At 38.0% G+C, this 42,870-nt stretch carries 41 protein-coding genes and 1 riboswitch (1 of these 42 cut by a window edge); of the genes, 21 read left to right on the forward strand and 20 right to left on the reverse strand.

The features are described 5' to 3' along the window. Positions 1 to 160: the 3' end of a TlpA family protein disulfide reductase gene (locus AC1DDK_RS08390; protein ID WP_337717247.1), read on the forward strand. The gene continues 1,283 nt to the left of window position 1, outside the view; 160 of the gene's 1,443 nt are visible here — the last part of the coding sequence; its start codon lies beyond the left edge, outside the window; its stop codon occupies positions 158 to 160. Between the two features lie 77 nt (positions 161 to 237). On the opposite strand, the gene AC1DDK_RS08395 is transcribed toward AC1DDK_RS08390, so the two are convergent. The 3 genes from AC1DDK_RS08395 to AC1DDK_RS08405 form a co-directional block, all read right to left on the reverse strand. Next, positions 238 to 1,425 (reverse strand): serine hydrolase domain-containing protein, encoded by a 1,188-nt coding sequence (locus AC1DDK_RS08395; RefSeq protein ID WP_288881939.1) that lies wholly within the window; start codon positions 1,423 to 1,425, stop codon positions 238 to 240. A 74-nt stretch (positions 1,426 to 1,499) separates the two neighbouring features. Then, on the reverse strand, positions 1,500 to 2,126 hold the full coding sequence (locus tag AC1DDK_RS08400; RefSeq protein WP_337717249.1) for a helix-turn-helix domain-containing protein: 627 nt from the start codon (positions 2,124 to 2,126) through the stop codon (positions 1,500 to 1,502). 556 nt (positions 2,127 to 2,682) lie between these two features. Continuing rightward, positions 2,683 to 2,868 (reverse strand): hypothetical protein, encoded by a 186-nt coding sequence (locus AC1DDK_RS08405; protein WP_288881935.1) that lies wholly within the window; start codon positions 2,866 to 2,868, stop codon positions 2,683 to 2,685. A gap of 110 nt (positions 2,869 to 2,978) precedes the next feature. Between AC1DDK_RS08405 and AC1DDK_RS08410 the strand changes: the two genes are divergently transcribed. From AC1DDK_RS08410 to AC1DDK_RS08430, 5 genes are all read left to right on the forward strand, one after another. Then, positions 2,979 to 4,229, forward strand: coding sequence for a hypothetical protein (locus tag AC1DDK_RS08410; RefSeq protein WP_337717250.1), 1,251 nt, complete (start codon positions 2,979 to 2,981; stop codon positions 4,227 to 4,229). Between the two features lie 42 nt (positions 4,230 to 4,271). Beyond that, entirely contained in the window at positions 4,272 to 4,730 is a 459-nt protein-coding gene (locus AC1DDK_RS08415; protein ID WP_172661609.1) for a lipocalin family protein, read from the forward strand. 8 nt (positions 4,731 to 4,738) lie between these two features. Next, positions 4,739 to 5,581 (forward strand): helix-turn-helix domain-containing protein, encoded by an 843-nt coding sequence (locus AC1DDK_RS08420; protein WP_288881929.1) that lies wholly within the window; start codon positions 4,739 to 4,741, stop codon positions 5,579 to 5,581. A 130-nt stretch (positions 5,582 to 5,711) separates the two neighbouring features. Continuing rightward, positions 5,712 to 6,314 carry an ankyrin repeat domain-containing protein gene (locus AC1DDK_RS08425; protein ID WP_288881926.1) on the forward strand — a complete coding sequence of 201 codons (603 nt, stop codon included), beginning with the start codon at positions 5,712 to 5,714 and terminating at the stop codon, positions 6,312 to 6,314. An 8-nt stretch (positions 6,315 to 6,322) separates the two neighbouring features. Next, positions 6,323 to 7,741, forward strand: coding sequence for an amidohydrolase family protein (locus tag AC1DDK_RS08430; RefSeq protein WP_337717252.1), 1,419 nt, complete (start codon positions 6,323 to 6,325; stop codon positions 7,739 to 7,741). A 7-nt stretch (positions 7,742 to 7,748) separates the two neighbouring features. On the opposite strand, the gene AC1DDK_RS08435 is transcribed toward AC1DDK_RS08430, so the two are convergent. Next, positions 7,749 to 8,573 (reverse strand): NHL repeat-containing protein, encoded by an 825-nt coding sequence (locus AC1DDK_RS08435; protein ID WP_172661613.1) that lies wholly within the window; start codon positions 8,571 to 8,573, stop codon positions 7,749 to 7,751. 179 nt (positions 8,574 to 8,752) lie between these two features. On the opposite strand from AC1DDK_RS08435, the gene AC1DDK_RS08440 reads away from it, so the two are divergent. From AC1DDK_RS08440 to AC1DDK_RS08475, 8 genes are all read left to right on the forward strand, one after another. Further along, entirely contained in the window at positions 8,753 to 9,127 is a 375-nt protein-coding gene (locus tag AC1DDK_RS08440; protein WP_172661614.1) for a transmembrane 220 family protein, read from the forward strand. An 11-nt stretch (positions 9,128 to 9,138) separates the two neighbouring features. Then, positions 9,139 to 9,849 carry an EboA domain-containing protein gene (locus tag AC1DDK_RS08445; protein WP_288881918.1) on the forward strand — a complete coding sequence of 237 codons (711 nt, stop codon included), beginning with the start codon at positions 9,139 to 9,141 and terminating at the stop codon, positions 9,847 to 9,849. Between the two features lie 10 nt (positions 9,850 to 9,859). After that, positions 9,860 to 10,846 carry a TatD family hydrolase gene (locus AC1DDK_RS08450; RefSeq protein WP_172661616.1) on the forward strand — a complete coding sequence of 329 codons (987 nt, stop codon included), beginning with the start codon at positions 9,860 to 9,862 and terminating at the stop codon, positions 10,844 to 10,846. Between the two features lie 11 nt (positions 10,847 to 10,857). Beyond that, positions 10,858 to 11,745: a UbiA-like protein EboC gene (gene eboC / locus AC1DDK_RS08455; RefSeq protein WP_288881914.1), complete on the forward strand. Its 888-nt coding sequence runs from the start codon at positions 10,858 to 10,860 to the stop codon at positions 11,743 to 11,745. Positions 11,746 to 11,761: 16 nt separating this feature from the next. Next, the gene (locus AC1DDK_RS08460) at positions 11,762 to 12,940 is read left to right on the forward strand and encodes a 3-dehydroquinate synthase (protein ID WP_288881911.1); all 1,179 of its coding nucleotides are present in this window, start codon (positions 11,762 to 11,764) and stop codon (positions 12,938 to 12,940) included. Positions 12,941 to 12,942: 2 nt separating this feature from the next. Then, on the forward strand, positions 12,943 to 14,151 hold the full coding sequence (eboE, locus tag AC1DDK_RS08465) for a metabolite traffic protein EboE (protein WP_288881908.1): 1,209 nt from the start codon (positions 12,943 to 12,945) through the stop codon (positions 14,149 to 14,151). A 1-nt stretch (position 14,152) separates the two neighbouring features. Beyond that, a complete protein-coding gene (locus AC1DDK_RS08470; RefSeq protein ID WP_337717255.1) occupies positions 14,153 to 15,505 on the forward strand; it encodes an alkaline phosphatase family protein in 1,353 nt (450 codons plus the stop codon). 71 nt (positions 15,506 to 15,576) lie between these two features. Then, the gene (locus AC1DDK_RS08475) at positions 15,577 to 17,928 is read left to right on the forward strand and encodes a phosphocholine-specific phospholipase C (RefSeq protein WP_337717257.1); all 2,352 of its coding nucleotides are present in this window, start codon (positions 15,577 to 15,579) and stop codon (positions 17,926 to 17,928) included. On the opposite strand, the gene AC1DDK_RS08480 is transcribed toward AC1DDK_RS08475, so the two are convergent. Continuing rightward, complete coding sequence (locus AC1DDK_RS08480; RefSeq protein WP_288881901.1) at positions 17,925 to 18,242, reverse strand: isoleucyl-tRNA synthetase; 318 nt, start codon at positions 18,240 to 18,242, stop codon at positions 17,925 to 17,927. The genes AC1DDK_RS08475 and AC1DDK_RS08480 overlap by 4 nt on opposite strands. Before the next feature lie 157 nt (positions 18,243 to 18,399). Between AC1DDK_RS08480 and AC1DDK_RS08485 the strand changes: the two genes are divergently transcribed. From AC1DDK_RS08485 to AC1DDK_RS08495, 3 genes are all read left to right on the forward strand, one after another. Then, positions 18,400 to 18,741: an ArsR/SmtB family transcription factor gene (locus tag AC1DDK_RS08485; RefSeq protein WP_172661621.1), complete on the forward strand. Its 342-nt coding sequence runs from the start codon at positions 18,400 to 18,402 to the stop codon at positions 18,739 to 18,741. Then, entirely contained in the window at positions 18,728 to 19,213 is a 486-nt protein-coding gene (locus tag AC1DDK_RS08490; RefSeq protein WP_337717259.1) for an SRPBCC family protein, read from the forward strand. Before AC1DDK_RS08485 ends, AC1DDK_RS08490 begins: the two co-directional genes overlap by 14 nt. Before the next feature lie 110 nt (positions 19,214 to 19,323). Next, positions 19,324 to 19,593 (forward strand): hypothetical protein, encoded by a 270-nt coding sequence (locus AC1DDK_RS08495; RefSeq protein WP_048907616.1) that lies wholly within the window; start codon positions 19,324 to 19,326, stop codon positions 19,591 to 19,593. Positions 19,594 to 19,619: 26 nt separating this feature from the next. On the opposite strand, the gene AC1DDK_RS08500 is transcribed toward AC1DDK_RS08495, so the two are convergent. Continuing rightward, positions 19,620 to 20,354: a class I SAM-dependent methyltransferase gene (locus AC1DDK_RS08500; RefSeq protein WP_337717261.1), complete on the reverse strand. Its 735-nt coding sequence runs from the start codon at positions 20,352 to 20,354 to the stop codon at positions 19,620 to 19,622. A 121-nt stretch (positions 20,355 to 20,475) separates the two neighbouring features. Between AC1DDK_RS08500 and AC1DDK_RS08505 the strand changes: the two genes are divergently transcribed. After that, entirely contained in the window at positions 20,476 to 20,955 is a 480-nt protein-coding gene (locus AC1DDK_RS08505) for an FKBP-type peptidyl-prolyl cis-trans isomerase (protein ID WP_337717263.1), read from the forward strand. A gap of 301 nt (positions 20,956 to 21,256) precedes the next feature. Here the strand turns inward: AC1DDK_RS08505 and AC1DDK_RS08510 are convergent, their stop codons facing one another. Beyond that, entirely contained in the window at positions 21,257 to 21,979 is a 723-nt protein-coding gene (locus AC1DDK_RS08510; protein ID WP_337717265.1) for a peptidase associated/transthyretin-like domain-containing protein, read from the reverse strand. Between the two features lie 354 nt (positions 21,980 to 22,333). Between AC1DDK_RS08510 and AC1DDK_RS08515 the strand changes: the two genes are divergently transcribed. Then, the gene (locus tag AC1DDK_RS08515) at positions 22,334 to 22,924 is read left to right on the forward strand and encodes a GIN domain-containing protein (protein WP_337717267.1); all 591 of its coding nucleotides are present in this window, start codon (positions 22,334 to 22,336) and stop codon (positions 22,922 to 22,924) included. A gap of 9 nt (positions 22,925 to 22,933) precedes the next feature. Here the strand turns inward: AC1DDK_RS08515 and AC1DDK_RS08520 are convergent, their stop codons facing one another. The 3 genes from AC1DDK_RS08520 to AC1DDK_RS08530 form a co-directional block, all read right to left on the reverse strand. Continuing rightward, positions 22,934 to 23,758, reverse strand: a complete 825-nt coding sequence (locus AC1DDK_RS08520; protein ID WP_337717269.1) for an SGNH/GDSL hydrolase family protein — start codon at positions 23,756 to 23,758, stop codon at positions 22,934 to 22,936. Positions 23,759 to 23,924: 166 nt separating this feature from the next. Then, the gene (locus AC1DDK_RS08525; protein ID WP_337717271.1) at positions 23,925 to 24,731 is read right to left on the reverse strand and encodes a phytanoyl-CoA dioxygenase family protein; all 807 of its coding nucleotides are present in this window, start codon (positions 24,729 to 24,731) and stop codon (positions 23,925 to 23,927) included. A gap of 252 nt (positions 24,732 to 24,983) precedes the next feature. Further along, positions 24,984 to 25,763 carry an SDR family NAD(P)-dependent oxidoreductase gene (locus AC1DDK_RS08530; RefSeq protein WP_172661628.1) on the reverse strand — a complete coding sequence of 260 codons (780 nt, stop codon included), beginning with the start codon at positions 25,761 to 25,763 and terminating at the stop codon, positions 24,984 to 24,986. A gap of 43 nt (positions 25,764 to 25,806) precedes the next feature. Here AC1DDK_RS08530 and AC1DDK_RS08535 point away from each other — a divergent pair, with 43 nt between their 5' ends. Beyond that, the gene (locus AC1DDK_RS08535) at positions 25,807 to 26,661 is read left to right on the forward strand and encodes a PAS domain-containing protein (protein WP_288881888.1); all 855 of its coding nucleotides are present in this window, start codon (positions 25,807 to 25,809) and stop codon (positions 26,659 to 26,661) included. Between the two features lie 55 nt (positions 26,662 to 26,716). On the opposite strand, the gene AC1DDK_RS08540 is transcribed toward AC1DDK_RS08535, so the two are convergent. From AC1DDK_RS08540 to AC1DDK_RS08585, 10 genes are all read right to left on the reverse strand, one after another. After that, positions 26,717 to 29,344, reverse strand: a complete 2,628-nt coding sequence (locus AC1DDK_RS08540; RefSeq protein ID WP_337717273.1) for a zinc-dependent metalloprotease — start codon at positions 29,342 to 29,344, stop codon at positions 26,717 to 26,719. Positions 29,345 to 29,576: 232 nt separating this feature from the next. Beyond that, complete coding sequence (locus AC1DDK_RS08545) at positions 29,577 to 30,149, reverse strand: thermonuclease family protein (RefSeq protein ID WP_288881884.1); 573 nt, start codon at positions 30,147 to 30,149, stop codon at positions 29,577 to 29,579. Positions 30,150 to 30,190: 41 nt separating this feature from the next. After that, positions 30,191 to 31,015: a universal stress protein gene (locus AC1DDK_RS08550; protein ID WP_172661632.1), complete on the reverse strand. Its 825-nt coding sequence runs from the start codon at positions 31,013 to 31,015 to the stop codon at positions 30,191 to 30,193. A 163-nt stretch (positions 31,016 to 31,178) separates the two neighbouring features. Continuing rightward, on the reverse strand, positions 31,179 to 32,048 hold the full coding sequence (locus tag AC1DDK_RS08555) for a DUF4397 domain-containing protein (RefSeq protein ID WP_172661633.1): 870 nt from the start codon (positions 32,046 to 32,048) through the stop codon (positions 31,179 to 31,181). A gap of 18 nt (positions 32,049 to 32,066) precedes the next feature. Further along, positions 32,067 to 34,835: a TonB-dependent receptor gene (locus tag AC1DDK_RS08560; RefSeq protein WP_337717275.1), complete on the reverse strand. Its 2,769-nt coding sequence runs from the start codon at positions 34,833 to 34,835 to the stop codon at positions 32,067 to 32,069. An 80-nt stretch (positions 34,836 to 34,915) separates the two neighbouring features. Beyond that, a complete protein-coding gene (locus AC1DDK_RS08565; protein ID WP_172661635.1) occupies positions 34,916 to 35,872 on the reverse strand; it encodes a cytochrome-c peroxidase in 957 nt (318 codons plus the stop codon). Positions 35,873 to 35,893: 21 nt separating this feature from the next. Then, positions 35,894 to 36,559 (reverse strand): YceI family protein, encoded by a 666-nt coding sequence (locus tag AC1DDK_RS08570; protein ID WP_172661636.1) that lies wholly within the window; start codon positions 36,557 to 36,559, stop codon positions 35,894 to 35,896. A 76-nt stretch (positions 36,560 to 36,635) separates the two neighbouring features. Next, positions 36,636 to 37,952: a peroxiredoxin family protein gene (locus AC1DDK_RS08575; RefSeq protein WP_288881873.1), complete on the reverse strand. Its 1,317-nt coding sequence runs from the start codon at positions 37,950 to 37,952 to the stop codon at positions 36,636 to 36,638. Positions 37,953 to 37,976: 24 nt separating this feature from the next. Continuing rightward, positions 37,977 to 39,293, reverse strand: a complete 1,317-nt coding sequence (locus tag AC1DDK_RS08580; protein WP_172661637.1) for a peroxiredoxin family protein — start codon at positions 39,291 to 39,293, stop codon at positions 37,977 to 37,979. Positions 39,294 to 39,809: 516 nt separating this feature from the next. Then, on the reverse strand, positions 39,810 to 40,946 hold the full coding sequence (locus AC1DDK_RS08585) for a cysteine desulfurase family protein (protein ID WP_337717277.1): 1,137 nt from the start codon (positions 40,944 to 40,946) through the stop codon (positions 39,810 to 39,812). 84 nt (positions 40,947 to 41,030) lie between these two features. Next, positions 41,031 to 41,142, reverse strand: a riboswitch (SAM riboswitch). A 322-nt stretch (positions 41,143 to 41,464) separates the two neighbouring features. Here AC1DDK_RS08585 and AC1DDK_RS08590 point away from each other — a divergent pair. Next, positions 41,465 to 42,688 (forward strand): sterol desaturase family protein, encoded by a 1,224-nt coding sequence (locus tag AC1DDK_RS08590; protein WP_337717279.1) that lies wholly within the window; start codon positions 41,465 to 41,467, stop codon positions 42,686 to 42,688. Positions 42,689 to 42,870 lie beyond the last annotated feature (182 nt).

The following is a 42,870-nucleotide window of genomic DNA, read 5'->3' on the forward strand; positions in this document are numbered from 1 at the left end:
TCAGGTGTGCAAGGATTACAATATCAATGCTATTCCGCATTATGTGTTAATTGATAAAGAAGGCAAAATAATCAATAATAACGCCCCGGGATTATACCAACTAGCAGGAGATGGAGCAAATGATCTGGATAAAGCTTTAAAAGTTGAAAAGAGCAAATAGTCTCAATTTAGTTCGCAAAGTACCCTCATAATAATTAAGGAGAACTCAACATACAAGCAACATATCCAGTCTTTAGATTATTTTTTTACTAGTCTTTCCCCATATTTTTTCAGGATCTTCAATATATCTGTCCTGTCTTTCAGGTAAATATTGGTCAAGAAAACAATACCAATATGATCGTTAAACAAAATATTGGTGGTAACTCCCGGATCGTCCCCGTCATGACCGATATATCCGTCGTTGTAAATATTCCAAAACACTCCTTTATTACGTGTTTGAAGGTTCATATTAGCAGGTACGGTAGCTGCCGTAAAGACAGGCTTAAACATGGTTTTAACAGACTCGTTTGCAAGTATTTTCGAATTACCATTTAGGCCACGGATCATTTCCAGGACGTATTTACTTAGGTCCAGTGCTGAAGTTCTGAGCCCCCCATCTGGATAGGTTGTTAATGTATAATATGGAAAAGCCATTTGTTTGGTGAAATAAGGAACCGAATGTTGTTTTAAATTCCTTCTAGTTAAATACCAGTCAGAATGATGCATTTTGAGAGGTCCAAAAACATATTTTTCCGTAAACGCAGGAAATGACATGCCTGACTTGACCTCAATAAGATAAGCCGCCAATGCGGACCCGACATTGCTATAACTTGCACGTTTTCCCGGTTCGCTGTCATAAAAATTTTTAGCGCTGTATAATTTTCCCGTCGGACTTAAGTAAGACTTTAAGAAAGTTTGTAGCGTTGTATCCGCGAGGTCCGACGTATATCCATGCGCTTTCATGAACTGACCTAGTATTGGATCTAAATCAGACGATTTCCTGAAACGGTAGGTCCTGTTAAACATATCCTCATTATCGATAATTCCAGAAGTGTGGGTAGTGAGGTCCTTAACTCTTATTAACTGATCCGGGCGATAAGGGTTTACCACTTTAAAAGGTAGTATCTCGTTGATATCTGTCTCCAACGTAAAATAGTTTAACTCAATCGCTTTCATTAGCGCAACCGCAACAACTGTTTTACTTACCGAGCCTATATTCTGGATGGTTTTTGGCGTAAATGTTTTTTGATTCTTAATGTCGGCGTATCCAAATCCTTTCTGATATATTGGCCCTTTATTGTTTAGAATGACCACTGCAAAACCCGGCAGATCCTTTTTATGCAGGTATTCATCAAGATGATACGTCAGCGAGTCAACAGTAGTTTGTGCAATCACAACGCCTGGAAATAATACCATAAGGAGAGGAAGAATTTTAAGAAATCTCATTGTTCTATTATTTGTTTTACACCAATTAATAGTGCAAAACTGGATAATATGTATGTGCCAATCGCCCGTCTAAGCTAAGACGCACGTGTTGAGGTACGTTGAAATTCGGAAGGAGAGATACCTGTGTTCTCTTTAAAAGCCTTGTTAAAGGTTGTTTTTGAATTAAAACCGGATTCAAGAGCTATCCCAAGAATATTGTAATGAGAATATCTCGGCTCAAGTAACATTTTTTTGCTTTCATTTACTCGATACCTATTAATGAAGGAGTAGAAGTTCTCCTTAAACTCTTCATTCAATACCTGCGAAAGATGAATAGGTTTCATTTGTAATCTATCCGCCAAAGAAGTAAGCGTAAGCTCGTTATTAAGGTATGGCTTCTCGATCTCCATTAAGTGTTTAACATGTTCAACCATTTCGGCTTTCTCCAGAACAGATAAGGTTGAATTTTTGTACCTCTTTTCCCTTTGTTTTAGTTCCGCTACCTCAAGCTCCGGCAGCATGCTTCTGTAAATGCCTTTTTGTGCTATAATATGATAACCGAGCCAATAACTGAAAATTAAAAGGCTGTACCCTGTCAGATTAAGCCAATCTTTTTCGAAACCACTTAATGTCCAGAAGACGATGACAATCAACAATAAAATCACCATTATTCTTACCCAGTTAAGGTCATTTTCCCGAGCTGTAGAGGTAAGATCCTTCAAGATTTGTTGATGCTGATTTACGAGACCATTAATGAGGAACACGTAAATTATTCCCTGGATGTTATTATAATATTTGTATAAAATTCTTAAAAAAGAACTATTGTGGTACTGTTCTATAATGGGTAATGGAAATACCCAGATTAACAGAAATATAAGAATAGGTATTAAATGAACAATATGTTTTTTCTGAAAACGGAACAAGTTTTGGGTCAGGGAAGCGATATAAAAATAGAGTGATGAGAAAGCAATAAGCAGCGAAAATTCATCCAGAAAGCGAAAGTAGTTCCCGTAGATCCCATTGAAAACCAATAAATCATATAACTGATTTAAACCAAGAGAAATGCAAAAAGACAAGAGAAAAAGGCTAGCAGTCTTGCTGCGATTTTGTCTTATCAGAAATGTGTAAAGACCGATAGAGAAAAAATTTACACAGATTATTGCAGATACAAGTGTTTCTGGATTAAGGTTGATCATTCAATGCGAATATATTAATATTCTCGGATACGATCTTTCTTTATCCCAATCATAAAATTGGATCGAAAAGCATAGAAATCAGTCATTTTGGAAAGAACATGATCAAAAAGATCCTGGATAAAATATCCCACCATAAACCTACTCCCCACAAGAATTGATTCGAAAGGGTCAGGTAGGGAACCAGTATTTTAACCCAGTTAAACACTCCTTTATCTTTAACAGTACCACATCCCAATGTGATTTCATTCAAATTACAGTATAAATCCATGTTTTTATCCGAAAAACATGGACTCAACATGGACTTTGGAATAATATAACTTATCAATTATTTAGTTGTCATTATTAGTACTTTTACTAATAATAGCGCAACTAGATGAAATGAAAAGAAAACTATCTTTAATTGAAGGGACCATGTATGCAGGCGGCCAAACAGCTGTGAATGTTGTTTCCTCTGTTACAATTAAAGGTACGGTTCAGGAATCTGAATTACATGCCTCACTATTAAAGATTCAGGCCAGGCACCCATTGCTAGGCAGTAATGTTTGGGAAGATGAGGTAGGTATCCCTTATTTTGTTGAACAGAATCCGGTTCAAAGAATCGGCCTTCGCATAGTTAACCGACAAACAGACCAGGATTGGGAAAGGGAATCTATCACAGAATGCCTTACCCCATTTAACACTAAGAATGATACTTTGGTTAGGTTGGTGTGGTTAAAATCAGAAAGTGTTTCTGACCTGATTGTTGTGGGCCATCATTGTATATGTGATGGCAGATCTATCCTGAACCTTATGGATGAAACATTGTCTTTGTTAGGCGATCCGGAAAAAGAAATAGGTGCCTATAAATCCTTTTCCTCTATACAGGATTTTATTCCTCCCGAAATCCAGGAAAGCAAGGCAAACAAATTAAAGATTCAATTATTTTCTAAAGTTGCAAAGCTTGCCTTACTTGCGGTGGCCTTTAAAAAAGAGATTAAAAGAGAAAAACCATTTTTTTTACATTGGAAACTTAGCAAAGAAGAATCTTCCCTAATTATTGAAAAATGCAAATCTGAAGGGGCTTCTGTCCACGATGCACTAAGTGTGGCATTTTTAAGAGGGTTTAAAGAAATTAAAACCATAAAATCGCATTCCAGACTTTATTGCGCAGTAGACATGCGGAAGTTCCTGCCAGAAGTTAAAAGCAATATGCTCTTTGCTTTTCCGGCAATGGTTGGGCTCAATCTTTCGAACAAAAAAACCGATGGTTTTTGGAACCAAACCCGTGAATTTAAAAATGGCCTGGCAAAAAAAATAGATGAGATGAATGTAAATACCGTATTGCTATACAGCGAGTGCCTTTTGCCTTCTTTACCAAGAATGACCAGATATGCCAAGGCTGATAAAGGAGCCCATGATTTTACCCTTTCAAACATGGGAAAAGTAAGCATAAACGAAAAATATGGTGCGCTTGAAATCGAATCTTTGCAATCCCCTTCGACAATTTTTCCGTTCGGTAATCCGACAACTCTGTTTACAACTTATTTTAAAGGTCAAATTGATTTGATATTCACATCCGATGAGCATTTTATAAAACGGGAAGATGTGTTAGCCTTAAAAGAGAGTGCATTCAGTATGATCATAAAATAATTATTTATATTTAAATAACGTTGAAACTAACGAGATCAAACCATGAAACTATTAAAATTAATCATCCTTTCCGCAGTTACATTAGCCTCCTGTTCTGGGCAGACAGAAACCAAAAAATCATCTGAGCAATCTATAAACGGAACCTGGAAACTTATATCCGCAAAAGTGATAACCAAAGGTGATACCGCAAATACTTTTCCTGTAGAAAATCAGGAGATGATTAAAGAATTTAATGATACTCATTTTTCCTTTTTCAAGCATGATGTTAACAAAGGAAAGGGCAAAGGAGCTATTTTCGATGCGGGTAGTGGCACATATACGTTAAATGGAGATAAATACGAAGAACATCTTCAATACTGCAGCTTTAGAGATTGGGAAAATCTGAAATTCAGTTTTACATTAAAAATAAGTAATGATACATTGGTGCAACGTGGCATTGAAAAAATAGATAGCCTGAATGTTAATCATGAGATCGTAGAAACCTACGTTAAGTTACACTAGGATAAGGTATGTTATTACCTACGGTGGGCATCGAACAGATCTTTAAACTTCCTTACACAGGGGAAGACTTTAAGTTACTACGCCACGACCCTATTAACATGCCCTCCATTCCTCATGCGCATAAGCATGATTTTTACATGCTCCTTGTTATAGATCAGGGTAGCGGCACGCATACCATAGATTTTAAAGAGCATATCGTTCATAACAAAATGGTGTTTTTCCTTGCACCCGGGCAGGCCCACCAATGGGAGCTCTCAGAAAAAACATCTGGTTATCAGTTAATGTTTTCGCAGAAGTTTATGCTTCCCGGGAGTCTAAGGTTGCCATTTTTCAATTTGTCGTCCTCTCCTGTTCTGGCCCTTAAAAATAATCAATACCCGGATCTTGTTCAGGAGCTAGAGCAAATATTGAAGGAATTAACTACCCCCAGACAATTTGAAACTGAACTAATTCAAACCAGATTACAAATTGTATTGATTTTATTGAAAAGATGGTATTCAGACTGCTTTGATCTGCAGGACTCTACTACCGACAATCGCCTGATTAACAATTTCCTTGCACTTCTCGATAAGCATTACGCTGCGCATAGCGAGGTATCATTTTATGCTGCAGAGCTACACGTTACTGCTAATTATCTGAATCAGATTTGCAGGAAAAAATCAGGAATAACTGCCGGAGACCTTATTCGAGAGCGTATTTTGCTCGAAGCAAAAAGGATGCTAACGTTAACAAACCTTGATATTAAAGAGATTGCCTATTCTCTTGGGTTTAACGACACCTCTTATTTCTCCAGATTTTTCAGGAAAAATACGAGTGTTAGTCCTCAGCAATTTCGGAAAACAAATAATTAGTACCCTTATTATGATAATCAGTCCTATTTAGCTGAGGCTTTAAGAACTAAATTTGCATATGAATTTCCGAATCTTATCTGTCATCATCCTTACTTGCATTGCAATGAATGCTTGTTCGCAGAAAAAAAACATGGAACAAAACGAATTAGAGGTTTTCAAAATCATAGCGGCAAACGACAGCACTAAGCTATCGCAATGGCTTTCTGTAAATAAGAACGTTGAGCTGCGAAATAGCAAAGGAGAAACACCTTTAATGAATGCTACTTACAGCAATCGCATTACGCTGGCAAAAATGCTGATCGATGCCGGAGCTAATGTAAACCAGCAAGACAATATGCTAAACAGCCCTTTTCTATACGCCGGGGCTTCCGGTTATCTCGAAATACTTCAGCTTTGCTTAAAAGCGGGCGCGAACTATAAAGTGTTTAATCGGTATAATGGTACTGCGTTAATACCTGCATGCGAAAGGGGTCATATTGCAATAGTTACTGAATTACTAAAAGACAAAAACTATCCTATTGATCATATAAACAGATTAGGGTGGACAGCATTACTGGAAGCCGTTATTCTTGGTGATGGAAGCGATAAATATGTAAAAATTGTTCAGCTTCTGGTAAATGCCGGCTGCGACATTACCATTAAAGATAAAGAAGGCGTTGATGCACTTAGCCACGCCAAAAAAAGAAATTTTAAAGAAATAACAGCTGTTCTTGAAGAAGCAGCTAAGAAATAACCTTCCTAATGAAAAAATTAATATTCTCTATCCTCTTCTGTTTAGCGGCCTCTGGCGTATTCTCACAGAAAAAAGACGCTGATATAATTATCAAATCTGCAAATATCATTGATGTTAAAACAGGCAAAATAATTTCCGGAAAAGCCGTAGCTATTAAAGATGGGAAAATCATTAACGTATTTAATGAAAAGCTGATCAGCGGATACAATTCAAAACAAATATTGGATGCAAAAGGCAAGTATCTGATGCCTGGCCTTTGGGATATGCATATGCACTTTGGTGGTGGCGATTCTTTAATCAATGAAAATAAGAACCTGTTACCGCTATTTCTGGCTTATGGCATTACAACCGTACGTGATGCAGCAGCTGACATTAGCCCTAGTGTATTACAATGGAGAGATGAAATTGCAGCAGGGAAACTACTTGGTCCATCCATTTTCACCTCTGGACCTAAACTAGAAGGGTATAAATCTGTTTGGAAAGGTGATATTGAAGTTGGAAATACTAAAGAGATAGAGCAAGCCCTGGATTCTTTACAAAAAATGCGTGTCGATTTTGTTAAAATAACAGATAATACGCTAAAGCCCGATCTCTTTTTAGAAGCTATAAAACTAGCGCGTAAGCGTGGATATCGGGTGTCGGCACACATCCCAAGTGCCTTAACAATGGAACAAATAGCAAATGCAGGTTTAAGTTCTGTTGAGCATTTGGGCTATGCACTTAAAGCCGGATCAAAAGTAGAAAAAGAGATCTCAGCTGAAGTTGCAGCAGGCACCCTGAAAGGTAAGGCGTTTAACCAAAAAGTTATGGAAACTTTTGATGAAACCGCTGCCTTATCAACTTACAGAAATATGGCTAAGCATGGCATGTATGTTACGCCAACACTTTCCCTAAACTATATCCTTACCTATTTTGAGAAAGACAATCATAAAAATGACAGCTACCTGCAGTACATAGGAAAAGGTTTACAAAAAACTTATGAAGGCCGTGTAAAAAGAGTTGAGCAAGATGATGCAGAAGCTATTGCTTTCAGACATCAGCTGTTTGAAAAAACTGTAACCACACTCCCGCTTCTGGAAAAAGCAGGTGTAAAAATATTAGCCGGTACGGATGCAGGTTATCTAAATTCTTACGCTTACCCTGGTATTGGTCTCCATAAAGAATTAGAATTGCTTGTGAAATATGGTTTAAGCCCATTACAGGCTTTACAGGCATCTGTTATCAATTCACCAGATTTTCTTGGCAAAAAAGAGTATGGTAGTATTGCTGAGGGGAAAAAAGCAGATTTACTATTATTAGACGAAAATCCTTTGAGCAATATAAGTGCAACTCAAAAGATCTTCGCTGTGATAACTGCAGGCAAAGCACTTAACAGAAAGACACTTGATGATATGCTTGAACAAGTTAAGCAATTAAGTGCACAATAGAAGGAATCTATTTTAACTGGTAAGCCATTATGCTCTTCTTGTAAAAAGTAGGGATATAAACTATTTTTTTAACCGGATCGTATCCAATATCAGCAGTGTTTTTCTTTTCCAGATGCGTATCCAACAATAGTTCGGAAGTGCCATTGGCAGATACATAATAGATATAACCACCCCAACATGAGAATAAGAAATCGCCATTGCCAATTGGCTCAATTCCGTCTCCACCAAAAGGCAGCCCTGCAATCTTGATCATCTCTTTCTTTGCATTGGCCTTTAAAAGGTTCTTGCCCCCACCAGCGATATAAAGATCGTCGCCAACTGCTTTGAGTCCATTAACACCATCTATATTTTCCATATAGACAACATCTTTATTGTTAATGATCTGATGGATTCTTTTTGTCCGGGAGTCTGAAACATACACCACGCCTTTATCGCTAACCGTAACGTCATTTAAGAACTTAGATCCTTCTATTGGTATAGTCAGCTCAACTTTACTTGTAGGGATGTCGATCACTACCACATCCGTCAAATCAGCAACATACATTTTGCTGCCATGTATTGCAAGCCCTTTTGGGGAGTTAAGTCCGGTAATCCAATCCAAATTAATCACCTTTCCGTTCATATCCAGTTTGCCTACCCCACCAATTCCATCCTTATTATCGGGGCTATTTCCCATTATTGATACATACAATACTCCGGCCTTAACATCAGGCAATACAGATTCAGGCAGATTAATTATACTGTCTGTTTCCCATATTTTTTCCAGTTTGTGCTGTGCATTAACACATAGAGCCAGCAACATTACAAAAGATAAACTCAAAAAATTCTTCATAACAATTTCCTTAAAATAGAGACTTTACCAATGAAATTACATAAAAACCAACACATTGAAAGTAATATTTTTGTGTACCCTATTTCTTTTTTTACAATACGACCTTATTAAATCGAGTTAATTATCTGTTTATTTGTATTTGTTAATTAAATACACACACAAATTTAATCTTCATTGTTATGCTACTTAGCATTTTAAACTCTATTTTTTGCATCGCGTTTATACTATTTGCGTATGTAAACCTTAATGACAAAGACTCATGGCTTTGGGTGCCTATCTATATGGTGGCTTCCATTTGTTGTGGATTTGCCATTTTTAATCTTTTTTATCCCATCGTATATCTTGTTGCCATATCTTTCTATCTTATTTACGCAATCATCCTCTTTTTTGCAAAAGACGGAGTGCGCGACTGGATAATGAAGTACCGAAGCCCAAGCTTAGTTGAGAGTATGCAGGCCACCAAGCCTTATATAGAGAAAACCAGAGAGTTCTTTGGTCTTCTGATTATAAGCGGTGCACTTGCCATCAACTATTTTGTAGCTGTCAATTTATAAAAAAGAACATCATGCTTTTGATAGATATAGAAGGGATAAAAAGCCTTAATGATCTTTTTCTGCAAATCATTAAACAAAACCTTAGCAGTGATGCCTTGTTGTGGTTGGAGAATAAGATTGAATTGATTAAGACAGAAGAAAAATCAATACAATTAAACCTCGCCTTTTCGCATCTGCCACGTTTGGCCGGAAAAAAGCCGATAGAGGTGCAGACAGAGGATGAGGAAAAAATAGATGGGCTACTACCCGGTTTTTCATTAAATGGGTGGACTGCCGACAGGCTTTCTCGTGTTTGGCTATTGATGCAGGTTCCAGATGAGCATAAAGAAACCTATATCAAAAAGATAAACGGGTTGTTTATTGCCTCTGAAATGAACGAGCAAATTGCACTTTATTCTGCCTTGCCATTTTTAGCTTATGCTGAAGAATGGGTTGCCAGATGTGAGGATGGAATACGCAGCAATATTGGCACCGTATTGGAAGCCATTATGTACCACAACCCATACCCAGCTCATTTCCTTTCAGAAGGGGCATGGAACCAATTGGTGCTGAAAGCATTTTTTACAGAGAAAGACGTTAATCACATCATTGGATTAAAGGAGAGATCCAACCAGGCATTATCGGATACTTTAAGCGACTATGTACAAGAACGTTTAGCCGCTCACAGAACTGTTAATCCGGAGATATACAAATTGATAGAACAAAAAAATCAGAAAATATAAATTTTGAATTATGTGCTGTAATGATAATTTTCAGGAAAGAAATGAAGGAGAAAAAATTCAAACTTCTCTTGATTTAAATGACATCAGCGGGATGAAATTTTTTGACCCGCATGTACACATGACCTCACGTACTACAGATGATTACCAGGCTATGGCCGATGCAGGTATTGTAGCTTTAATAGAGCCGGCTTTTTGGCTGGGTCAGCCGCGTACAGGAGTAGACAGTTTTACCGATTATTATAGCAGCCTTATTGGTTGGGAAAGATTCAGGTCGTCACAATTCGGTATTAAGCATTATTGCACCATAGGCTTAAACTCTCGTGAGGCCAATAACGAAAAACTGGCAGAACAAGTAATGGAAATACTTCCTCACTTTATTTTTAAAGAAGGGGTAGTTGGTATTGGCGAAATTGGTTTTGATGATCAGACTGCTGCCGAAGAAAAATATTTCCGTTTGCAATTGGAACTGGCAAAAGAATCAGGGTTGCCTGTGCAGATTCACACACCACACAGAGATAAGAAAAAAGGCACGCAACGTAGTATGGATATTGCGATAGAACATGGACTTTCTCCATATTCGGTAATTGTAGATCATAATAACGAGGAAACTGTTAAGGAAGTTCTGGACAGAGGCTTTTGGGCCGCATTTACCATTTATCCTTTTACCAAAATGGGCAATGAGCGCATGGTAGAGGTGGTAAAACAATATGGATCTGAAAGAATCATGATCAATTCAGCAGCAGACTGGGGCATTTCGGATCCACTTGCAGTACCTAAAACTGCGGCATTAATGAAAAAATCGGGAATTAGCCTTACTGATATTGAACTGGTTAGTTACAGAAATGCTATAACAGCATTTGCACAAAGTGGACAAATTGATGAGAACGATTTTATTTCAGTTAAAAACATTGATCAAAGTCAGAAATTTGAAAGCAATTCGATTTTGCGTGGCGGGCAACAACCAAGAATAGATAAAAATTCTATCATCATTTCCTAATTAGGTATACATTGAAAAAACTATTAGGATATATAAGGCTAATGCGGCCTGCAAATGTTGTTACTTCTGTTGCAGATGTACTGGCGGGCATAGCTATTTCGGGTTCCTTTTCATTAACGGGATGGAGCACTTTACAGCTACCTGTTATACTGCTTTGCATCTCAACAATAGGTTTGTACAGTGGCGGCATTATCTTTAATGATGTTTATGATGCCGATCTGGATAAGATAGAACGTCCGGAACGCCCAATCCCAAGCGGATTAGTAAGCAAAAAAGCAGCAACTATTTTTGGCGCAGTATTCTTCTTTATAGGAATTGCGGCAGCCAACCTTTTTGGCACCACAACATCAGTACTTGCAGTGTCTATTATGATTGCATGCCTTACTTATAACAGATGGGCTAAACATCATTCCATATTAGGCCCACTAAATATGGGGTTATGTCGTGGATTAAACCTATTGCTAGGCGTAAGTATTATTAGCTCTCAGGTGCAACAATGGTGGTTTTTAGCCCTTGTACCTATTATCTATATTGCGTCTATTACCATGATTAGCAGAGGTGAAGTACACGGAGGAAGTAAAAATATGCTTTATTTTGCTGCGATACTTTACGCTATTGTAATTGCCAGCATTCTTTTTTTCGCCACCACAAAAGGCGATATACGCATCACATTGGCATTTATTGTACCTTTTGCTTTAATGATATTTATACCGCTGTTAAAAGCCATACAAAATCCAATAGGGCCAAATATAGGTAAGGCAGTAAAAGCAGGTGTTATTGCATTAATATTAATGAATGCTGCCTGGGCTAGCGTCTTTGCCGACTGGAAAGTAGCCCTATCAATTGTTATTTTATTACCATTATCAATATTACTAAGTAAAGCATTCGCTGTTACTTAGTCAGGAATTTTCAACTATGAGTTATTTAGAACAGTCGTTTAGTGTAAAATTTGAGTATAAAATATACTTCACTGCTTCGCTATTTGATACAGGCAATCCTATCTTGGCAAACTTCTTTAAGGAGAAGCCTTCAGAGGCCTTGCGCAAAATATTTTTCGTACTGGACAAGGGTGTTGCCGATGCTCATCCTGACCTTGTACCATCAATTAAGGCTTACTTTGAGCAACATAAAGATGTGGAGCTGATTAAGGACATCATGATTGTTCCGGGCGGAGAAGCATCAAAAAATGACACTGCACTTTTTGACCAACTGGTTGAAGCAGTGAATGTTTATGGAATTGACAGGCATTCGTACATTGCTGCCATTGGAGGGGGCGCCGTACTTGATCTTGTTGGTTATGCGGCTGCAGTTTCGCACCGCGGTATTAAACATATCCGTATCCCTACAACTGTACTCTCGCAAAACGACTCTGGTATTGGTGTTAAAAATGGCATCAATTACAATGGTAAAAAGAACTTTCTTGGCACTTTTGCACCGCCATCGGCAGTATTTAACGATGACCAGTTTTTGCTTACGTTAAGTGACAGAGATTGGCGTTCGGGTATTTCTGAAGCAGTAAAAGTTGCCCTTATCAAAGATCCTGAATTCTTTTACTGGATTGAAGATAATGCGGCACAACTGGTTGCACGGGATATGGATACGATGAATTACCTGATCAAACGTTGTGCTCAATTGCATTTAAACCATATTGCCGGTGATGATCCATTTGAAACAGGATCGGCCAGGCCACTAGATTTTGGCCACTGGAGTGCACATAAACTAGAGCAGCTAAGTAACTTCAGCGTTTTACATGGTGAAGCTGTGGCAATGGGTATTGCTTTAGATAGCACCTATTCTTTCCTGACAGGAATGCTAACAGAAGAAAAATTACAGCGCATATTAAGTGTACTGATTCACCTGTCTTTTGACATTTCTAATCCATTTATCCAGATTAACGATTCTGAATCTCCAATACTTCGTGGATTGGCAGAATTTCAGGAACATCTTGGCGGCAAACTTACCATTACCCTGCTTACTGATTTGGGTACTGGGAAAGAGGTACATCAGATGGATCACCAGTTATTGATGGAAGCGAGCAACTATGTTTTAAACTTTACCAGTACACACGCTGGTTTACCTATAAGCAACCAATAATAATGAAAGTCAACACTGGCCATTTAACCTATTGCACAAACATACATCCGGGCAAAAACTGGGATGATGATTTTAAAGCGTTACAAGAGAATTTCCCTGTGATCAAACAATCTGTTTCACCAAACGGACCACTTGGACTAGGACTTAGATTGTCAAATATCTCTAGTCTTGAATTGATTAAAGAAGATGCTTTGGCTGAATTTAAGCAGTGGCTTAAGGAAAATGCCGCTTATGTTTTTACCATGAATGGTTTCCCTTACGGAGAATTTCACCGCACAGTGGTTAAAGAAGATGTACATACACCTGACTGGACAACAGACGCGCGCAGAGAATATACTATCAGACTTTTTAATATACTCCAATCTCTATTACCTGAAGGTATGAATGGGGGGATTTCAACATCGCCACTTAGTTACAGGCACTGGTTTAAAACTGCTGACGATTTTGCACAGGCAAAACGCACTGCTACCTTGAATGTAATAGCGGTTATAAAAGAACTGATTAGAATTAGCGAGCAAACTGGTAAAATTATGCACCTTGATCTGGAACCTGAGCCTGATGGCATACTTGAAACCGGAAGGGAATTTATAGATTGGTTTGAGAATGATTTGCTGCCACTTGGCATTCCGGCAATTGAAAGTTCATTTAATGTTGCTGGCATTGAAGCCGAATCATTAATTAAAAAACACCTTTGCCTTTGCTATGATGTTTGTCACTTTGCTATAGGCTATGAAGCTCATGATGAGGTTCTAAAAGAACTTGAAGCAAAAGGCATTAAAGTAGGCAAAATACAGATCAGTGCTGCTTTAAAAGCAAATCTTGATAAATCAGAAGCAGATAGAGAAATCATAAAGAACAGCTTTCAGACGTTTAATGAGCCAACCTATCTGCATCAGGTAGTTGCCTTAAAGAAAGATGGTGGGCTGATTCGTTATTCGGACCTTACTCCTGCTCTTGAAGACTTTGAAAATCAGGAAGCCACGCAATGGAGGGCACATTTCCATGTACCAATATCAATTAAAGAGATCGGATTATTACAATCTACTCAGGATGATATTACCACTGTTCTGGAACTTCAAAAGAATGCCCCTTTTACTGACCATCTGGAAGTAGAAACCTATACCTGGGAAGTATTACCGGAGCAATTAAAATTACCGATTGCCCAATCTATCAGTAATGAACTGAACTGGGTAATTAAAACAAATGTTTAAGATGAAGAAAACTGTAGTAATAGATGTTGTTGGCTTATCCTCGAACCTTATTGGCAAGCATACTCCCTTTTTAGAACAATACATAAAAGATAAAAACCTTGGTGCAATAGCACCAATGCTACCGGCTGTAACTACCAGTGTACAATCAACTTATTTAACAGGAAGACAGCCAACAGAACATGGTGTTGTCGGGAACGGATGGTACGACCATATGGATTCGGAAATCAAGTTCTGGAAGCAATCAAACAAGCTTGTGCTTGTAGAGAAGATCTGGGACAAGGCAAAAAAAGAAGATCCTAATTTTACTTGCGCCAATATGTTCTGGTGGTACAACATGTATTCAAATGCTGACTACAGTGTAACTCCACGTCCAAACTATTTAGCTGATGGCAGAAAACTTCCTGATTGTTATTCAGAACCGGCAGAATTACGCGATATTTTACAGGATAAATTAGGTCAGTTTCCGCTTTTTCAATTTTGGGGACCAGGTGCAAATATAAAGTCTAGCCGATGGATTGCTGATGCATCTATGATTACTGAGGATCTTTACAATCCTACCCTTACCTTAATATATTTGCCACATCTGGATTATTGTCTGCAAAAATTCGGCAGTGACTTTGATAAAATCAGCAAAGAACTTGGCGAGATAGATGAATTGGTAAAGGACCTGGTAACATTTTATGAAAAAAAAGGAGCCAATATCATTATTCTATCCGAATACGGGATTGTTCCGGTAAGCAAACCGATTCACCTAAACAGAATCTTTAGAGAAAACGGGCTGTTGCAGATTCGTGTAGAGCGAGGTTTAGAATTATTAGATGCGGGTGCTTCTAAAGCATTTGTGGTTGCGGATCATCAGGTTGCACATGTTTACATCAATGATCCAACGGTAACCGACCAGGTAAAAACTATTCTTGAAAAAACTCCTGGCATTGCTATGGTTTTAGATAAGGAAGGCAAAAAGAAATATGGAATGGACCATGAAAGGGCGGGCGACTTTGTATTGGTTGCTGAACCGGCAAACTGGTTTACTTATTATTTCTGGCTTGACGACGCAAAAGCTCCTGATTATGCCAGGTGCGTAGATATTCATAAAAAACCAGGGTATGACCCTGTTGAAATGTTCATGTCTTCTAAACCGCGTGCGGCATACAAGCTATTAAGAAAAAAAGCAGGTTTCCGTTATGTAATGGATGTTATTCCATTAGATGCCACCTTAATTAAGGGCTCACATGGCAGCATCAACACACCTGCAGAGTTTCACCCTGTTTTAATTACGGATCAAAAGCTAAACAACAGCAATGTACAGGCGACGGAAATTCATGACCTGATCTGGAAAGCGCTAAAGGGGTAATCTATCGGTTACCAACTTATTTCTATTCTTATTACATTTGGTTCAAACACACAACATACAAATGAACCACTATGAACTCAAGAAGAGACTTTCTTAAAAAAGCTGCCCTATTATCTGGAGCAGTGGGTTTACCCAATGTAATTCCTATGTCTATCCAAAAGGCAATGGCAATCGAAGCAGATCCCGGATCTACATTTTATGATGCAGAGCATATTGTAATCCTGATGCAGGAGAACCGCTCTTTTGATCATATGTTTGGTAAGCTCAAAGGTGTTCGTGGCTTTAATGATCCAAGAGCTTTTACACTTCCTGATAAGGATAAGGTCTGGTTACAAAAAGATAATGAGGGTAAAACCTATGCCCCGTTTCATGTAGACATTAATAAAACAAAGATTACCTGGCAAGGTGGGCTGCCTCACTCCTGGTCGGACCAGCTTGCTGCCCGAAACAACGGCAAGTATGATAAATGGGTACCTGTAAAATCACTTATGTCTTTAGGATATTATGACAGGACAGATATTCCTTTTTATTATTCAATGGCCGAAGCCTTTACAATTTGTGACCATAATTTTTGCTCATCTCTTACCGGCACTACTCCAAACAGGTTATTTTTCTGGACAGGTAACATTCGGCCTGAATTAAACGGGAGTTCGGTAGCAGCTGTAAACAATTCTCAAGCAGAATCAAGAGAGGGTGCTTTTGTAGACTGGGATACATTTCCAGAGGTATTAGAAGATAATGGCATTGATTGGAAGATCTACCAAAATGAAATATGGACAGCAGATTTACAAGGTGACAATGTAGATGATTGGTTAGGTAATTACGGGGACAATGCAATTGAGTATGTAAAACGCTACAACGTTAAGCTTGCGGCATATTTCAGAAAGAATGGTGATTCGACAAGTAAGCCTGCCCTCACTGCAGCACAGGTAACCGAAAAATACAATAAGCTATCTACCCGTGAAAAGAATTTAATAGACAAAGCATTTGCCAGCAATATAAATGCGCCGTTTAACTATCTGGAACTTGCTCCATTTACCTTTACTAATGACCGGGGACACGAAGAAACCATCAGCATCCCGAAAAACGATATCTTCCATCAGTTTCGCTCTGATGTTGACAATGGCAAACTACCCACCGTTTCATGGCTGGTAGCTCCGCAAAGATTCTCTGATCATACCAGTTCACCGTTGTATGGAACATGGTATGTATCTGAAGCGCTTGACATTTTAACAAAGAACCCCGAAGTATGGAAAAAGACAGTTTTCATCCTTACATATGATGAAAATGATGGGTACTTTGATCACATCCCTCCATATGTAGTTCCAAAACCTAACGACCCATCGAGTGGAAAAGTTTCTGAAGGAATTTCTGTTGATGCCGATTATGAGCTAGAAAAAGATAGCCCTATTGGATTAGGTTATCGTGTGCCAATGATCATTGCCTCTCCCTGGAGCAAAGGGGGCTATGTAAATTCGCAAGTTTTTGACCACACCTCTTCACTCATGTTTTTAGAAAACATACTTAGCAAAAAAACCGGGAAGAAAATTCGCAGTAATATGATTAGCAGTTGGAGAAGAGTAATTTGTGGCGATCTGACATCAGCTTTCAGGCCTTCAACAGGGATGTCATCTGTTGCACCAGCACCTTTAAAAAGAGAAGAAGTTGTTACCAATATTCAAAATGCAAAAAATAAGCCGGCACAGGTTAAGCCAAATCCTTTATCAAAAACTGAAATAGCTTCAGGGGCTTATTTACCTCAACAAGAACGAGGAACAAGTAAGGCTTGCGCTTTACCGTATCAACTCTTTGCAGAATGTAATCTTGATAGTTCTAAAACCAAAGTAGAACTTTGGCTAGAAGCAGGCAGAGGCAATTTCGGGCAAAAAATATTGCCAGTCGGAGCACCCTTTAATGTATACACTACTAATCTATATAACGGGCAGGCAGGAAAGACCTGGGCATATGCAGTAAAAAATGGAGACAAAATTCTAGACCGCCTAACGTTGCAAAATTTTGGGGATGGGCAATATGATTTATGTATAAGTGCTCCTAATGGTTTTTTCAGAGCGTTTAAAGGTGATAAAAATGACCCTTCGCTAAAGGCTAACTGCCATTATGAGGTTAAAGGGTTTTTAAGCAAAAAGCCAAGTGGCAACATTGAACTTATTCTTGAAAATGAGGGTGATCAGGATTTAAAGATAAATTTAATCGACAATGTTTATAAAAGCGATGCCACCAGATCGATATCATTAGGTACGAAAAGTAAAAAAACTTTAATTATTGACCTTCAAAAGAGTTCAGGTTGGTATGATTTTACAATTCAATTAGAGGGTTACAATGCATTTTCAAAGCAATATGCAGGACATGTTGAAACAGGAGAAGATTCGATAACGGATCCATACATGGGTGGGGTGGTTTAAGCCTCTCCCATTTTTTCGTTTACCACAACTTTTTCAGTTACAGGTTCTTCAGTTGTGGATACTTGTGCCTCTGCTGCAACCATTTCTTCTTGTATTTCAGGATCAAGTTCTACACACCCTTCTTTATCTTTTTTTGCAAAAAGAATGGGATAGATGAGCATCAATGCTCCTGCGATAAATAAAATGCCTGCAAACGACAACATGTAATTACTTGATTCCACTTTGTTCACACTCATCACTTTATAAGCAATTAGCGCCAGTATGCCCAATATAAAGGCAATTACTGCTTTCTGAAGTTTTAGCGTTTTAATCATGACCAGAGGGTATTAAAATAGTTTTAAATAGTGGACAAAAATCAAACCATTTTCATAAAGCATCTAAAAAGGTAAGGTCGTCGCTTTGAATTTATTTTTTCAAAAATATTGCGCAATCAAATGATTGCATCTATATTTGCAACCATATAGTTGCAAAATGATAACAAGAAGAGATGTATTTCAAGCCATCGCTGATCCTACCCGCCGCGAAATTATTCAAAGAATAGCACAAGAGCCTTTGAATCTCAACGCTGTAGCCGAGGCTTTCAATATTAGTAGACAAGCAATATCCAAACACATACAAATCCTCACTGAATGTGGATTAGTAGTAATTAAGCAGGTAGGCAGAGAACGATTTTGTGAGCCTCAGCTTGATAAACTAAATGAAGTGGCTGACTGGGTTGAGCAATCCAAGAAACAATGGGTCAGCAAATTTGAAAAACTAGACAATTACCTACAAACAATACAAACTAAACAGAAAGAAGATGGGACAATCTAAAAAAGAACTTTTCATTACGCATCTTTTTGATGCCCCACGTGAACTTGTATTTAATGCCTGGACAGATCCAGAGCAATTAAAACACTGGTATGCACCTGATGGCTGTACCATCGAATTCAAGTACATCAATGTAAAGGAGGGTGGTACATTTCACTCCTGTATTCATGATCCTATACATGGAGATTGTTGGATAAAGGGCGTCTACGATCAGGTTATATTTCCCGAAAAACTAGTTTTCTCAATGATTCTTACGAATGAAAACGGCGAGTCAATAGCATCTGTTGCTGCCGGAAAACCTGAAGACTGGCCAGAAGAAACCATTACTACAGTGACTTTTACCTCAATTGGAAATCAGACAAAATTAGCTATCCATCAAACTGTTTCTGAAGAGGACGCGAAACAAACAGGTGCTTATCAAAGCTGGATCAAAATGTTTAATAAATTAAATGATCTAATCGCGATTAAAAAGTAAAAGCATAAGGATTTATAGAAATATAACATTTAGCTGTCACAATGCAGCTATAAATGCCTATTTATCATAGCAATAGATATATTCTATGTATCTTGTGCGTTATTCAAAATATGAGCGAAATTATAAACGAAACGCAGGTAGGAACTACTGACAAGAAAAAACTGGCTTTTGAAGAAAAGCTTCAAGAGATTGATAATAAATATTCTAGATGGTTTGGTACAAAGAACAACCCATTTACCGGAGCACCGGATAAGATTAACAACTATTTTCGTTATTTCTATACCGCTGAAGGTGAAATTCAACTTTACCTAAAAGATGGACTACCTTTAGAAATAGGTAAAGATTGCAGAAATGCATTCAAAGCAGTTTTTAATAACTAAAACTGCTAAAACCCAATCCCCCAACTTTATTTTTTTAATGCTGAAATAATAAGAAAAATAGGCCTGCGTAATTCATCTTGCATTCCAGGAATAGTCTTTAAAGATATTTCATCCGGCTCTGGTTCCACCAGGGCCGTTATTTCAAATCCATTTTTTAATAACCCATTAATATAGGCAGTTAAAGTCTTGTGATATTTGACAACTTCCTCTCCCAAAAATTTTGCCTTTCTAATTCCCTGATCGAAATACTTATCAACCGGCCAATGAATACGCTCACCCGCCTCATTGTAAATCCAATCCTGACTTCCATAGGCCGTAAATATTGGATGCTCAACCGAGAAAACAAAGACCCCTCCGGTAGAAAGCGTTTGGTACACTTTACGACACACCTCTTCAAAAGATTCCAGATAATGGAAAGCAAGGGAACTGAGTACAACATCATAAGAATCAGCAGGGAAATCAAAAGCTTCAATTGCTATTCTCTTATATTCAACAAATGAAAATTTATTCATTTCGTTGGCAGAATTCAGCATTTTTTCTGACAAATCTATTCCTAGCACTGATTTAGCACCATGTTCTGCAGCGTATTGGCAATGCCAGCCAAAGCCACAACCTAAATCTAAGACATGTTTATTTCTAAAATCAGGGAGCATTTTTTGAAGAACATGCCATTCGCCAGCTCCTTTTAACCCTTTTACTGAACGAGTCATTTGGCTATACTGCAAAAAAAAAGCAGGATTATCATATTTATTTTCTTTCATAGGTTCTGTTTATTACTTGTCAAAGCTAATAAACTCAATCTATTAAAAACAGACGTTTGCTTTTGCTAAAACGACTTATTAACTTCAAGTAATGATTTAAAAAAACATATATTTGATTATCATGACCAAAATAAACCATTTATTACTTTTCATCTGCATGGCAGGATGCCTTGTAGCTTGCAAAAAAGATTCCGTAGAAGATAACCACGATCCAATTGCTCAGTTTACAACTGATACAAATGCTATTAGAGCTTTTGTAACAAAAAACAATATTGTCACAAAAAAGGACGAACAATTTGGAGTCTTTTATCAAATCATTGCACCTGGCACAGGAAATATAGAGTATGTATCTACAACACAGGTTACTGCAAATTATACAGGAAGATTACTAGATGGAACAGAGTTTGATTCTAAAAACGGTGCTGTATTTACAATGGGTGGTTTAATTGGTGGATGGCAGATTGGCATTCCGTTAATTCAAAAGGGAGGTAAGATTCGTTTAATTATCCCTTCTTTTTACGCTTATGGGAATGTGAGAAACGGTCCTGTGCCTGCTAACTCAGTACTCGATTTCACGATAGAAATCACAGATCTAAAATAAAACCAAATATTAAAATATTTATCAGATCATTAAAAGGAGGCTATGGCCTCCTTTTTTATGCATAGAATTATCATAGTATTGTCATTTGAAAAATTACTTAGTGTATTTATTACACTATCTAAAAATAATTCTTACATTTGTATTGTTAATACAGCGTAGCTGATTATTAAACGATTAAAACAGACAATGGTGCGATTATTGTCTTAAAGAAAAAGATCCCGTTCATACTGGGTTTATATTTGGTTAAAAAGAGGTAGTGCTTGGATAAGACTACCTTTTTTTTGTGCCTTATTTTTAAGGTTTAGTTCTTCTTTTCTTTAAACGTCTTCAAATCCGACTTGATCTTCAACATCAAATTGTAATCAGATAGCTCCAATAACTCTTCTTTAGTAGGCCTGTATCGTTCTATAAATAAATCAAGAGAATCGCTCTCGAGCTTAGTAAGCGATGAAACAAAAGACTTTCCAAATCTTGAATCTATGTAAGCCTGTTTTTCATCTTCATGAAGTCTTTTCTTTAGCTTATTCTGAATATCATTTTTTCGCCCTAATAACCTTACCAATTGCAATACGTCAATCTTTACAAACTCAAACCGGCCCCTGGGTTGATAAGAATTTATAAAAACATCTTTAATACCAATAGGTTTATAATTGAACTCTCTTGCAAAATCTTTCCTTAGTTTTAGTGAATCTGCTTTGTGATTCCGTTGACCAAAAATAACAACTTCTTCAAGGTCTAAAGAAGTTGGCTTAAGTCCAATTGTCATTAGAGGAGACTTCCAATCTTTTACAAGAACATATCTTCTTTCATAGCCTATTCCTGAAAACCATACAGTATCTGCTGCAGAGGCAATTAATGAAAAATCACCAGTAGCGCTACTTATCTTTTTTGCATATTTTAATTGTATTGAAATACCGCCGAGCGGGCGTTCTGTTTGGATATCTATTACTTTACCTTTTATTAGCTGCGCAAAAACACCCTGACATAACAACATGAAAAACAAAAAGATAGAACTTCTTAGCATTACATTTTCCATTTATAAACGAAACTAATACATTCTGTAGAGACGGGTAAAATTTTAACAGTATTTAACTGATGACAATTCCATGATAAATAAGTGTTTAAACATTTATTACATTTGCCCCCGAGAGCGTTAATTTAAAGGGGGTAAGTCGAAAGGCCTATCCCCTTTTCTTATTTTAAACCATTTCTGGTCGCAAACAATTCTATAATTTTCTTTTCTAGTTGGTCGATTCCTTTTGACCGTTCGTCGTATTTTAATGCCCCATGGTATAAAACAGATAATAGCTGTGCAACTTTTTTATTGACGGAAGCATCTTATTGATAAATAATCAAAGAATCTTAAATACACACCGTCATGAAAACCCTTACAAAAACTCTATTTGCTTCTGCGTTTACAGCAATCATTTTAACATCTTCCGCTATCTCAACTTTTGCTGCAAATCCCAGTACTCAACTACTTTCATTTAAAACAGGCACTATTACGTTTAACAAGGTTGTTATTAGTGGAAATGTAAAAGTCATTTTAGTGAAAGGCTCGGAGGAAGAAGTCAGAATTGACGAATACTATAATTCCTCGAAAACCACAATCGCCAGAAAAGGTTATAATCTACTAATCAATTCTACCGATAGGTATCCTGTTACCATTATAGTTACAGTAAAAGATTTAAACAGAATTCAGGCATCAGGTAATGCATCAGTAGTTACCAGAGGTGAACTTAATCTTACTTGCTTGCAAATCTTTTTAAATGATAATGCTACCGCCAACGTAAGAACCAATGCAAACAGCATGTATACCATTCTTAAAGGAGAATCGACTTTAAAATTAAGTGGTACTGCAGATTCACATACTTATATAGCTAATAAGATCGAAAACATAAGCTTTGAAAACTTTGTTTGCCAGAAAACAGACAGGCTAACTAACGAGTTAATAGCTTCTAAACAATAAATTGGCCTTTTAATATTTCTTCATGATTTTAACTAGCATATCCGCTATGATCTGATAACCTTTATCTGAGGGATGTAAGCCATCGAAAGTATTGTCACTTGCTTCTATCGGATAAGGGTATTCATCAGTATCAGGATTAAAAGGAATATCCTTAAAATCAGGATAGCTATAATTCTTATAAGCTCCTGTTTCAGGATCTTTTAATCTTTTATACTTTACCAGGGTTTTTAACTCCATGCCACTTTTATTATATAAGTCCACTACTTTATAATGTTCATGACGGCCAATTTCATTAACAGCATCTGCAAACTGCGATAGCATCTGTCCCTTTTTCTCCTTATAAGAGCCCCATGCGTTATTATTACTATTTGCTATGTATACAAAATCTACACGTTGCATTGGAGTAATCAGAATAATTTTGGCATCAGGATTAAGGGTTTTAAGCTTGTTAATAATGATGCGATACGAACCGTAAACTGTTTTGAGACCAGTGCTATTGATATAGTCATTTAAAGTTCCTAATGGTTGGCCTGACCACCAATCGTTTGTACCTAAAAAAACTGAATATACATCGGATTTCTGGAGGCCAAGATTTTCGATTTCCTTGGCAATACCAACAGCTGTCCAACCATTATGGCCCTGATTAATGTAACGAATATTAGGCAACTTGCTTACCACCCTGGTCATGTAACCGCTGGTAACCCGGTTACCCGTTTCGTCCTGATGTTCATTTAAATAGGTAATGGAGTCACCAATAGCAGTCCATGTAATTTCCTTCTTGGTAAAAGATCCAAGAGTAACAACAATGGTAAGCAGCAATAATATTCTTTTCATTTGAGATCAAATTAACATTTACTTTATAGTAAACATAAGAATAAAATACGATTGCAATCTATCTTGCGATGCTTCTTTTATATACCGTTTTTACAAACAAAATAGGCTTATCCAGTCGGCCCGACCTTATCAAATAATTTATGATGATTAAGAATAACATGACTACTTATTTAACAATACCTGCAAAACGCTGGTAAAACACGGTTGGACTATTTTCATTTTTAGGAGCATATTTGCCTGCAATAATTGGAATGTAAATTACCCTTCTACGACTTTGCTCACCAATTACTGTAGATTGTGCAACACGATGCCATAATCTTCCATCGTGGATAGTAAGATCGCCCACCTCAGGTACTACTGCAATTTCTTCAGCATCTTCATCGTGGTCAAGAAAATATTTTTTTCTGAAAAGCATTTGATAAAGTCCTTGCTTGTGCGTACCTGGAATTATTCTTAAACCTCCATTTTCAGGTTCCAGATTATTCAGATGTATTCCCACATTAAGCATTGGATTTAGCTTTTGCCCATAAAAAACATCTCTTAAGCCATCAGTGTGCCACCCCATTTTTGTGAATTTACTATCCGGGCCATTTACATAATGATTAAAAACCATTCCGTCTTTTTCACTGTCGCCTAATCTGGCACCTGCACCAGCAAGTTCAAGTAAACCATTTAGTCTTGGATCAAGTAAAAGACCACTAAAGGCCGAATGATGCTGGTTAATAAATGCAAATCGTTGTACTATAGAAGAGCCATCGAGATCACGTCCATATTTAATTGGAACGCCATTAACTTTACTTACATCCTTTTCTAACCATTTTTTTTGCACTTCCAGAGAAGCATCTACAATTGATTTTACAGTTTGAGGTGTTATAAAGTTTTTGAAATGAATAAAGCCGTTTGTATTAAAAAAGTCTTTCTGCTCAGCGGTTAAAGTTTCAGCTAATGAAAACTTTGGATATGAAGTTGCCATAGGTATATTTTATAAAAAATTAAAAGAAGGTAATATTTGAAATCAGAGGTGGGTGCATGCGACCCTAAGAAATTAACAGCAACAACACTGCATGGGCTTCATCATCTGAAGCATTGCCATGGAGTGATTTAATGAAAAGTTGTTACCTGTTTTAATAGACATAGTCTATGTGTTTAGTAGTTTATTTTACAAACATATAAAATATATTGAATACCAAGCATTTATTTTTAAAAAATATTTTCTGATTCCGGATTATTTGATTTTATAGATGCCGGCTGTTATCTTCTCAATAAGTGATTTTGGTAAGACTCTATTCGCATATGCCGATATAATATTAGTGAAACCAGGTATTACTTCTGCTTTCCGATTTAACATCGCTTTAACTGCAATCTCCGCAACAACATCTGCATCCATATTAAATTTTTCGGCGATATCGTTAATAACTGAGAGTCCTGCCCTCTCGGCAAAACCAGTTCCAACAGGCCCCGGACTAATACACGTTACTGATATGGATGAATCTTTTAGTTCATATCTAATGGCCCTGCTAAACGACAAAACATATGATTTAGACGCCGCATACATCGCCAATGTAGGCACTGCCTGATACGCTGCCGTACTAGAAACATTAAGCACATAACCTTGCTGGTTTTGTCTTAAAATTGGAAGCATATAATAAGTAAGTTCGGTGAGTGCCGTTACATTAAGTTGTAACATATTTAACTGTTCATCTATAGAAAGGCTTTCAAATTTGCCCCAAACGCCAAAACCAGCATTATTAACAAGGGCTGAGACAGGAAAAGCATTGTCAGTACACCATTCCGTTACGCGCTTTGCAGCTCCGTGTACAGACAGATCTAATGCGAAAACTTCCACACTAACATTATACTGGCTGGAAAGTTCCAGTTTAAGTGCATTAAGTTCAGGAGCCGACCTTGCCACAAGTAAAAGATTAAACTTTCTTTTGGCTAACGAAATGGCTATTGACCGTCCTATTCCTTTACTTGCTCCTGTTATTAATGCGAATTGATTCATAAGGCTAAAAATGTAAATTTACAATAAATCAGCTCTAATTATTTTGAAAAACAACGCACTAATCAGAATCGTCATCACTTATCTAATTTTAGGTGGAACATGGCTACTTATAGGTTCGCAATTTATCGGTTGGCTTGATCGGCAATACCCGGCAACTGATTTAAGGAACTTATACTACCTTAAAAACTTTATATTTTTAATTGGCACTGCTATAGCGGCAGTAATAGGCTTAAACTACCATTATAGTAGCCTTTTAAATACAGAAAGAAGATATAAAAATGAACTTATTGCACATGAGAAACAGTTAAACGATCAAGTCCTCCTATACAATACGGTTACCAGGGCCACCAATGATGTGATATGGGATTATGACATAGCCAATGACAAATTAACCTGGATGAGTGGGTATAAAGAGATCTTTGGGCATGAAGACAATGAGGTTATTCACAATTCCTTCTGGGCTATGTCCCGGGTACATCCCGACGATCAGGCCCGTATCATTTATGAATTTGAGAAAATCATAAAAACAAAAGGGAACAAGTGGAAAGCAGAATACAGATACCTTTGTCAGGATGGCAGTTACAAACATGTTTTTGATCGCGGCTATCTAATCTTCGATGATTCCGGCAACCCGCTTAGAATGCTTGGAGCAATGCAGGATATAGATGTAAGAGTAAAACATGAAGAGCAGCTCGTAGCTCAGAATGAAAAGCTTAGAGAAATTGCCTGGCACAACTCTCACGAAGTAAGACGACCTCTATCTAATCTGCTAGGACTTATCCCTTTATTAAAGGATTCAATTGGCGACCAGGAGACCCTTACGGGCTTAGTTAATTTTCTAGAAATCTCGGCAGGAGAATTGGACAATGCTGTATTGAAGATCAATGACCAAATTTAATAAAGAAGCCTGCACCGATATCGGCGCAGGCTTCTTTATTAAAGCAATTACAAATTTATTTAACTGCCAAAGCTTTATCAATTAAAAAAGTCAGGTTTGTACGGTGAGCTTTAGTTTGTTCATTTGTTGAAACCGCACCACCAAGCTGGGTTTTTACCTTTTTTAAGGTAGATAATGCCGCAGCTTTACTTGCATTATCATATCCGCCAGGTGAAGAAACGATGCTTGCTGAAGCTTTTATAAATTCAGTCTGTAGGTTTTGACGGAATAGATTCACATTCGATTTAAGATCTGCAGCAAAAATATCATTCGCCAAATCGTTCATTACACTTGCTACAGAATATGTGTTACCATAAAGCCCACTATTGTTTATTCTCGTCAACGTATTTGGATGTAGAATTTGGGCAAGCGTACTTAACTGTATAGACATGAATGTATTCTGAGGCTTAAAGTCCTCGTTACTTCCAAAAAATCCAAATCCACGTCTCTGAATTTGAAGATAAGGGAATAGTGGGCTATCTGCATCAAAAGCATTAGGAGCAAACACATATTTACCCAACAGTGCCATTGCCTTTTTTTGATAAGCAACAGGAACAGGCGTAAATGGGGCAACAGTAGTTTTCTGTCCCACAAAACTTCTATCTACATAAACACCGCCAACGAAACGGCTTATCGCCGCTGCAATACTTGCACGTTGTCCGTTAAGCTGCTGATAGCGTAAGCGTAACTCCTGATAGCTCTGACCAGTTCTGCTAAAACGAGACTTCAGCTTTGGCATCATTGTGTTAATCAATTTAAACCTATCCTCTCCGTAAGCAACCATGTCATTAGTCTGATCATTAACATTCACTCTTGGATCGATACCACCTCCAGGGCTTCTCATGTCATCTGCATCATTACCAAATGCAAGCTGTGGATCTGTACTGCGGCTTAAAATCTTATTTAGTCCGGCCTCTTCTTCCGACTCGCTAAATGGAGTATAGCCATACTCTATTGCCCATAAATCATATGGACCCGCTTTAGTGGTATAATAATCACCTTGTTTACTACGATCGCTGCTTACGTTAATAGCAGGATAATCCATTACAGATCCTTGCAATCCAATTTTACGGGTAAGCGCTACATCATTCATTTGAGCAGGGGTTAACATTTGACTGGCTTTCATATTGTGATTAAGTCCAAGCGTATGTCCCATTTCGTGCATGATAAGATAGTATAAGAATTGTTTGTGCATTTCACGGACAGTTTCTGCTCTTTTTGCTTCTGGAACATCAGCATCCAACGCTTCAATTGCTGTTAAACCAGTCTGATACTGCATACTTAGCTCCTGGGCCAATGTACAAGAAGCCATATGGTTTTTATCGAAACTATGCCCTTGACCTGATTTTAAAGAAGCAGCCTCAATAGGATTTTCCCAAGGCAGCTTTAAAGCAGAATTTCCACCGTTATAAAGATCGTCTGTAATAATTGTACCTGCTCCAGAGCGCCATTCAACAGTAATGTCGGCGCCTAAAATCTGGCCAGTTAATGGGTTATAAAAACTTGGGCCTATTGCACCATAAGAAGGATATGCCGAAGACACCCAACGGATTACGTTGTAAGCAATATCTGCCGGGTCCCAGCTAGCCGTATCAGGCATTTCTTTCATTACAACAGCATTCTTGAAACCCGCTTTCTCAAATGCTTCGTTCCATTTCTCACCTGCCTCTTTTATAATCGGGCGATACTCTAGCGGGGTAGTATTCTCAATCCAAAATACAATTGGTTCTACCGGCTCGCTTAATGCCGCCGACGGATCTTTCTTTTTAAGGTTCCAGCGGCTAATAAAATCTTTATATGGTGCAGGTGATAAAGAAGTCAGGTTATCTACTTCGGATCCAAAATAACCTACCCTTGGATCATCACGACGGGCGCGGAAATCATTCTTAGGAACTTCAAGAAAAGAATGCTGCATTTTAACCCTTACATAGCGGGCATCAGTAATGTCTTTTCCTCCCCCGTTTAAAGGCACAGGGTTATCATAAGCAAGTTCCACAACTACGTCTGTATTTCCCGGGAATGAGCGTATCTTTTGGTACTTTGATTTAGAGGTATTTAGGTTTCCAAGATTAAATACAGCCCCCGGAGGCAAAGTTGGAGGAAAAACCGGTTTAACGGGATCCAGTTTGTCTCCAAGAAAAAGACCGTCTACAGCAATCAGGTAGCCTAAAGAATCTTGTGCAGCTACCTTATCACTATAAAAAACTGCATCTGATACGTCAACATCTGCTGATTTACTTACCGGATTTGCCTTATCGTAGTAAAAATTAGTATTCTTTTGAAGAAGCTCAATTTTATCATCAGATTTCTGGATATAAAACAACCAGGTAGTTCTGATCATATTTTGGTTAAGAAACAAAGTTGTTGGCCCACCCATCGAGAAACTTTGATAAATGTAATTCTTGCCTAACTGATCTTTCTTAATATACATCTGAAGGCTACCCGTTACGGTATCTCTATACATCGAAAAAAGACCGTCAATCTTTTTACTTGATTTTATTTTGTCATTTATTGTTGGTTTAGCAGGCTTGGCCATCGCTTTTTTTAGCGAATCAGCGGCAAGCTCTTTTTTCTTCTTTTTTTGGGCAAAAGCGCCCCCTGCCAAGAATAATACTAGCGTGAGCAGTGTAATGGTTCTTTTCATATGAAATAATAGTTTGTTTTTGTTACGAATTTATCTTGTGTATGATGCTTTCACGCAATAAATGTTACTAAAAATATGAATTTTCAGGCAAAAAGAATATGTCAAAATCGCTTTTCAGAAAATTAATCTACTTGTTCTTTAAACGAGGTATTAAAAAAGGCATGTTTGTTCCTTAATTAAACAATCTTAAATTATCCTGTTAGTTGTATGCCTGACAAATAAATCTCGATCACTAAGCTCTTAAACGATAATTAATACCCAGAATAATGAACATTATAACAAGCCCACCAATTACATAGCGGTTCTCATATAGGTCTATTTGGGTAATGTTGCTTATAGGAGTAGTTACTGGAATATTTTGGGGTTCGTTTCTTTCGGCTTCAGTATACTTCCACATTCCCAGCAACTGATCTTTTGCTTCGGCTTCAGCATCAGTGTACACCGCAGCTCGGTCAAAACGAAACTTAAGTAAAGCGTAAGCATATCCTTCACGGATCATTTGCTCATTTATATCCACTCCACTAAGCACAACATATCTCAACAATCTCGAGTATCTGTCTCTGTCTTTTGACTTATGGTCTCTTGTTAGTTCAATATCTCTTCCTTCAATCAGCTCTGCTAAGTGTTCCTTTGCTTCAATGCCATAAAAATCCTTCATTTCAGGCGCATTTATACCTATTAACCTTACCCGCTCGCCTGATTCAGTTACGAAAGTATCACCATCAACAACACGCTTAACCTTTGTGAATTGTCCAAAGCACAGACTATGGCTTGCAACAATTAAAAACAGAATTATATACTTCATTTGAAGCGGCAATGATAAGCATAAAAAAATTCTGATTCAACTTAGGAAATTGGGAGCGAAAGCAAGGGTATTTTTAATCCTGAAGCCATTATGCGTGTTTTACTCCGGTGAATAATAGAAGCCCAGAATCCATATTTTTTTGGCACCATAATCAATAGATCAGCTCTGAAATCGATAATTTCTTTTTCTATTTCCTTGATCACCGCATTGGAATTTACGTTCTTATAATAGTAAGAAATGCCTTCAAGTCCATCATCAATGGCACTTACTTCCGGTAAAGAAGCGTTTAGTGTTTTTAATTCTTCAACCTTCTGACTTACATTAAAAACTTCAACCTCGGCGTTCAGTGCTATTGCCAGTTCTTTAATATTGGCAAGTACTTTTTCTGATATACCTCGCAACACATCACAAGCAAAAAGCACATTTTTGGTGCCCTCAAACCTGGCTCCCAGCGGAACAGCCATAACCGGCAGATTGAGTTTCTTAATTGCCGATGTTGTGGTGTTACCCCAAAGATCCTGCTCCAAAGTTTTAGTATTCATCCCCAATACCACCAGGGCAGCCTGATGCTTGTCTATTAAGCTTTTCAGCGCCTCCTGAACAAAGGAGAGGTTTGATTCATGTTCTACCTCTATATCGTAATCGATAGATAGAGATAGTGCTCTTTCAATTAAGCGAATCTCATTATCCGTTATCAATTTTTGTATGCTGGCTGCCGGCAAAAGGGTATTTGCAGCATGAGTAGGAATTACAAAAGAATTGTAAAGGATAAGCTTTGCATTATTATGTTTGGCAATGGCAGCGGCATATTCTACAGCGTTCTCAGCTACTTCCGAAAAATCTGTGGCTACAATCAGGGGGTTCATATATAAAGTATTAATTCTTTATAAATTTAGGCATATACTACTTTATAAAACAGCCCGAACCCAGGTTAAACCGTTATTTTACTTTAATCTTAGATTTCAATTGTAACATAGCAATGACGGAGTGCACTAGCACACTCCGTCATTTCGACTGCTTTAACCAATGTTACTTGCTATGTGTAATTATGGTTGCACTTAGCCCGGCTCCGCCAGGGCTTCCATTTATAAAGATGGTGTATATCTTTCCGGCCTCAAAAGTTATGTTAGATAACCCACTGCCTGCAATAGGTAATACTGCCTGAGTCGTATTGTTCTTAACCTCAAGATTCTTAGATGCAACAGCATCAATTTCCTTAAAGGGGCCAAGCGTTTTCCAACTCAAACCCGGTATGGTGGCCGGAGCCTTCCCATTTGCATCATAGGTTATAATGGTCTGATCGCCAAAATTGCCATATGCAACATTTGAAAAAACTGCACCACTACCTACTAAAACTAAATCTACATTCGGTGCATCAGGAGAAAAGTTTGCAAACCGCACTTTTGCCTTACCAGAAACCGGCGCTGTTAAATCATCATACACCAATACCAGACTATCCCTATTTCCAGGATTCAATTTACTGGGCTTACGTTTGGCAACCGCGAATAAAGTATGATAATAGCTCGCAATAGGACCATTAGGAGCTGCAAAAGAAGCTTTATCAGTTTCCTGTACAAAAGTGGCACTCCCTCCAAATACATATGATGATTTATAGCTCGTGTTACTCCCCTCGGTAGTATTGTATTGTACTTTTCCATATTGGGTGTCCACATAATTGGTTGCCGCATTATGAACAATCAAAGTGGTATTTATCTGCCTTGTAAAGTCAAGAAAGTTAATAGGTGCTGTAATAGACAATGCATTTACCAGTTTAACTTTAGCACTTAGAGGTGGCCTGTCGGCATTATCCGAATCCAGGTATTCCGTTTTTTTGCAGGATGTAGACACGATAGCAATTACACCCAATATCCCTGCGAACTTTATATTTAAAAATTTCATGATCTCTGTATTTTATAATTAGAACTTAGCCGATAATCTTACAAATGGCTGTATACCTGTATTTGTTCCAGCTTGTGTACCACCTGGGCCCGGATTGCGTGTAATATTGCTTCCTGGCGCAGGAATACTATAATCACCCAGAACATTGAATAAGTTATTGGCACCCACAGTTGCCTGTATGGTAGGGGTTATTCTATATCCCGCAGATATATCTGCTATCCAGATCGGACTAAAAACCTGATAGTAGTAATCTGGTTTAGGGAAGTTAGCATTAAGCTGGGATACCGATGTTACCGATCCAAAATACACTGCCCGCACTAAAAAATTAAACTTATCAAGGTTATAAGTTCCCTGCAAGGTTATTTTCTTCGATGGGATATTGTTTGTTACCCTTGCTTTCTCCGATTCATCAAAAATTATATATCGGTAAGCTTCCAATCCTTTTGGTGTATTTACTTTGGTCAGCTTAGTATCTAAAAAGTTTGCACTGGCAAGGAAAGTAGCATTTGCCCCATTATTGAACAGGAACTTGTAGCTTCCGGTTAGCTCAATACCCTTTGTACTGGTGCTAAATGAATTGTAAAAAAACTTTGCCTGTATGGTACCTGTTTGTACAAATAAGGCCCTAACATCGGCAGGCAAATTGGTATCAGTTGCCGAAAAGCGCCCGGTATTACCAACTCTGTCTTTAATATCAATCTGGTATGCATCTACAGTAAGTTCCACATTTGGTATTGGCGATGCGGTTAAACCGGCCGTATATCCCTTAGATCTTTCTGCTTTTAGTTCCGGAATCCCCAATGCTTTTGTAGCCGGATTTACATTGTTTGCGGTAACCTGATCTATGGCTACGCCATTTTGAAAAGTTGTAGAGGTTTCAGTATAATAAAACTGCGCAAGGTCAGGCGCCCTAAATCCAGTGTTTATTGATCCTCTTACCCCAAGCCAGTCGGTAACACTATAGCGTGTTGCACCTTTATAAGTAAACACACTTCCAAAATCTGAATAATTCTCGACACGTACCGCACCAGAAAGTAACCATTTTGAAGTAACATTTAACTCCAAATCTAAATACCCTGCAGAAATAGATCGGTTTACGTTCACCTCATTCGATGGGCGAAAACCTGCATGGATCTGCGAACCTGGCGATAGGCCGTTTAGTGGCGTTAACCCTAAAGAAGTGGTATAAGGAATACCACCCGCTGTTGTATCTACTCCATAAATTGCCCTCAAATCTCCTTTTGAATATGAGGCTTCCTCACCAGCAATGATCTGATAGCTCTCTACACGGTATTGACCGCCAAATGCCACATTAAGCCCTTTTAGCACTTTTTCAAAATAGCGACTAAAATCCAGACTGGTTGTATTCTGGCTGGCGTTATAACTACCTGCATCAAACTTACGGGGTGTACGCTGGCCCAAACTTGCGTTCAAAGAGTTGCTGATCACATTCCCAAAATCATTAATGCCATACACATTTGAAATGTCAACTTTCCAGTCTTTTACCTTTGCTTTTACGCCCAGGGCAAACGACTTATCAGAAATGATGTTATCCATTGCCGGTAAAAACCCATCGGGATATATAAAGGTATTGTTGCGCTCAGTCCAACCCGGCAAACGGTACACCGCTGTAAACTGTGAATTACGGTGGCTAATACCTCCAAATGAGTACAACTCCACATCTTCCTTTAAAGGAACAGAAGCATTAAAGAAAAGTAATCCATCTATGGCTTTATTTGTACTGCCACGCTGATCAAAATAATGCCTGTCAATACCTCTGCTGGCTATTATGGCATCATCAATTTCTTTTGTATAGATCTGATCAAATCCCCTTGTATTGGCACCACCACCATAGGCAGGCCCTATATATAAGCCTGCATCATCGTTTCCAACAGGCAATGATACTGCCTGGGTAGCAAACTCTCCGGTTACGTTCAAAAAGCCGCCTTTATTTCCTAGCTTAACCCCATAATTACTGCTGGTCCTTGTGGTTAATCCATCTCCCCGTCTGCGCGCACTTGCAGTTGAGCTGAGCGACAGCTGATCAGTACTTTTCTTTAAAACTATATTAATAACGCCGGCAATAGCATCAGAACCATATTGGGCCGCAGCACCATCACGCAGTATTTCAATTCTTTCAATAGATCCTGTCGGAATGGAATTAAGATCATAGCCCGTTGCTCCATTCCCTAATCCACCCCAGCTGATGTTTGAACTTTTATGTCTTCTTTTTCCATTAATCAATACCAATAACTGATCTACACCAAGCCCCCTAAGCTGCGCTGTTGATGTTGCCGAAGCGGCATCTCCCCCACCTGAAACAGAGGAGTGGAATGATGGGGATACATACTGCAATAATTGGGTAACGGTTACCTGCGGTGCCGATTCCTGAAGTGCCTTTATATCAATAATATCTACAGGGTTTGCTGAGGTAAGCTTAGTTCTGTTTGCATTGTTTGAACCAACAATATTTACCTCACTCAGTGAGCTTGATGAAGGCTTAAGACTAATATTTATCACCTCCTTGCCATCAATTTCTGCCTCTTGTGTTTCATATCCGATGTAAGAAAAGATCAATATCCGACCATTCTTAATAGTAACCTGGTAACTTCCATCCTCTTTTGTGGCAGGCCCGTCATCAAGCCCTTTTACCCTTACCGAAACTCCGGGTATAGGCAAATTATCGTCTGCTGAGGTAACTACCCCCTTGATTATGCGCCTTTGCGCATATAAATTTTGCCCATAAAAAAAGCTAAAGAACAACAGTACCGGTATAATTTTTTTCATTATGATTTAGTTAAGTTTAGACAAAAGGATACCCCCTACATGCATTTAAGCATATATTACATTTTGTCAGTTATATGTTTTTACTTGTTCAACAGGAACCTGTCGTCGGTAAGCGCACCCAGAAAAGCTACAATATCATCCATTTCCTGGCCTGATAGATTCAAGGGTTTATCCAATGATAAATCCCTGTTAATACCATCTTTAACCACTACCGACGGATTGTTGTAGTATTCTACTACGCTTCGTAAAGTTTTAAATTTGCCGTTATGCATGTATGGAGCTGTTAATGCCACATTACGTAAACCGGGTATTTTAAACTCTCCCAATACAGTACTGTCCTTTGTTATGCTGAACCGGCCGGCATCATTCAAAGTTTTTCCGTTATACAAGCCGATATTTTTAAACCTATCGGCTGTAAAATCTTCACCTGAATGACAGTTGTTACAATTCCCCTTACCTATAAACAGAAGTCGTCCGCGTATAGCGGCTTCTGACATGGCGTTGTCATCTCCATTTATATATCGGTCATAAGGGCTATTGTTTGTTTCCAGCGTCCGTTCAAAAGCAGCCAGTGCTTTCAACAAATTATCTTTATTTGGCGCTGTTTTAAATACTTTTTTAAAAGCGTCTGCATAGAATTTATCGTTATTAAGTCGTTCAATTGCCTCATCAATGGTTAAGCCCATTTCATCAGGCGATGTTATTGGCCCTAAAGCCTGTTCCTCAAGCGATGAGGCACGGCCATCCCAAAAAAAATGAGTACGGCCAGATAAGTTGGTTAATCCCGGAGAATTCCGGGATGTAAGTTTTCCTCCAATACCTTTACTAAATACTGCAGTATCAGCAAAAGCAAATTCCGGTCTGTGGCACGACGAACAATTAATTGTCCGGTCTTTCGATAATATGTTATCAAAAAACAGCTTACTGCCAAGTTGCTCCCGGGTCTGTATCTCGTCGCTACCCGACATGAAACTTAACTGGGTTATCAACAGGAAAACAAAGGCTATCAGTATAAGTATGGTATTTCTTTTTTTCATGATTATTGTAAAGTCATGCAATTATTGAGCATTGGCTACTAGTGCCACGTCGATATCAAAATCATCATAGATCACTTTATCGCCAAGGTTTTCGAAGAAGTTTTTAGAGCGGAACTTAATGTCGTATTTGGTACGGTCTATAGTTATCTTGGCATTAGCAGTTAACTTTTTACCATTTACTGCAATTGTTGCCGGGAAACTCACATCGTTGGTTATCCCTTTAATGGTTAGTTTGCCCTTAACATTGTACTGGTTGCCTGTAGTTTTGGTGGCAGAGCTGATTACAAAATTTGCTTTAGGAAACTTCTCTGCACTAAAAAAGTCCTCACTTTTAAGGTGTCCAACCAATTTTGCATTTGCACTTTCATCAGTAAGGTCAGCATTGGTTATGGTACGGGTATCAATGTCAAAGCTCCCCGCTTTTAAAGTATTATTCTCTACTGTAAAACTACCGTTGCTTACTTTAACAGATCCACTATGTTCGCCTGTAGCCTTTTTTGCCAGCCAGGTTAATTTACTGCCTTCATTGTCGACTTTAAACACCAATGCTTTAACAACAGCGCCTTTTCCAGGCACCATTTTTTTAGCAGATAAAATTGTTTTGTTAGCGTTTGTTGGTTTTACAGCTCCTGTAAGAACCAATAATGAAGTTGCAGTAATTGCAGAAAGAGTTAGTATTAATTTCATATTCTTTGTTTAATTATTTAGTGGTTTTAAATCCCCTGGTACAAACCTTAGTCTGCACCAGGGGGAGGGATTTCTATTATTTTCCTTTTAAAGTATCATTAGATTTTGCTGATGCATTCGAAGGCACTTCTTCTGCAATCAGTACATCCAACAGATCATTAAACTTCTTTTCGTACTCTTTATAGTATTTACCGGTTACTGTGCCCGTATATCCTGTATAGATCTCGCGCACTTCACCTTTTCTATCTATAATTATGGTAGTTGGAAAAGCAATGAATTTGTTCAGCGCAGGCAGTTTCTGGGATACCACCTTTTTATCTGCAAGGCCACCAAATAAAATGTCATATTTAACATCATACTTGTCTCTTAATTTACCAAGTGTATACTGTGCATATTGCAAGCTATCTTTTTGCTCAAAACCAATAGCAATAGCCTCTACGCCACGCTTTTGATTTTTATTAAACCATGGCGAAAGAAATATAGTCTGATCAGTACAGTTAGGGCACCAGGTACCAACGATCTCAACAATAACCACTTTACCTTTGTATTTATCATCACTTAAGGATACAGGTTTACCTGTCAGATCAGGAAAAGTAAAGTCAAGCTTTTTATACCCTTCCTTTAAAAAGGTAAGCTTATATGGATCGGGCAATTCAGCCTTATCATCCTTTACCCCATCAAACTTGGTATTGTCGTAAATCCCTGCCGATATTACACCGCTGATTGTGCCATCAGCATTAATTTTACCTTTATAAATTTTAGGGCTTGGACCCGTAAAACCCGACAAAACAAATTCATCGCCTTGTACGGTGCCTTCCAATTCACGACTATCGCCAGTAACCTGTAAAATTACACCGGTAAGTTTGTTTCCATTTTGCTTTAACAAGGCCACCTTATTAGGAACCTGCTCTTTAGAATAAAACTTCAGTTCCCATTTACCACTAATGTTTGCAACCGGTGCAACGTCCTTACCAGGTTCAACAAAGCGGTAATTCTTACCATGTTCTGCTGTAAATGGTAACGAGTTACCTCTAAAACCCGGCACCAGACTTCGGTACTCTCCACTTAGTGTTCCATCATCTTCTATTTTGGCAACAAGTGCTGCATCATAGGTATTCATTTTAATAAAAATCGAATCCTTACCCAGCCGGGTTACATGGAAATCATCGCGTCTGGTTCCATTTAATAGTGTAAATGTACCGTGCTCCAGATCTTTCCCTTTAAATTCGAAATTAAATGGTACCTGAGTTTCACTAACATTAAAAACACCACGCCAAACTCCCTCTTTAATTACTTTCCCCGCATGGTTCTTATCTAAGGCCCATACAGATACGCCTAAAAGCAAGCCCAGGGAGAGTAATAATAATTCTTTAAAAAAATTGCGCTTATTCATCGTTTAAGTTTTATGGTTATACTATTATTTACCTTTTAAGGTGTTACTTGTATCCGTGGCTTGTGCCGTTGGTTCAGGTTCAGCCAATAATTCGTCTAGCACTTTATTAAATTTCTTCTCATAATCATCGTAATACTTACCTGTTACAGTACCAGTATATCCGGTATAAATTTCTCTTACCTCACCTTTTCTGTCTATGATTATAGTAGTAGGAAAAGCAATGAACTTGTTAAGTGCAGGGAGTTTTTGAGCTACCAACTTTTTATCGGCAAGGCCACCAAAAAGTATGTCATACTTGATATCATATTTATCTCTCAGTTTTCCCAGCGTATATTTAGCATACTCCAAACTGTCTTTCTGTTCAAAGCCTATTGCTATGGCTTCTACACCACGCTTTTGGTTTTTATTAAACCATGGCGACAAAAACACTGTCTGATCTGTACAGTTAGGGCACCAGGTACCAATAATCTCTACAATAACTACCTTGCCTTTATACTTGTCATCGCTTAGCGAGACAGATTTACCGTTCAAATCAGGAAAAGTAAAGTCAAGCTTTTTATATCCTTCCTTTAAAAACGTTAGTTTATAAGGATCTGGTAAATCGGCAACATTGTTTTTGGTTGCATCAAATTTGATGTTCTTATAAATTCCAAAACCCTGCTCTCCGGAAAGGGTTCCATCTTCATTTATTTTTCCTTTAATAATGAAAGGGCTAGGGCCTGTAAAACCAGATAAAGCAAATTCATCACCTTGTACAGTACCTTCAATTTCGCGGCTATCGCCAACAACGGTCATTATCACGCCGGTAAGTTTATTGCCCGATTGCTTTAATACGGCAATAGAAGCCGGAACTGCTTCTTTACTATAAAGCTTAAGCTCCCATTTACCGCTTAAATCTGCTTTTGGCTTCACGTCTTTTCCCGGCTCAACAAAGCGATATGCCTTGCCATATTCTGCAGTAAAAGGAAGTGCATTTCCTCTAAAATTAGGCACCAAACTTCTGTATTCGCCAGTTAGCCTTCCATCATCTTCTATTTTGGCTACTAAAGCAGCATCATAGGTGTTCATTTTAACGAATATGGAGTCTTTGCCAATTAGCTGTACATGGAAATCATCGCGACGCGTGCCATTTAAAAGGGTAAACACTGCATGCTGAGGGTCTTTTCCTTTTAGTTCGAAATTAAAGGGAACCTGCGATTCGCTTACGGTAAATACGCCGCGCCATACGCCTTCTTTAATAAATTTTGCAGGTTCAGGTTTAGTTCCTGCAAGTGCTGCACCACTCAATAAAATACCTGCCGACAGGCATTTAGCTTTAAATAGATAATCTTTTAAGTTCATTGTATAGGGTTTTTTAGGTTGTTTAAGAGAATTTTGGGCATAACGATTCCTGCCTCAATAGCCTGGCTATTAGATTCTGACGAATAAATTCAAGAAAATCAATCAGGGAATGCTGTAGAAACTACATGCACATACAACAACAGAATTTTAAATTTTTCATATCACTAGTTAATTTATATTTCTAAAAATCATTTTTTAGAAAACTTTATAAATCATCTATTAATGGTGGAGTTACTAGATGTTGGCAATAAAAATCATCTACTAAGGGGTGGAGCTTTATTAGATTGATGTAAAGGTAATGCTTAGAAATAACAATTCAAAAAAAATCTACCAATTTAGTAGTATTTATTTTTTATGTTATAATTGGCCCTTCTATTGGCCGTTATTGTATATTGTTAAACGTTTATTAATTAACATCCCGGCGTGTTGCAGAAAGCGAGCTGAATGAACTTTCCACCATTGCATAAAGCCACGCAATCTACACAGCCAGGATGTTAATTTTTACCATTAAGCACATTATATGGTTACCACATTATAAATTGCAGCGAGCCTTTCAACGGTGTAATCTATTTCTTCTATGGTATTATACTTACTAAATGAAAAGCGAACCGTATGACGGGATGGATCTGCATTAATTGCTTTGAGCACATGCGATGCCGACCCTGTAGAGCAGGCACTTCCTCCAGACACAGAAATATTATTCAGGTCCAGATATCCCAGTAAGTCATCAGCACCTTCATGTTGTGGCAGGCTAACACTTAAAACGGTGTAAAGGCTCTTATCCGCATCACCCGAATTTCCATTAAACTGTACCCCTTCAATTTCGGCCTTCAATTTAAAGATCATCCTGTCTTTTAGTTTCTGTATATACCTTGCGTGTTCATCAATATCACGATATGCAATTTCCAAAGCTTTTGCCAGGCCAATAATTCCATGAATATTTTCAGTTCCTGCACGTAGCCTGCGTTCCTGAGATCCGCCATGGATTAGCTTGGAAAGCTGGATCCCATTTTTACAGTAAATAAATCCTACACCTTTTGGCCCATGAAATTTATGTGCTGATGCAGCTATAAAATGTGCTTTCAATTTTGACAGATCATGGCGATAGTGTCCAATGGTCTGAACCGTATCTGAATGAAAAATAGCGTTGCTGCTACAACAGAGCTCGCCAATTAATTCAATGTTGTTTAAATTCCCGATTTCGTTATTGGCATGCATTACCGATACCAATGAGCGTTCCTTATTTTTTAATAGTTGCTGTAAATGTTCAACATCAAGGTTTCCCCTATCATCCGTATTTATAAAGCTTAGGCTTATCTCGCCACGCTTTTTAAGTGCTTCTAATGTATGCAGAACTGCATGATGCTCAAATGGAGTAGTAATTACATGTTTAACCTGCTCAGAATACACGCTTGATAATATAGCTGTGTTGTCGGCCTCAGTACCGCCACTTGTAAAAATAATTTCATTAGGCGCAGCATTTAAAAGATCGGCTATGGTATTTCTGGCATTTTCAATAGCGCTTTTTACAATCCTTCCATCTTCATGATGTGATGATGGATTGCCAAAATACTCTAACAGGTAAGGGATAATTTCCTTATAAACCTCTTTGTCCAGTTGGGTGGTTGCAGCATTGTCTAGATAAATTCTCATTTCTTCCTCCTCTTTTTTAATTAATCGTTTATAATTAATCATTCTGTGATGTCAGCTTATGCAGAAGAGGTACAACTCTTTACCATTTTATCTTTCTCCGCATTAGCGGAGCAGGAATTAGCACCTTTTACAAGCAAAGCTGGTACAGGTTGCTAAGACGTCGTAGGGCCTTTCCCTCTGTCTTTCTGGATAAGTAAATTACAAGAACAACTATTGAGTCGCAAATGTATAAATAAAAACTACTAATTTACTAGACTTTATTAAAATAAATTTTAATCCTTGATATTGGCCTGCTTAACCTCAAAAAAAGGCTACCTCTAAAGCACTGATAATTAAGCTATTATTAGGGTTCATACAACGCTTAAACAATCGTTACACAATGGCAAAACAATAGATATACAATTTTGGAATGTATAAACCTTGCATAAGGAAACTGAATGGTTCGTTAAAATATAGTTTAAAATAAATACTACTAATTTAGTAGTATTTATTTACATTTGGCTAAGAGGAATTAAATTATGATTAGTCATTTTAACTATTTAGCCTTTGCTATCCCAGCTTTTTTTGTGTTTCTTTTTTTAGAGTATGGGATCGCTGTAAAGCTAAAAAAGGCGCATTTGTTCAAATATGAAAGTTCCATTTCCAACCTCAGTATAGGTATTGCCGAAAGGCTTCTCAATCTCTTTATATCAGCAAGTTTCTGCAGCTTGTTCTTTTGGATTTACACCAACTATGCACTTTTCAGCATACCCAATGTTTGGTGGGTATGGGTATTACTGATCCTGGTTACAGATCTTGTTTGGTATTGGTACCATAGACTCGGTCATGAGGTAAATATCCTTTGGGCAGCCCATATCGTACATCATCAAAGCGAAGAATTTAACTTTACAGTATCCGCCAGGATTACCGTTTTTCAAGCCCTGATCAGAAATCTTTTTTGGTGCGTTATACCGCTGCTGGGATTTCATCCTACCATGGTGATCGCTATTCTTGTTGTTCATGGGGCCTATTCCTTCTTTACCCATACTCAGCTGATCAGAAATTTAGGCTGGCTGGAATATATTCTGGTTACACCTTCCATTCATGGGGTTCACCATGCCAGCGATGAGAAATATCTTGATAAGAACTATGGAGATGTATTCGTTTTCTGGGACAAAATCTTTGGAACATTCCAAAGGGAAGAGGAACCACCTAAGTATGGCCTTACACATCCTGTAAAAAGTTATAGTTTCTTATGGCAGCACTTCCATTACTACCTCGAAATTTTAGCGGCGTGTAAAAAGGTACCCGAGGTAAAGACCAAATTAAAAATCATCTTTGGTCACCCTTCCAGACTGGATCAGGAAATCAGGCCAATGCTTGAAAAGAGATACCTGCAGCACAAAGCATCCTCTTCTTATCGTTTTAAATTCAGAGGTTATTTAAACATACAAATAATTGTCAGCGTAATTCTGTTAACGTTCATTACCGGCTTATATCCCTACTTTGAGACCGTAGATAAGTTGTTTATTGTTATGTTTGTTCTGCTTACATTGATTAACTGCGGAGCCTTAATGGAACAAAGAAAATGGATTTACTACCTAGAGTATACCCGCCTGTTAACTGTATTTATCTATGTTTTCTGGAAGTCGGACCGTATGGAATTACTGCTGCCTTTAGTAGTGCTGCTATTCATTGCAGAGCAACTATTTCGGATTAGTCATTTGTACCGTCACTATGTGCTTAGGTACGATAAAGTTTAAGCGGCATGTTAAAAATACAAAAGGGCCGTCGTCATCTCTCCTATCGTCCTTTAGATTTGTTTTTGATAATTTAGAATGAGAAGGAAGCAGAAGTAAACTATTCGTTCCTCAGAGTTTAGACTCATATCTCGATTTAGACTTCTGCATCCCTTTCATCAGGAACTCAAATAGAAATTAGGGCT

The organism is Pedobacter sp. 05T44 (genome assembly GCF_056395985.1).

Coding starts and splice junctions, on each gene's coding strand:
- AC1DDK_RS08395 (WP_288881939.1), bottom strand. CDS start 1,425: ATGAGATTTCTTAAAATTCTTCCTCTCCTTATGGTATTATTTCCAGGC.
- AC1DDK_RS08405 (WP_288881935.1), bottom strand. CDS start 2,868: ATGGATTTATACTGTAATTTGAATGAAATCACATTGGGATGTGGTACT.
- AC1DDK_RS08410 (WP_337717250.1), top strand. CDS start 2,979: ATGAAAAGAAAACTATCTTTAATTGAAGGGACCATGTATGCAGGCGGC.
- AC1DDK_RS08415 (WP_172661609.1), top strand. CDS start 4,272: ATGAAACTATTAAAATTAATCATCCTTTCCGCAGTTACATTAGCCTCC.
- AC1DDK_RS08420 (WP_288881929.1), top strand. CDS start 4,739: ATGTTATTACCTACGGTGGGCATCGAACAGATCTTTAAACTTCCTTAC.
- AC1DDK_RS08425 (WP_288881926.1), top strand. CDS start 5,712: ATGGAACAAAACGAATTAGAGGTTTTCAAAATCATAGCGGCAAACGAC.
- AC1DDK_RS08430 (WP_337717252.1), top strand. CDS start 6,323: ATGAAAAAATTAATATTCTCTATCCTCTTCTGTTTAGCGGCCTCTGGC.
- AC1DDK_RS08435 (WP_172661613.1), bottom strand. CDS start 8,573: ATGAAGAATTTTTTGAGTTTATCTTTTGTAATGTTGCTGGCTCTATGT.
- AC1DDK_RS08440 (WP_172661614.1), top strand. CDS start 8,753: ATGCTACTTAGCATTTTAAACTCTATTTTTTGCATCGCGTTTATACTA.
- AC1DDK_RS08445 (WP_288881918.1), top strand. CDS start 9,139: ATGCTTTTGATAGATATAGAAGGGATAAAAAGCCTTAATGATCTTTTT.
- AC1DDK_RS08450 (WP_172661616.1), top strand. CDS start 9,860: ATGTGCTGTAATGATAATTTTCAGGAAAGAAATGAAGGAGAAAAAATT.
- AC1DDK_RS08460 (WP_288881911.1), top strand. CDS start 11,762: ATGAGTTATTTAGAACAGTCGTTTAGTGTAAAATTTGAGTATAAAATA.
- eboE (WP_288881908.1), top strand. CDS start 12,943: ATGAAAGTCAACACTGGCCATTTAACCTATTGCACAAACATACATCCG.
- AC1DDK_RS08470 (WP_337717255.1), top strand. CDS start 14,153: ATGAAGAAAACTGTAGTAATAGATGTTGTTGGCTTATCCTCGAACCTT.
- AC1DDK_RS08475 (WP_337717257.1), top strand. CDS start 15,577: ATGAACTCAAGAAGAGACTTTCTTAAAAAAGCTGCCCTATTATCTGGA.
- AC1DDK_RS08480 (WP_288881901.1), bottom strand. CDS start 18,242: ATGATTAAAACGCTAAAACTTCAGAAAGCAGTAATTGCCTTTATATTG.
- AC1DDK_RS08485 (WP_172661621.1), top strand. CDS start 18,400: ATGATAACAAGAAGAGATGTATTTCAAGCCATCGCTGATCCTACCCGC.
- AC1DDK_RS08490 (WP_337717259.1), top strand. CDS start 18,728: ATGGGACAATCTAAAAAAGAACTTTTCATTACGCATCTTTTTGATGCC.
- AC1DDK_RS08495 (WP_048907616.1), top strand. CDS start 19,324: ATGAGCGAAATTATAAACGAAACGCAGGTAGGAACTACTGACAAGAAA.
- AC1DDK_RS08500 (WP_337717261.1), bottom strand. CDS start 20,354: ATGAAAGAAAATAAATATGATAATCCTGCTTTTTTTTTGCAGTATAGC.
- AC1DDK_RS08505 (WP_337717263.1), top strand. CDS start 20,476: ATGACCAAAATAAACCATTTATTACTTTTCATCTGCATGGCAGGATGC.
- AC1DDK_RS08510 (WP_337717265.1), bottom strand. CDS start 21,979: ATGCTAAGAAGTTCTATCTTTTTGTTTTTCATGTTGTTATGTCAGGGT.
- AC1DDK_RS08515 (WP_337717267.1), top strand. CDS start 22,334: ATGAAAACCCTTACAAAAACTCTATTTGCTTCTGCGTTTACAGCAATC.
- AC1DDK_RS08520 (WP_337717269.1), bottom strand. CDS start 23,758: ATGAAAAGAATATTATTGCTGCTTACCATTGTTGTTACTCTTGGATCT.
- AC1DDK_RS08525 (WP_337717271.1), bottom strand. CDS start 24,731: ATGGCAACTTCATATCCAAAGTTTTCATTAGCTGAAACTTTAACCGCT.
- AC1DDK_RS08530 (WP_172661628.1), bottom strand. CDS start 25,763: ATGAATCAATTCGCATTAATAACAGGAGCAAGTAAAGGAATAGGACGG.
- AC1DDK_RS08540 (WP_337717273.1), bottom strand. CDS start 29,344: ATGAAAAGAACCATTACACTGCTCACGCTAGTATTATTCTTGGCAGGG.
- AC1DDK_RS08545 (WP_288881884.1), bottom strand. CDS start 30,149: ATGAAGTATATAATTCTGTTTTTAATTGTTGCAAGCCATAGTCTGTGC.
- AC1DDK_RS08550 (WP_172661632.1), bottom strand. CDS start 31,015: ATGAACCCCCTGATTGTAGCCACAGATTTTTCGGAAGTAGCTGAGAAC.
- AC1DDK_RS08555 (WP_172661633.1), bottom strand. CDS start 32,048: ATGAAATTTTTAAATATAAAGTTCGCAGGGATATTGGGTGTAATTGCT.
- AC1DDK_RS08560 (WP_337717275.1), bottom strand. CDS start 34,835: ATGAAAAAAATTATACCGGTACTGTTGTTCTTTAGCTTTTTTTATGGG.
- AC1DDK_RS08565 (WP_172661635.1), bottom strand. CDS start 35,872: ATGAAAAAAAGAAATACCATACTTATACTGATAGCCTTTGTTTTCCTG.
- AC1DDK_RS08570 (WP_172661636.1), bottom strand. CDS start 36,559: ATGAAATTAATACTAACTCTTTCTGCAATTACTGCAACTTCATTATTG.
- AC1DDK_RS08575 (WP_288881873.1), bottom strand. CDS start 37,952: ATGAATAAGCGCAATTTTTTTAAAGAATTATTATTACTCTCCCTGGGC.
- AC1DDK_RS08580 (WP_172661637.1), bottom strand. CDS start 39,293: ATGAACTTAAAAGATTATCTATTTAAAGCTAAATGCCTGTCGGCAGGT.
- AC1DDK_RS08585 (WP_337717277.1), bottom strand. CDS start 40,946: ATGAGAATTTATCTAGACAATGCTGCAACCACCCAACTGGACAAAGAG.
- AC1DDK_RS08590 (WP_337717279.1), top strand. CDS start 41,465: ATGATTAGTCATTTTAACTATTTAGCCTTTGCTATCCCAGCTTTTTTT.